46 protein-coding genes, 2 tRNA genes and 1 CRISPR repeat array (1 of these 49 running past the window's edge) are annotated in these 57,671 nt (G+C 38.9%); of the genes, 7 read left to right on the top strand and 41 right to left on the bottom strand.

Annotation, left to right across the window (positions count from 1 at the left end):
• The 17 genes from HMPREF1040_RS03895 to secA all read right to left on the bottom strand — a co-directional run.
• Positions 1-575: the 5' portion of a S1 RNA-binding domain-containing protein gene (locus HMPREF1040_RS03895; protein WP_007392612.1), read on the bottom strand. Its footprint begins 292 nt before the window's first position; the window shows 575 of its 867 coding nt (coding positions 1-575); the start codon lies at positions 573-575; its stop codon lies off the left edge, out of view.
• Between the two features lies 1 nt (position 576).
• Positions 577-954: a ribosome silencing factor gene (rsfS, locus tag HMPREF1040_RS03890; protein ID WP_007392576.1), complete on the bottom strand. Its 378-nt coding sequence runs from the start codon at positions 952-954 to the stop codon at positions 577-579.
• Positions 955-980: 26 nt separating this feature from the next.
• Entirely contained in the window at positions 981-2,000 is a 1,020-nt protein-coding gene (locus HMPREF1040_RS03885) for an LCP family protein (RefSeq protein WP_007392579.1), read from the bottom strand.
• Positions 1,987-2,589 carry a bis(5'-nucleosyl)-tetraphosphatase (symmetrical) YqeK gene (gene yqeK / locus HMPREF1040_RS03880; RefSeq protein WP_007392587.1) on the bottom strand — a complete coding sequence of 201 codons (603 nt, stop codon included), beginning with the start codon at positions 2,587-2,589 and terminating at the stop codon, positions 1,987-1,989. The genes HMPREF1040_RS03885 and yqeK overlap by 14 nt, the downstream gene beginning before the upstream one ends.
• On the bottom strand, positions 2,589-3,200 hold the full coding sequence (gene nadD, locus HMPREF1040_RS03875) for a nicotinate-nucleotide adenylyltransferase (protein ID WP_007392590.1): 612 nt from the start codon (positions 3,198-3,200) through the stop codon (positions 2,589-2,591). Before nadD ends, yqeK begins: the two co-directional genes overlap by 1 nt.
• A 147-nt stretch (positions 3,201-3,347) precedes the next feature.
• Entirely contained in the window at positions 3,348-4,592 is a 1,245-nt protein-coding gene (locus HMPREF1040_RS03870; protein WP_007392613.1) for a glutamate-5-semialdehyde dehydrogenase, read from the bottom strand.
• A 14-nt stretch (positions 4,593-4,606) separates the two neighbouring features.
• Positions 4,607-5,737 (bottom strand): glutamate 5-kinase, encoded by a 1,131-nt coding sequence (proB, locus tag HMPREF1040_RS03865; RefSeq protein ID WP_007392589.1) that lies wholly within the window; start codon positions 5,735-5,737, stop codon positions 4,607-4,609.
• 15 nt (positions 5,738-5,752) lie between these two features.
• On the bottom strand, positions 5,753-6,043 hold the full coding sequence (locus HMPREF1040_RS03860; RefSeq protein WP_007392610.1) for a YhbY family RNA-binding protein: 291 nt from the start codon (positions 6,041-6,043) through the stop codon (positions 5,753-5,755).
• Between the two features lie 12 nt (positions 6,044-6,055).
• On the bottom strand, positions 6,056-7,330 hold the full coding sequence (obgE, locus tag HMPREF1040_RS03855) for a GTPase ObgE (RefSeq protein WP_007392603.1): 1,275 nt from the start codon (positions 7,328-7,330) through the stop codon (positions 6,056-6,058).
• Between the two features lie 142 nt (positions 7,331-7,472).
• Positions 7,473-8,705 carry a S41 family peptidase gene (locus HMPREF1040_RS03850; RefSeq protein WP_007392609.1) on the bottom strand — a complete coding sequence of 411 codons (1,233 nt, stop codon included), beginning with the start codon at positions 8,703-8,705 and terminating at the stop codon, positions 7,473-7,475.
• A 13-nt stretch (positions 8,706-8,718) separates the two neighbouring features.
• Positions 8,719-9,957, bottom strand: a complete 1,239-nt coding sequence (locus HMPREF1040_RS03845; protein WP_007392607.1) for a murein hydrolase activator EnvC — start codon at positions 9,955-9,957, stop codon at positions 8,719-8,721.
• A gap of 3 nt (positions 9,958-9,960) precedes the next feature.
• Positions 9,961-10,839, bottom strand: coding sequence for a permease-like cell division protein FtsX (ftsX, locus tag HMPREF1040_RS03840; RefSeq protein ID WP_007392597.1), 879 nt, complete (start codon positions 10,837-10,839; stop codon positions 9,961-9,963).
• Positions 10,829-11,515 (bottom strand): cell division ATP-binding protein FtsE, encoded by a 687-nt coding sequence (gene ftsE / locus HMPREF1040_RS03835; protein ID WP_007392598.1) that lies wholly within the window; start codon positions 11,513-11,515, stop codon positions 10,829-10,831. The genes ftsX and ftsE overlap by 11 nt, the downstream gene beginning before the upstream one ends.
• 20 nt (positions 11,516-11,535) lie before the next feature.
• Complete coding sequence (gene csaB / locus HMPREF1040_RS03830; protein WP_255261330.1) at positions 11,536-12,675, bottom strand: polysaccharide pyruvyl transferase CsaB; 1,140 nt, start codon at positions 12,673-12,675, stop codon at positions 11,536-11,538.
• Entirely contained in the window at positions 12,662-14,713 is a 2,052-nt protein-coding gene (locus HMPREF1040_RS03825) for a DUF5693 family protein (protein WP_007392611.1), read from the bottom strand. Before HMPREF1040_RS03825 ends, csaB begins: the two co-directional genes overlap by 14 nt.
• Positions 14,714-14,785: 72 nt before the next feature.
• Positions 14,786-15,923, bottom strand: a protein-coding gene (gene prfB, locus HMPREF1040_RS03820; RefSeq protein WP_353848116.1) for a peptide chain release factor 2 whose coding sequence is annotated in 2 segments (ribosomal slippage) — positions 14,786-15,850 and positions 15,852-15,923 — 1,137 coding nt in all. Because the reading frame shifts where the segments join, the coding sequence is not laid out codon by codon here.
• Between the two features lie 94 nt (positions 15,924-16,017).
• Complete coding sequence (gene secA / locus HMPREF1040_RS03815; protein ID WP_007392591.1) at positions 16,018-18,468, bottom strand: preprotein translocase subunit SecA; 2,451 nt, start codon at positions 18,466-18,468, stop codon at positions 16,018-16,020.
• 178 nt (positions 18,469-18,646) lie between these two features.
• On the opposite strand from secA, the gene HMPREF1040_RS03810 reads away from it, so the two are divergent.
• Positions 18,647-20,194, top strand: a complete 1,548-nt coding sequence (locus HMPREF1040_RS03810) for a DEAD/DEAH box helicase (protein ID WP_007392599.1) — start codon at positions 18,647-18,649, stop codon at positions 20,192-20,194.
• Positions 20,195-20,281: 87 nt separating this feature from the next.
• Here the strand turns inward: HMPREF1040_RS03810 and HMPREF1040_RS03805 are convergent, their stop codons facing one another.
• The 13 genes from HMPREF1040_RS03805 to HMPREF1040_RS03745 all read right to left on the bottom strand — a co-directional run bounded on the left by HMPREF1040_RS03805 (position 20,282) and on the right by HMPREF1040_RS03745 (position 36,156).
• Complete coding sequence (locus HMPREF1040_RS03805) at positions 20,282-21,238, bottom strand: lactate dehydrogenase (RefSeq protein WP_007392596.1); 957 nt, start codon at positions 21,236-21,238, stop codon at positions 20,282-20,284.
• A 127-nt stretch (positions 21,239-21,365) separates the two neighbouring features.
• Positions 21,366-22,802 carry an Rne/Rng family ribonuclease gene (locus HMPREF1040_RS03800; RefSeq protein WP_007392614.1) on the bottom strand — a complete coding sequence of 479 codons (1,437 nt, stop codon included), beginning with the start codon at positions 22,800-22,802 and terminating at the stop codon, positions 21,366-21,368.
• A 41-nt stretch (positions 22,803-22,843) separates the two neighbouring features.
• On the bottom strand, positions 22,844-23,950 hold the full coding sequence (rodA, locus tag HMPREF1040_RS03795; RefSeq protein ID WP_007392606.1) for a rod shape-determining protein RodA: 1,107 nt from the start codon (positions 23,948-23,950) through the stop codon (positions 22,844-22,846).
• Positions 23,951-23,959: 9 nt separating this feature from the next.
• Positions 23,960-24,847 carry an AAA family ATPase gene (locus HMPREF1040_RS03790; protein ID WP_007392586.1) on the bottom strand — a complete coding sequence of 296 codons (888 nt, stop codon included), beginning with the start codon at positions 24,845-24,847 and terminating at the stop codon, positions 23,960-23,962.
• A 31-nt stretch (positions 24,848-24,878) separates the two neighbouring features.
• Positions 24,879-26,696, bottom strand: a complete 1,818-nt coding sequence (gene mrdA, locus HMPREF1040_RS03785; RefSeq protein ID WP_007392619.1) for a penicillin-binding protein 2 — start codon at positions 26,694-26,696, stop codon at positions 24,879-24,881.
• Positions 26,697-26,715: 19 nt separating this feature from the next.
• A complete protein-coding gene (gene mreD, locus HMPREF1040_RS03780) occupies positions 26,716-27,225 on the bottom strand; it encodes a rod shape-determining protein MreD (RefSeq protein WP_007392593.1) in 510 nt (169 codons plus the stop codon).
• Positions 27,222-28,142 carry a rod shape-determining protein MreC gene (gene mreC, locus HMPREF1040_RS03775; RefSeq protein ID WP_007392616.1) on the bottom strand — a complete coding sequence of 307 codons (921 nt, stop codon included), beginning with the start codon at positions 28,140-28,142 and terminating at the stop codon, positions 27,222-27,224. Before mreC ends, mreD begins: the two co-directional genes overlap by 4 nt.
• 2 nt (positions 28,143-28,144) lie before the next feature.
• Entirely contained in the window at positions 28,145-29,182 is a 1,038-nt protein-coding gene (locus HMPREF1040_RS03770) for a rod shape-determining protein (protein ID WP_007392578.1), read from the bottom strand.
• A 165-nt stretch (positions 29,183-29,347) separates the two neighbouring features.
• On the bottom strand, positions 29,348-30,736 hold the full coding sequence (locus HMPREF1040_RS03765; protein WP_007392602.1) for an amino acid permease: 1,389 nt from the start codon (positions 30,734-30,736) through the stop codon (positions 29,348-29,350).
• A 73-nt stretch (positions 30,737-30,809) separates the two neighbouring features.
• Positions 30,810-32,132 (bottom strand): branched-chain amino acid transport system II carrier protein, encoded by a 1,323-nt coding sequence (brnQ, locus tag HMPREF1040_RS03760; protein WP_007392577.1) that lies wholly within the window; start codon positions 32,130-32,132, stop codon positions 30,810-30,812.
• 187 nt (positions 32,133-32,319) lie between these two features.
• A complete protein-coding gene (locus HMPREF1040_RS03755; protein WP_007392583.1) occupies positions 32,320-33,399 on the bottom strand; it encodes a histidinol-phosphate transaminase in 1,080 nt (359 codons plus the stop codon).
• Between the two features lie 290 nt (positions 33,400-33,689).
• On the bottom strand, positions 33,690-34,628 hold the full coding sequence (gene cbiB, locus HMPREF1040_RS03750; protein WP_007392585.1) for an adenosylcobinamide-phosphate synthase CbiB: 939 nt from the start codon (positions 34,626-34,628) through the stop codon (positions 33,690-33,692).
• A gap of 1 nt (position 34,629) precedes the next feature.
• On the bottom strand, positions 34,630-36,156 hold the full coding sequence (locus tag HMPREF1040_RS03745) for a cobyric acid synthase (protein ID WP_007392594.1): 1,527 nt from the start codon (positions 36,154-36,156) through the stop codon (positions 34,630-34,632).
• A 349-nt stretch (positions 36,157-36,505) separates the two neighbouring features.
• Between HMPREF1040_RS03745 and HMPREF1040_RS03740 the strand changes: the two genes are divergently transcribed.
• The 3 genes from HMPREF1040_RS03740 to HMPREF1040_RS03730 all read left to right on the top strand — a co-directional run bounded on the left by HMPREF1040_RS03740 (position 36,506) and on the right by HMPREF1040_RS03730 (position 39,822).
• Positions 36,506-38,506, top strand: a complete 2,001-nt coding sequence (locus HMPREF1040_RS03740) for a TonB-dependent siderophore receptor (RefSeq protein ID WP_007392595.1) — start codon at positions 36,506-36,508, stop codon at positions 38,504-38,506.
• Positions 38,507-38,762: 256 nt separating this feature from the next.
• Positions 38,763-39,419: a hemolysin III family protein gene (locus tag HMPREF1040_RS03735; protein ID WP_007392592.1), complete on the top strand. Its 657-nt coding sequence runs from the start codon at positions 38,763-38,765 to the stop codon at positions 39,417-39,419.
• 139 nt (positions 39,420-39,558) lie between these two features.
• Positions 39,559-39,822 (top strand): hypothetical protein, encoded by a 264-nt coding sequence (locus tag HMPREF1040_RS03730; protein ID WP_007392620.1) that lies wholly within the window; start codon positions 39,559-39,561, stop codon positions 39,820-39,822.
• Positions 39,823-39,858: 36 nt separating this feature from the next.
• Here the strand turns inward: HMPREF1040_RS03730 and HMPREF1040_RS03725 are convergent, their stop codons facing one another.
• The 4 genes from HMPREF1040_RS03725 to HMPREF1040_RS03710 all read right to left on the bottom strand — a co-directional run bounded on the left by HMPREF1040_RS03725 (position 39,859) and on the right by HMPREF1040_RS03710 (position 46,609).
• On the bottom strand, positions 39,859-41,421 hold the full coding sequence (locus HMPREF1040_RS03725) for a WG repeat-containing protein (RefSeq protein WP_007392600.1): 1,563 nt from the start codon (positions 41,419-41,421) through the stop codon (positions 39,859-39,861).
• Between the two features lie 150 nt (positions 41,422-41,571).
• On the bottom strand, positions 41,572-42,372 hold the full coding sequence (locus tag HMPREF1040_RS03720) for an energy transducer TonB (RefSeq protein ID WP_007392601.1): 801 nt from the start codon (positions 42,370-42,372) through the stop codon (positions 41,572-41,574).
• Positions 42,362-44,479, bottom strand: a complete 2,118-nt coding sequence (locus HMPREF1040_RS03715) for a TonB-dependent receptor (RefSeq protein WP_007392580.1) — start codon at positions 44,477-44,479, stop codon at positions 42,362-42,364. The genes HMPREF1040_RS03720 and HMPREF1040_RS03715 overlap by 11 nt, the downstream gene beginning before the upstream one ends.
• Positions 44,480-44,494: 15 nt before the next feature.
• Complete coding sequence (locus HMPREF1040_RS03710; RefSeq protein WP_007392584.1) at positions 44,495-46,609, bottom strand: TonB-dependent receptor; 2,115 nt, start codon at positions 46,607-46,609, stop codon at positions 44,495-44,497.
• A 219-nt stretch (positions 46,610-46,828) separates the two neighbouring features.
• Here HMPREF1040_RS03710 and HMPREF1040_RS03705 point away from each other — a divergent pair, with 219 nt between their 5' ends.
• From HMPREF1040_RS03705 to dprA, 3 genes are read left to right on the top strand one after another with little or no spacing between them, the layout of a single operon-like run.
• Complete coding sequence (locus HMPREF1040_RS03705) at positions 46,829-47,197, top strand: YraN family protein (protein WP_007392582.1); 369 nt, start codon at positions 46,829-46,831, stop codon at positions 47,195-47,197.
• 12 nt (positions 47,198-47,209) lie between these two features.
• Positions 47,210-48,727 (top strand): YifB family Mg chelatase-like AAA ATPase, encoded by a 1,518-nt coding sequence (locus HMPREF1040_RS03700; protein WP_007392605.1) that lies wholly within the window; start codon positions 47,210-47,212, stop codon positions 48,725-48,727.
• Between the two features lie 11 nt (positions 48,728-48,738).
• Complete coding sequence (gene dprA / locus HMPREF1040_RS03695) at positions 48,739-49,839, top strand: DNA-processing protein DprA (RefSeq protein WP_007392575.1); 1,101 nt, start codon at positions 48,739-48,741, stop codon at positions 49,837-49,839.
• A 598-nt stretch (positions 49,840-50,437) separates the two neighbouring features.
• Here the strand turns inward: dprA and HMPREF1040_RS08115 are convergent.
• From HMPREF1040_RS08115 to HMPREF1040_RS03665, 7 genes are all read right to left on the bottom strand, one after another.
• Complete coding sequence (locus HMPREF1040_RS08115) at positions 50,438-50,581, bottom strand: hypothetical protein (RefSeq protein ID WP_176604707.1); 144 nt, start codon at positions 50,579-50,581, stop codon at positions 50,438-50,440.
• A 3-nt stretch (positions 50,582-50,584) separates the two neighbouring features.
• Positions 50,585-50,950: a CRISPR direct-repeat array (repeat unit 36 nt; unit sequence GTTTTAGACATTTATAGAATTACATTACTCTCAAAC).
• A 72-nt stretch (positions 50,951-51,022) separates the two neighbouring features.
• A complete protein-coding gene (gene csn2, locus HMPREF1040_RS03690) occupies positions 51,023-51,697 on the bottom strand; it encodes a type II-A CRISPR-associated protein Csn2 (protein WP_007392615.1) in 675 nt (224 codons plus the stop codon).
• On the bottom strand, positions 51,694-52,014 hold the full coding sequence (gene cas2, locus HMPREF1040_RS03685; RefSeq protein WP_007392621.1) for a CRISPR-associated endonuclease Cas2: 321 nt from the start codon (positions 52,012-52,014) through the stop codon (positions 51,694-51,696). The genes csn2 and cas2 overlap by 4 nt, the downstream gene beginning before the upstream one ends.
• Positions 52,004-52,879, bottom strand: coding sequence for a type II CRISPR-associated endonuclease Cas1 (cas1, locus tag HMPREF1040_RS03680; protein ID WP_007392608.1), 876 nt, complete (start codon positions 52,877-52,879; stop codon positions 52,004-52,006). The genes cas2 and cas1 overlap by 11 nt, the downstream gene beginning before the upstream one ends.
• 12 nt (positions 52,880-52,891) lie before the next feature.
• A complete protein-coding gene (gene cas9 / locus HMPREF1040_RS03675; RefSeq protein WP_007392581.1) occupies positions 52,892-56,950 on the bottom strand; it encodes a type II CRISPR RNA-guided endonuclease Cas9 in 4,059 nt (1,352 codons plus the stop codon).
• A 525-nt stretch (positions 56,951-57,475) separates the two neighbouring features.
• A tRNA-Arg gene (locus HMPREF1040_RS03670) sits at positions 57,476-57,552 on the bottom strand.
• 36 nt (positions 57,553-57,588) lie between these two features.
• Positions 57,589-57,664: transfer RNA gene (locus tag HMPREF1040_RS03665), tRNA-Trp, on the bottom strand.
• Between the last annotated feature and the right edge of the window lie 7 nt (positions 57,665-57,671).

Here is a 57,671-nt window from a genome sequence, read left to right as displayed (position 1 = left end):
ATCAAAATAGGCCCCGAAAATTCACTACGATGTAAGAACGCAATCCATCTTTCACGCGTCATGATATATGCACCTTGATCGGTCATATTATATACAGCGCCTTCTACCCAATTGCCAATAACCGCTTCTGTTGCCGGTTTAGAAGCTCTGCGCATCTCATCTTCGACTTCCATCGAAACAGCTAATCTACCTGATTTATCTTCATATAATTTGACCCAAATATACTCGCCTTCTTTCGGGCGCCCTTTCATTTCGGCAAAAGGCATAAAAATTCCCCGTTCCGTTCCGACTTCTACAAAAGCACCAAAACGGGTCGTATTAATGACTGGTGCATATCCAATCTGCCCAACCTTGATTTTAGGTAAATGCATACTCGCCGTCAATCTGCCTAACGGATCATGATACAAAAAAACATCGATCATATCACCTACCGCTAAAGGCCTAGTTTGTTGATTTTTGTGAAGTAAAATATCATCGTTTGTATTACCTGTACCGCCATCTAAAAACACGCCTACATCGCTTTCACGTAAGACTTTTAATGTTGCCAAACTATTTTCTTGCCATATTGCTGCCATCTTATTCACCCTCAAACGAAATCCGTTGTGCGTCACTCCAAAGTGATTCTAAATCATAATACGTTCGTTGTGCTTCCACAAAAATATGAATAATTACTTCTCCCGCATCTAATAAAATCCAATCACCCTGCCGGTAACCTTCCGTATGGGCAATGGTATAGCCTTGTGTTTTTAGTCTTTCTTCAATTTCATCTGCAACACTACGTGCCATCCGCTCATTTCGTACGGTACATAAAACAAAATAATCAGCTAATAAAGACGTGCCTTCCATATTTAATATCGTCACGTCCCACGCTTTTTTATCAACTGCCGCTTGAGCAGCTAATTCATAACTGGTAAGTTCTACCTTTTCCTTAGTTTCTTTCTTTATAATCGGCATATTCTTCTCCTTTAAGATATGATACATCAATTTTTTTTCGTTTCACTAGACGGATCATTTTTCTGCTCTGTTTTCTTATCACTTGCTGACGCTGGAGCAATCGCATGATTCGTTGTTCCTATTAATTTTTGTACTTCCACTGGATCAAACACCCAATATGATCGATTCGATGCGTCCAAAGCATTTCCCATTTCGCCCGGTAAGATGTAAAAATTTATTTTATTTACGGGCATATCGGCAAAACTATAGGCAAGATGAGCGATATCTTTCGTTTTAATATTTGATTGCACATAATGCCAAAAACGATACATAAATACCATATTCGTAATTCCCCAATGCTGTTGACGATTATGATATAACTGCTTTACGAACCGTTCTTGCCGCAATGTTCTTGCCAATTCCCCCTCATCATTAATATATCGCACATAGCCAAGGGCATTTTCACCATTAAGCCTTTGATACCCCTGATAAATATTAAATTCTGTTTTTCCCTTACGGTCACCATGATACATGCCGCGTTCTACGTACATCCGTAAGCCCCCATTCATATCCATAAGCTTGAAAAAGGCATCGGGCGTACAAATCGCATAAAACGGAACTGGAATATGAAAAATATCCTCAACAACTGCTTTTAATAAAGATATCCCCCCCTGTGAATATATATCACGTAAATATTCACTCTTTTTTTCTTGTCTACTTTCTACTTTCGTATTATCAGGAAGCATAATAAAATCAAGTTGTTGTTTTTCTTCATTCACCGCAGCGACTGCGATAAAATTCGTTTGTTTCGGTTGTTCTTTATCTACCCCTACAATCAATACATAAAGTGGCACATCTGGACTGATTTGAGAAAATGCTTTCGTACTGTTAGCCCCTCGTTCATTCGTAGAAAAGGCTGAAAATGACGCCCCCAAACGAATGATAATTATCCCTAAGATCACCAGCAAGATAACCACTCCTAGAGCTATTCTTTTCCATAAACGTCGCCGCTGGCCAATAACTCGTGGATGAACAGAACGCCGTCTTTTTTTTCTATCTCGTTTCATATCCTTTTCCTTCTTTATTCTTCATAATCATAGCCAATAAAGCATTACGATTGACAATGGTACCCACATAAATAGGTTGCTTTTCTTCCAATAAATGATATAACGTTGAATCATAACCGGCCAATACCGCCCTATCTAAATCTTGTTTAGCTAAGGCTCGTAATGTTTCTACACCTGGAAAGGTTCTATGTACTTCAATATAATCTGCCAAAAACACAATTTTTTCAAGCGTATTCATCACGGGAGCTCCCGTGGTATGGTGTGCCAAGGATGCTAACAATGTAGCATCGGTTACACCAAATAGCTCTCGTGCCATAGTAACCGCCGCATAGCCATGCAACAAATTGCCATTAACCATAATTTCTGTATCTAACGTGTCGCCAAAGGATCGTTGTGCCAAGGATTGCATTTGCTCTAAGGGAAGCTGTTTTGCCACATCATGCAATAGGCCTGCAATTTCCGCTTGTTCCGGATCTCCACCATACTGTATAGCTAATTGCTTTGCCGCCGCGGCAACACCAACCACATGCTGATAACGTGCTGTTGTCAAGTGCGTCTTTACGTAGTGTAAAATTTGTTCTTTTTGCATTATCCTCTCCATTTATATACCCCATTTACTTCTATATACTCTTGTACAACCGTTGGTAAAAAATAGCGAACTGATTTTCCCTCGGAAAGCCTATTACGTATATCCGTTGACGATATCTCCATAGCAGGTACAGGAAGTTTGATGATTTTCTTACTACGTGTTCCAAAATAGGTTGCGACCTGATCTATGTTTTCGGTGCCATCTGGTCGTACGGCACCTACCACATAACACGCATCTAATATCGCTTCTGGTTCTTTCCAATAAATCAAATCGTGAATCGTATCCGTACCAGAAATAAAATAGATTGTTACCCCTTTTCCCCAGTGTGTAGCAAAATGCGTAATCGTATTAATCGTATATGAAATACTAGCTTGCTGTATTTCCCAATCGCTGACCTTAAAATAAGGATTATCGGCAGTTGCTAATTGCGTCATTTCAAGACGTTGTAAAGGCGTTGCTCCCTGCACTTCCTTTTGGGGTGTCTGATAAGAGGGAACAAAATAAATTTTCTCTAATCCCAACGCCTGTCTTGCTTCTTCAGCGATCATTAAATGCCCCATATGAATTGGATTAAAGGACCCTCCCATAATCCCTATTTTTACCTTATTCATAATACCAATAAATGCCTCCCCAACAGATACACATGGTCACTATATATAATATGAATAATAGGCCATAATATTTCCACTCATATTGAGTCTTTGGTGCCATCATGTACTGCCGTAGCGTACGATAATAACCTTTTACCCATCGTCTCATTACCGAATTTGTCCTTGTCCTTGAATTTGATATTTGTAAGACACAAGAGCGGTTAATCCCATAGGACCACGCACATGCAATTTCTGCGTGCTAATGCCAATTTCTGCACCAAAACCAAATTCAAATCCATCGGTAAAACGAGTAGACGCATTGACATATACGGCTGCTGAATCAACATCTGCTAAAAACATAGCTGCACGTTCCTTATCTTCCGTAACAATTGCTTCCGAATGATGTGTACTATATTGACGGATATGTGCTAAAGCCGCTTCTAAAGATGGCACCGCCTTAATAGATAAAATTAACGCATTATATTCTGTTTGCCAATCTTCTTCTGTTGCCGCCTTTTCAATTCCCAATGCCTGTATTTGTGCATCTCCTCGTAATTCCACGTGCTGTTGTACCATCCGTGGCTTTAATTTTTCTAAAAAAGGTGCTAATACAGCTTCATGTACCAACAATGTTTCCATTGCATTACATGTAGAAGGACGTGAAACCTTAGCATTTTCGACAATATTTACAGCCATATCCAAATCGGCATATTTATCTACATACACATGGCATACGCCACTCCCTGTTTCAATACAAGGAACCGTTGCTGTATTCACAACCATTTGAATTAAACCAGCACCACCGCGTGGAATAGCTAAATCAATATAAGGACGCAATGTCAACAATTCTTTTACTAACGCCCTATCTGTATTTTCAATTAATTCTACCGCCGCCGTAGGTAACCCCGCCTTTTGTAATGCCTCTTGAATAACCTGTACTAACACGACATTAGAATGAATAGCCTCGCTTCCACCACGTAATACACAAGCATTTCCAGATTTTAAACAAAGAACAGCCGCATCTACCGTAACATTAGGGCGTGATTCAAAAATAATAGCAATAACCCCCAACGGTACGGTAATTTTTCTAATCAACAACCCATTGGGACGCCGTTGTTCCGAAAGAATATGACCAACCGGATCTTCTAAGGACGCAACTTGACGTACCCCTTCGGCCATACTCAACACCCGTTCTTTCGTAAGTGTTAACCGATCAATCATTGCTGGGCTCATGCCACGTTGACGAGCCCTATCAATATCTTTCTTATTTTCTACTAAAATACGTTCATACGATACTTCTAATGCGTGAGCAATCGTTTCTAAGGCCTTATTCTTAACATCCGTAGAAACGTTCGCTAATTTCCGTGCCGCTATACGTGCCTCTTTTGCTTTGATAACTACTTCTGATGACATATACTTCCTCCATCTTATTGCATAATCACTAAATTATCTCTATGTACTACTTCTTCATAAACACCTTCATGCCCTAATATATGAGATATATCTTCACTCTTATACCCTTTAATCGCTTGTATATCACTGGCATTATAATGAACAATCCCCTTCGCAATAACCAGTCCATCATACATAATAGATACAATATCACCTGCTTCAAAGGTACCTTTTACTTCCATAATTCCCACCGCTAACAAACTCGATCCATGCTGAATAATAGCATTTTTACAGCCTTCATCAACGATAATCGTTCCCCGCGATTTGCCTGATGATAAGAGCCATCTTTTTTTGGTATGCAACGACGTTTCTTTTCCGGGAAACCATGTTCCCACTTCCTCGCCAACACAAATACGTCGCAATACATCCTCTTCGCTTCCTGAAGCAATAACCATATCAATATGAGCCGCTGTAACCAGAGCCGCCGCTTGAATTTTAGTAAACATGCCGCCCGTACCTCGTGCCGTACCAGCTCCACCCGCTATATCATAGCAATGCCGATCAATCGTTTCCACCACCGATATAAGCCTTGCATCATCATGTTCTTGCGGATTTTTGGTGTATAAACCATCCACGTCAGAAAGTAAAATCAATAAATCCGCATCAATAATAGTACTTACCATAGCCGATAAAGAATCATTATCACCAATTTTAAATTCATCAATAGCAACAACATCATTTTCATTGATAATCGGAATAATTCCCATATCTAGCATGGTCAGCAACGTATTCCGAGAATTAATAAACTTACTCCGATCATGGGCATCCATGCGTGTTAATAAAACTTGCCCCACCGTTTGTCCATATTCACGGAATATTTTTTCATATGTATGCATTAAAACCCCCTGCCCTACGGCTGCTACCGCCTGTTTTTCACGAATAGACTGAGGTTTATGAGTTAGTCCTAACGGTCCCATACCCGCACTTACGGCTCCAGAAGAAACTAAAATCATTTCCTTACCTTGATTGGATAAATTAGCTATATCTCGTGCCAATCTATCAATACGATGATAATTCAATTTTCCCGTAGCATATGTTAAAGTGCTAGAACCAACTTTGACGACAATTCGCTTTTTAGCTACTAAAGCTTGTCGTTGTTCTGACATACTATCACGACCTTATTATAGGATATCTTCAAAATGAGATTTTTCCTTTTTCTTTTTAAATAAAATACCATAACGACCAATTACTTGAATCACTTCCGCCCCTAACATATCCGCTAAGGCTTCTATCGTTTCTTTTGTATCTAATACTGCATTAGGCAATACATGCACTTTAATCAATTCCCTTGCTTGTAAGGCCTCCCGCGTACTATCAATCAAGGTATCACTCATGCCTTCTTTACCAATTTGGACAACTGCCGACAGCTGTACTCCCAATGCTTTTAATTTCTGTTTTATTTTCCCCTTCACCCAATCATCTCCTTATGCGTGATATTCAAATTCCATTTCATAAATTCTAACAGTATTCCCATCGCAAATACCTTTTTCTTGTAATAATTTATCAAGTTCCATATAGCGCCAAATACGCTGAAACCGCCGTACCGACTGGTCATCATCAAAATTCGTCATCGCTACGAGATTTTCAATACGAGATCCCGTAATAACAAAAGCACCATCACTAGCACGGGTGATAACAAAATCTTTCGTATCCTTTGCTCTATATATGACTTCTTCCTCTTTCTCTTCTGCTTCTGCCTGATAAGCTTCTACTTCTGTCCATACGCGTTCGAGCAACACATCTAAGCCTTCACCCGTAACCGCACAAATAGGATATACTTCATTTCCCCTTTCTCCCATGTAGGCTTCTAACCGTGTCAATGCTTCTCGATTGTCCCCTAATAGATCTACTTTATTTGCCACAATAATCTGTTTTTTATGTGCTAATTTTTCACTATATTTTACCAATTCTTCGTTTATTTTTTCATAATCTTCAATCGGGTCCCGACCTTCCATGCCCGATACATCTAGCACGTGTAATAAGATTTTTGTACGTTCAATATGACGTAAAAAAGTATGTCCCAAACCAACGCCTTCACTAGCACCTTCAATTAATCCCGGAATATCCGCCATTACTAAGGTCCGGTGATCGTTTAAATCAACTACCCCTAAAATAGGATGTAATGTCGTAAAATGATATGCTGCAACTTCAGGCTGTGCCGCTGAAACCTTACATAAAATGCTTGATTTTCCCACACTAGGATAACCTAGCAACCCTACATCGGCAAGTAATTTTAATTCCATTTGTAACCATAATTCTTCACCCGGTTCACCTTTTTCAGCAAACGTTGGCGTCCGGTTTGCACTCGTACGAAAATGCCAATTTCCCCGACCTCCGCGACCGCCTTTAGCAACTACGACACGTTGCCCATCAACACGCAAATCAGCTAGCAAATCGCCATTACTTTCTTCCTTTACAATCGTTCCGACTGGTACGGGAATGATAAGTGGCATAGCATCTCGTCCGTATTTATTGCTGGACAATCCACGCCCACCCGGTTTCGCTTTAAATAAACGTCGATACCGAAAATCTAACAACGTATTTATATTTCTATCAGCAACAAGTATCACATCGCCCCCTTGACCACCATCGCCGCCATTAGGACCTCCCTTGGGTACAAACTTCTCATGACGAAAACTACTCATGCCATCTCCGCCTTTACCCGATTGAACAAAAATTCTAGCTTTATCTATAAACATATAACACCTCTTATGCAAAATATAAACGTATCTACATAGAAAAAAGACACAGCATCCATATACTATGTCTCCTGTCTATCTGTCCTACTATATAATTATTTTTTATTGTAAAGCAAAATAGCAGACCTGTAAAGTATTATTTCTATTCTTCTACGGGAATAGTGTAAGCATCGGGTAACACCGCTTTTTGGGCTTTTCCTGAAAGCAACCGATACGCAGCTTGAAGTGGTAAATCCTGTCGCCATAAAGGATCTTCCTGTACTACCACATCAGGCGTAATACCTTGTAAATGAATTTCTCGACCTTTATTCGTTTTATACCGAGCAATCGTTAATTTAATTACCCCTTTATCTGCTAAGGGATACACCGTTTGAACAGAACCCTTACCAAAAGAAGGTGTTCCAACCACTTTACCTAAATGTAAATCTTGAATATCACCAGCAACAATCTCAGAGGCACTAGCAGAAGATTTATTCATTAATACGGCCATAGGAATAAGATCTTTCGTTCCGGCAGCCCGAAAAGTTTGTTCTTTACCGTTCGCTAACGAAAAGGATAAAATCGTACTATTTTTCGGCACGAAATTAGAAGAAACAGCTACAGCCTCTTGAATTAACCCTCCTGGATTATTCCGTAAATCTAAAATTAACATTTTCATGCCTTGCTTACGCAATGTTCGATAGACTTGCGTAAACTCTTTTCCCGAATCTTCCCCAAAAGCAAATATTCGAATATACCCAACATTAGAGCCCGCAATAAGCGTTCCCTTCACCTGCTTAATTTGTAAAGCTTGTCGCGTGAGCGATACCTCCTTTTTCTGTCCTTGACGCAATATGGTTAACCGCACGGGAGTTCCAGGCAAGCCACGTATCGCTTCAGATATTTTTTCTATGGTCCAATCCGTTGTCGCTTGTTTATTAATCGCAATTATTTCATCACCCCGCTGCAAACCTGCCTGTTTTGCTGGCGAAGGTGTCACGGTATCCACTAAGTAAGTAACTTGAACCCTCCCATTAGCCCCTTCTCCTAACAAAACACCGATACCACCATAAGATGCAGATAATTGTTTCTTAAATGCATCAAATTCGCGTGCAGAAAAATAACGTGAATAAGGATCGCCCGTAGATTGTACAATACCCCGCAACGTATTCTCTAAGACAACGGGACCATCAACGTTGCCAGCAAATTGTTGCCGTACCAATAGAACCGTTTTATATACCAAAAACATCCCCGGTGCACTACCAAATAACCAATAAGACAACATTAATGTACCGCCAACAAAACCGACAATAGCAACCAAAATTCCCCCGAGAAACAATTTTAATTGTCGTTGATATTGTTTGATAATTCGTATCATATTTTTATGTTGTTTCACTCCTATATACGTACTATAAATAACCTAAAGGATTAACAGGTGCACCATTCTTACGTACTTCAAAATGCACATGCGGTCCCGTAACATTACCGGTCGCACCAGATGTCGCAATAACTTGCCCCTTGCCTACGGCCTGTCCTACTCGGACACGAACTAAACTATTATGAGCATAGAGCGTAGAAATACCACCACCATGATCGATAATAACAGCATATCCATACCCACTGATCCAACCAGCTGAAACGACTACTCCTGAATCAGCGGCATGAACAGGTGTCCCTGTTCCTACACCAATATCAATACCACTATGGAAAATTTTTCGTCCAAAAATAGGATGTACGCGATACCCAAACGGAGATGTAACCGGACCAGATACAGGCCATCCTAAGCGGCCCGTACTAATGGGTGGTGCCGCTGGCACAAAAATACTTTTTCCCCCTTTTTTGATCGCATGTCCCCCTCGTTTTGCGGCTTCTTCGGCCATCCGCTTACGTGCCGCAGCAACAGCTGCTTCAGCAGCTCTATCGGCCGCACGCTTACGCAACATCGCCCCAATTTGTGCCGATGATGCTTCCAATTCCTGATAAGCCTTATCAGCTACCGCTTTATCATGCTGTGCCTGATACAAAACAGCTTGCAGCTCTTTCTTGTGCTGACTAATTTCTTCTCTTTTTTTCACTGCCGCTGCTTTTAACCGCAATTCTTCCGTTCGTTGTCCTTCCAACTGTGCTTTCATTTGCTGTATCGCATCCCGCTGTGTCCGAATAGATGAAATTAACTCCATATCTGCACTAATAATCCGCCGTAATAACTCAACGCGATTAGCAAAATCATTAAAATCTTTTGCCCCTAATACTACATCAAGATAATTCAACTGCCCATGCATGTAAATTTGACGAATCCGCCGCTGAAAGACCACTTGCCGAGCATCTAATTTGCCTTGCTCCTGTATTAATTGAGTCTGTAATACACTAATTTTTTGTTCTGTCACAGCCAACTTCGCCGTAATATTTTTTTCATCATTTTCAGCTGCTGCCAATTGATCTTGTATTGTTTTTATTTTTTCAAATACATTGCCAATCACCTTTTGCGCTTGTTGACTCTTTTGTGCCTGAATTTGCATTTGTTGCTTTACGGAAGACATTTTTTGATGCAGATCTTCATCTATGGCAAACGAATGCAAGGAAGGACTTAACAACGCTATCGTAACAGCTATAACTATGTATTTTTTCTGTGCATTCCCTTTACTCATACCTTACACCTTCATATATCGTTTCAACGAAATAGTACTACCAATAGCACCAATAAACATACTAAGAACCAACAATCCGCCCCCAATATAATACATGAATGGATTCATGCTAACCAAAGGCAAAAAGGCTAAAGAACGCTGAATTTCAGACGTCACAAATCGATAAAATTGAAATAAAGCAACATCGGCAATCACGCCACCAATCAGGCCAAGTAATAAGCCTTCTAATAGAAAAGGCCAACGAATAAACCAGTTTGTAGCACCTACATATTTCATAATACCAATTTCTTTGCGACGAGCAAAAACAGTCAGACGTATCGTATTAGAAATAATAAACAATGTTGCTACTGTTAATATAATGATAATTGCAATTCCACCCCATCGGATCACTTTGGTAATATTCAACAATTGTTCAATAACATCTTGACCATAATGCGAACTTTCTACTTCGGGATAGGTCGCCACCAAAGCGGCTGTTTTTTTCACGGCTTCAGCATTAGTAAACGTAATTTCATAAGATGTTGGCAATGGATTCTTACCTTCAAGTGCTTCTAAAATCCCCGGTTGATCCTTCATTCGTTCTTTTAGCTCAACCATAGCTTGATCTTTATTCGTAAATTTCAATTCACGAATATCCGGTAATGATTTTAATCGCTTACCTACGCCCATAACTTGCTCCGTTGTCAACCCTTCCTTAAGATAAACGCTAATTTGCACTTGATTTTCTAAATGTCCAGCAAAATTATCTAAATTGCTCACTAAGATCACAAATAATCCCAAAATAAAAAAGGATAAGGCCACTGTAATAATAGATGCAATCGACATAAAACTATTTCGATAAAAAGAGGTGATTGCCTCAGACATAAAATATCTAATCTTCATTACTATATCCCCCTCGTAATTCATCGCGAATAACATTGCCATCGACAATTTCTACTACACGTTTATTTAATAGATCAACCATTTGTTGATCATGTGTAACCATCAATACAGTTGTACCCATATGATTAATTCGTTTAAAAATATCCATGATATCTTTTGAGGTATCCGGATCAAGATTTCCTGTCGGTTCATCCGCAATCAATAGCAACGGTCTATTAACAATAGCCCGAGCAATAGCCACTCGTTGTTGTTCCCCACCACTTAAATTTTGGGGCAATACATCCGCCTTGCCAAGCAAACCGACTAAATCAAGGACCGTCCGTACCCGTTCTTTAATAGTACGCCGCGAAGCACCAATTACTTCCATTGCGAATGCTACATTTTCTTCGACAGTCTTATTGGGCAATAATCGGAAATCTTGAAAGACAATCCCCATTTTCCGACGTAAATAAGGTACCTTCTTTTTATGCAACTTCTGCACCTCGATACCATCGACAGATACACTACCTTGAGTTGGGATTTCCTCATGCGACAGTAATTTAATCAACGTTGATTTTCCTGCACCACTAGCGCCTACGACAAACACAAACTCGCCTTTGCCAATATGTAACGACACATGACTTAGTGCAACCGATCCATTATCATATATTTTTGATACATCTTTAAAATCAATCATATATACCTCTCTTTATTATACTACAAAAATCGTTTTATCTGCTGCCACGGTGTACGTAATCTTCCCTTACCCCATAACACGTAAGCCACTAAATATAGATTGCGAAAAGACTGTCGCCGAAGATGAACCACCTGTTTTTCCACATGCGGCAACAGCATCTTTTGTTGTAGACGCTGCTGAACCTGTGTGATGATCACCTGGTGCGATACATCTTCTACCGTACCACAAACGGTCTCACCAATCGAATGTATAAAACCGTCTATTTTAGGGTCATAAGAAATAGCTACCACCGGTATTTTCATTAATGTGGCAAAAATCAAAGCGTGTAGCCGATTAGCAATGACGACATCCATACATGCCATCAGTGAAATAAATTCTTCTGTTGCATACGAAGCGTCTAAAACATAAGCTTCCGTTTGCATCTCTTTTACAATATCATAGGCAATAGGTACGTCCGTAGGATATTGCATGGGAATAAAAATAATTTCTACCCCCTCTTCACGTTGTAACCTATCCGCGGCTTTCGCTATTTCTTTTTTATATACCTCAACTTCTTTCCACTCTCGTAAGGCAATACCAACTCGTCGTTTTCCGCTGATACAGCCAGCTGCTTGAAGTACACCTTCACCAAAAGAAGTGTTCCCTGGAGAAATAGATAAAACCGCATCAGCCGTCACATGAATGGGTGGCTTATCCACGCCCATCTGTAATAAATCCACCTTCGATTGCCTATCACGTACGCCAATAGCTGCCACCTGTCGCAAAACAAACCGCATAACGTATCTAGCCATTCGTCGCCGCACTGGGCCAATTCCTTGTGCATACAGGACAACCGGCTTTCTTAGCAGTCGTGCAAAGAGTATAATACCCAGATAATAATATATACTACGTGCACTGGTTACGTCTTGTAATAGACTACCTCCACCGCTAAGAAGCAAATCACTTTGTCGTAACACTTGAAAAATTTTCCAAAATTGCGTACGTCCTATTGCTCGTACATCATGTTGCTTTGTAGTCCTCGCTGGATTTCCTGTAAGGACGGTAATATTCATATCTCCTTCTAATTGTCGCAACGATTCAATAATCGCCGTCAACATTGCCTCATCACCAGCATTAGCAAACCCATAGTATCCAGAAATAACAATATTATGTCCCATCATCCACCCGCTTTCCTATCCATATTTTTCCCTGATGTAGCAAGGCAAGCACAATTACTACTGCTACACCTATAAAAACACCCACAAACCAGCCGTCAACACCTCGCAAGAGAGACATTAAAAAGGGCGTGCGTATATGAGCAAACGTTTCTACCATGGATCCTAAGCCGATAGTTGCACCAACTACCATAAAGAATTGAAATAACGATGGCCATTGCCGATATATAGCAGTTACCATAAGGAAAAATGCTGGATAGCCAATAAGGAATTCTTTTTCTCGTGGTCGTGCATACATGACGCTTTCCAAAAATCTTCGCATGGCTACTTCAAATCCAGGAACAGGCACACCTGCCGTATGCCCGCTGCGTCCTAAGAAAATATATGCACCAATAACAAGTACGCCAATAATACCTAACGTTTGCATACGAATAGGTACATTTAATACATATTGGCATAATTTTTTCGTTTCTTGCCATGTCGATAACCGATATCCATGCAAAGGAAATACCCGTAAATATCCCCAAATAACCAGTAATAATGGCAATATAAAAGTTACTTTTACACCACGATAAAAATCAAATTCCATAAAGAAACGAATATTACCTAACATACCAGCAATATAAATTCCACCTACTAAGGAAAATAAAACTGCCACCGTCAAAGAAATAATTCCAATACAAATAATTTTTTTATATGTATGTACTTCCTGACAACTGTATTGTTTTAACTGTTTTACCACTAATAATATCGCAATAACAGGAGCAGAAACGGCACAAACCAAGGCAAGCAATTGTAAAAACCATGCACCATGAACAGCCAAACTTCCTGCCACGCCAATTGCGGCCGCCAACGGTAATAAACGACGATTTACCCGTTCGCTCAATGGCAATAATAGATTCAGCAGCCATAAAAATCCACTGCATGCCCCCAATGCGGCAATTGCCAATAATAATCGCGTTGGATAATACGCAGGCATAACCGATGCCCGACCTAAGTGATACCCCCGTTGTTGTAATTTTTTTGATACATTGCTTATATAAGACAAATTCGTTTCTGTGAGATTCTGTCCTTGCAAGGGCTTTTTATATAAGGGATATAAATTAAACCGCACATTTCGTTCTAAGTCACTAATGTAATAACGCATAGTAGCTTCACCAGGTGCAATTTTTTCCAGTTCTTCTTTCGACATAGCATAGGCACGTACCGTTCTATGATCTAATAAGGCAGCTAATTCATACATACCAGCTTGTGGATCGTATTGTAATTGTCCCGTCGCTTCAATCATATAAAAAGGGCACGTACGTTGTTTCATTTGTTGTGCCGTATACGCTAATAAAGGTCTCATTTTATTTACGTCATGATGATAACCTAACACATCCTTGCCTACAAACATCATACCAGACACATGCTGCATCTTATCCATGCGGGCAAAGAAGTGTTGTACCTCCGCGGATGTAGGTTCGCCATAATTAGTTGGCCGTAATACCGCAAAAAATCCATGAGCTGCCACGTAGTTCACATCGGCACTTAAAATCCCCAAATTGACCTCACCAATTTCAGGCATAATGCCACGAATACCCGCAATACGATATTCACCATTACTTAAATTGGCCACGTTTCTCGGATGTAGTCGTATACCCAAATCAGATACTACTTCATCAAAATAAAGATCTTTTTCTGCTTTTGGCTTACCAATTACATAATAATCATACGAATAATCTTGAATATGGAGTTGTGGATAATATAACCGGGCCATGAGGTTAGTTATTATCGAAATATCACCACGTTGAGCCAGTTTATTCAACGTTGTATCATACATGGTAAAACTCGTAATACCAGCTTCCCGCACCATCTTGAACATAGTTTCATTATCATATCCATCACTACGTGCCATACGCACGACCGCATCATAATCTAATGCTTGTTCAATTGTTTTACTGCGTTCCTCGATATGATACCGCTGTACACACAGGATAAGACTGCACAATAAACCTAGCAACACCGCAAAAATCATTACTTTTTTACTAATATTCTTCTCCATTGTCTAGACCCACCTATTTATGTTTCATCCTACTAGTTCTTCACTGTATGAACTAATCATCCTTTCCTCATCTTACGCGAGAGGCTGAGCTATCTTCTTATTTTTTTCTTGTTGTAAATATCCTTCAATAAACATGTCCAAGTCACCATCCATTACGGCTTGAACATTACCTGTTTCAACATTCGTCCGATGATCCTTCACCAAATTATATGGATGAAATACATAAGAACGAATCTGACTTCCCCATTCAATGGCTTGATGGACGCCCCCAATTTCCGCTTTTAGCTGTGCTTGTTTTTCTTGTTCTAATTCAAACAACTTGGCCCGTAAATACTTCAAACACATCTCTTTATTCTGTAATTGTGACCGTTCATTCTGACATTGAACTACGATACCCGTTGGTATATGGGTCATCCGCACAGCCGAACTTGTTTTATTGACATGCTGTCCCCCTGCACCAGATGCTCGAAAATAATCGACACGCACATCATCCATGTTAATTTGAATATCTACATCCTCCGGCAATTCCGGCATTACATCGACGGCTGTAAAGGACGTGTGCCTTCTTGCGGCCGCATCAAATGGTGAAATACGAACCAGCCGATGCACCCCTTTTTCAGACTTCAAATAACCATAAGCTAAATCGCCTACCACACCAAAAGTAGCACTCTTAACACCAGCTTCATCCCCTGGCTGTAAATCCATTAGCACCAAAGTATATCCACTACGTTCAGCCCAACGAGTATACATACGAATAAGCATTTGTGCCCAATCTTGTGCTTCCGTACCACCTGCACCAGCATGAAATGTAATGATCGCATTGCAATGATCATATTCTCCTGATAAAAGCAAACGAATTTCTTGTTTCTCTACTTCTTCTAATAACTGTTTATATTGTGTTTCCAATTCGTTTAAAAGGGATATTTCCCCTTCTTCAATCGCTAAACTAACATAATCATATAATTCTTCTGCTCGCCGTATCAACGAATAATGTGCTTCAACGGCTTCTTTTAAAGCGGTTGCTTCTTGTGAAATGTTTCTCGCCCGCTCTGGATCATTCCAAAAATCAGGATCACTCATTCGGATATCCAAATCCATTATTTTTTCCTCTTTTTGAGGTAAGTTAAAGTGAATCCCCGATTTCTTGTATTCTTTGTTTTAAGTCTTCTATCGGCTTTCGCAATTCTTCTAATAACACAAGTATCACCATCTTTCTACTATAACCAAACTTGATATCATCTGTATATAAAATGAGATTAGGCATAGCTAATCTCATTTTATATTTCTAGCATATTTCCATACTACTAGGATGGAGTTTGTTCGCTTTTATCACCTAAAGAATCCATTTCTTCATGTACTTCATGAGATCCTTGCAAATGATCTTCCACTTCTGGTACTGGTACACTATACGTAATTTGAATATGATATAAGAATGTAACCACTGTACGTTTAATCGAATCTATCATTTCTTCAAACATCTCATAGGCTTCAAATTTATATTCAACAATAGGATTTTTTTGTCCATAGGCACGTAAATTTATTCCTTCTTTAAGGGCATCCATCGCATCCAAATGATCCATCCACTTACTATCTACCACACGCAGCATGATTGCCTTCTCTAATTGTCGCATCGTATCACTACCAATTTCTTCTTCGCGGGCATCATATAAGCGAACTGCTACATCTTTTAGTTTTTCTTGCACTTCTACTCGACTTAAATTTTCTAAATTTTCTACGGTCAATGCACCTTTTGGTACAAAGTATTGTTCCATCTGTGCTACTAATCCTGCAAAATCCCATTCTTCAGGATATAACTTTTCATCGGCATATTTATCTAAACCAGCAGCAATGATATCATCAACCATGGATAAAATAATATCACGCAACGACGAAGCAATAAGCACTTGTTTCCGTTGACCATACAAGACTTCCCGTTGTTGATTCATTACGTCATCATACTCTAAAACATACTTACGAATTTCAAAATTATGATTTTCTACTTTCTTTTGTGCTTTTTCAATAGACTTCGTAATCATGGAATGCGTAATCGGCTCATCTTCATCCATCCCTAAGCGATCCATAAATTTAGCAATATTATCAGAGCCAAAAATACGCATCAAATCATCTTCTAATGAGAGATAGAAACGCGTTGTACCAGGATCGCCTTGACGACCGGCACGACCACGCAATTGATTATCAATACGACGACTTTCATGGCGTTCTGTACCAATAATCATGAGACCACCTAATTCAGCAACCCCTTCACCCAACTTGATATCCGTACCACGACCAGCCATATTTGTAGCAATCGTAACCATATTACGTTGCCCCGCATTTTTAATAATTTCGGCTTCCATTTCATGATATTTCGCATTTAAGACATTATGTGCTATATTTTCTTTACTCAATAATTGACTGACAATTTCCGATTGACTAATCGATGTCGTTCCTACTAAAATCGGTTGTCCTGTCTTATGCCGTTCGATTACATCGCGAACAACTGCACGATATTTAGCATTTTTCGTTTTATAAATAACATCCGGTTCATCTTTACGAATAGCGGGTTTATTGGTAGGAATAACAAATACATCTAATTTATAAATTTTATTAAATTCATCTTCTTCTGTTTTAGCTGTACCGGTCATCCCACTAAGCTTATCATACATACGGAAATAATTTTGGAATGTAATAGTAGCCAAGGTTTTACTTTCACCCTGTACCTGTACGTTTTCCTTGGCTTCAATAGATTGATGCAACCCATCACTAAAACGCCGACCAAACATTAACCGCCCCGTAAATTCATCAACAATAACGATTTCGCCATCTTTGACAACATAATCTTTATCACGATGCATCATAAAACGAGCACGCAATGCTTGAATGACCAAATGGTTGAGATCTAAATGTTCACGATCAAACATATTTTTAATGCCCAACATTTTTTCAACTTTTGCCACACCACTTTCTGTAGGTGCAATGGTTTTTTGTTTTTCATCCATCGTATAATCGTCTTTTTCTAAACGACCAACAATCGCGGCTAAAGTAGAATATAATTCCGTTGATTTTTCACCCGGACCTGAAATGATTAACGGTGTCCTTGCTTCATCAATGAGAATACTATCCACTTCATCGACAATACAATAATGTAACGGACGCTGTACCATTTGTTCTTGACTAACAACCATATTATCACGCAAATAATCAAAACCAAATTCATTATTTGTACCATACGTAATATCCGAATTATATGCCCGTCGACGTTGTTCATATGATAAATCATGGACGATAAGCCCTACGGATAAGCCCAGAAAGCGATAAATTTGCCCCATTTCTTCACTATCACGTGTCGCTAAATAATCATTAACAGTAACAACGTGAACACCTTTTCCCGTCAAGGCGTTTAAATATACTGGTAAAGTTGCTACTAATGTTTTCCCTTCACCTGTACGCATTTCAGCAATATCTCCACGATGAAGTACAATACCACCTAATAATTGCACATCAAAATGACGCATTCCCAATACGCGACGCGAAGCTTCTCGCACGACAGCAAATGCTTCTGGCAATAAATCATCCAACCTTTCTCCTGCTTGTAAACGTTCTTTAAATTCCGCTGTTTTTGCTTGTAATGAAGCATCACTCAAGGTAGACATCGTTGCTTCAAGTTCATTTATATGGTGAACGATTGGCCACATTTTTTTTAATTCACGTTCTGTATTATTACCGAGCAATCGCTGTACTAATTTATTAATCACTTAAACGAGACCTCCAATTGAAAATTTCTCTCTACACTTATGTCAATTATACATTTTATCAAACTCGCCGTAAAAAGACAAGTATCACCACCTGTAGAGAGAGCAATCCTTGTCTTTCTCTCTATCTTTTTTAAAACCGAGATGATATAATAATTGAGTTATGTAAAAGGAGGTCTCTATGTTAGAGAAATTTCAAAATTTGAATATTAGCACTACTATTTTGCAAGCGTTAAATACGATGGGATTTGAAGAACCCACCCCCATCCAAGCAGAAGCTATTCCCGTCGCTCTGCAAGGTCAAGATATGATTGGTCAAGCACAGACCGGAACAGGAAAAACCGCTGCTTTCGGGATTCCCGTATTAGAAAAAATATTAGCATCATCTAAAACAAGTAACGTACAAACAATTGTGTTATCACCTACTCGTGAACTGGCAATGCAAGTTGCCGAAGAATTAAACCATTTAGCACAATATACATCAATTCAAGCCTTGCCTATTTATGGCGGACAAGATATGGAACGACAATTACGCAGACTGCGTAAACATCCACAAATCATTGTAGCTACACCAGGTCGATTGATTGATCATATGAAACGAGGAACGATTCACTTAGATGAAATTTCTACGATCGTGTTAGATGAAGCCGATGAAATGCTAGACATGGGTTTTATTGATGATATTCATACTATCATGAGTGCCACTCCCGAAACTCGGCAGACCTTGTTATTTTCAGCAACGATGCCCGCACCTATTCAAAAATTAGCGCAAACCTTTTTAAAAGATCCCCAAATCATCCGTATGAAAGCAAAAGAAGTAACGATGGATTTAATAGAACAATCGTATATCGAAACACCAGATAGACAAAAATTCGATGTCCTTTGTCGCTTATTAGATTTACAAGAACCTGATTTAGCTATCATCTTTGTTCGCACGAAACGTCGTGTTGATGAGTTATCCGAAGCCCTAAAAAAAAGAGGCTATTCATCCGAAGGAATTCATGGCGATTTAACACAAGCCAAACGGGATAGTGTGATCCGTCAGTTTAGAGAAAAGACGATTGATATTCTCGTTGCTACCGATGTTGCCGCCCGTGGCTTAGATATTAGCGGCGTTACGCATGTATTTAATTATGATTTACCCCAAGATCCAGAAAGCTATGTACATCGTGTTGGCCGTACGGGACGTGCCGGCAAAACCGGTGAAGCAACTACCTTTGTCATTCCCCGTGAACTAGAACATTTGCGTGCCATTGAACGCCTAATCAAGCGTCACATTGTTCGTCACCAAGCACCCACCCTGGCAGAAGCTTTAGAAGGTGCACAACAAACCGCCATTCGAAATTTAATTGCTACGGTCGAAGAGCAATCCGCTTCAGCTTATCGTGCCAATGCAGAAGAATTGCTTAGCCATTATGATTCGGTTGCTTTGCTTTCAGCGGCTATTAAGCAATTAACCAAAGAACCCGATTTAACTCCTGTAAAAATTACAGAAGAAGCCCCATTGCGGATACGCCGTGCTAAACGCCCAACAACTAAATCCCGACGGCGCCCACCCCGTACAAATGGGGATAAACATAACGAAAAACGTGAGAGCACACCAAAAAATCAGAAAAAACGTCATTTTTCTCCCCGCGGGCACAACAACGAAACCCCAGCCCCACGCGCCAAGAAAAAAGTAGGAAAAACACCAAATCGTTCTGTCTTCAAACCATATTTTAAAGATTAATAACTATTTAATTATAATCTGTCTATACACAAGCAACAAAAAAGGGAGTCCCCATCATCGGACTCCTTTTTTATATGTTCTCTATATTTATTTTAATACATCTTTGCCTTTTTGAATATTTACCCGAATAACATCACAACAACGAGTAAATTCAGTCATTTCTTCCTTCGTCAGCGGATATTCTATAACACTTTCTACTCCCTTTGCCCCTACCACAGCAGGTACACCACAATAAATATCCTTTTGTCCATATTCACCATTTAAAGGAGCGGATACGGGAATGATTCGTTTTTCATCGTGCAAAATCGTACGCACCAACGTAGCACCAGCAGATGCAATACCATATTCCGTACAATGTTTACCATTAAACGTCGTCCATCCGCCCATAATCGCCTTTTCTTGAATTTCTTTTTGATTAAAGTTAATACCCGTATCTTTGGCAAAATCAACAAACGATTTCCCGTAAAAATAAACACAAGACCAAGGAACAAACTGTGCATTCCCATGTTCGCCTAACATAAACGCCGTAAAACTACGTGCATCCAGACCAGTATAATCTGAAATAGCATGAATCAACCGTGATGAATCAAGTAACGTTCCCGTTCCTACAACGCGATTACGAGGTAACCCACTTTTCTCAGCAATCAAATTCGTGATCACATCACAAGGATTGGTAATATTTACAAAAATCCCTTGAAAGCCGGCTGCCATAATTTTTGGCACAAAATCAGATACTTGTTTAACACTATTCACTAATTCCAAATCACGCGTATTACCATTCACTAATATAGAAATATCTCCACTGGCATTCACTATGACATCGCAGTCTTTTAACCCTGCATAATCCGTTCCTATATACCGTACATGATTAGGCATATAGGATACAGCATCGTTTAAATCTTGAACTTCACTAACTACTTTTTGTTCCTTACAGTCACACAACCGTACTTCATCAGCAATGCCCATCATTCCTAAATTAAATGCCACATGTGCACCTACGTGACCTACACCAACAACCCCAACGATTCTTCTTTTTATCTCCATTATTATAACCTCCTCACGTACAACTTCTGCATTATCATTATAATGCGAAAAGTTTATAACACTGTATCATATTTGCCTGGATTTGTAAACACACTTTTACTGATCATTTTCTATAAAACGATAACTATTATTTACTATATGCGAGAATAGAAAAGACTTCACGATTAGCATGCGTCGAAACTTCAAAATATAATGTTCGTGCTAACTCTTTTTCTAATGCTTCCTTACGTTTCGTTTCTTGTAATATTTCAATTACACTTTCATGTGCAACCACTAGTACATCTTGACTCAATTTCTGTTGTTTTAGTAAATGTCGTAATTTCCTAATAATTTGCAAGGCCACCGACTCAGCAGAATATAAATATCCCGTACCACCACAAATAGGACATGCTGAAAATTGCACTTGATGTAACCCTTGACGTGATTTTTTACGCGTAATTTCCACTAAATTCAACGCTGTCATACCCATGATACGTGTTTTATTCGTATCGGAAGCCGTTTCCTTTACGAGCAACTCCAATATTTCTTCCCGATGCTCTGCACGTACCATATCAATAAAATCGACAAGAATAATCCCGCCAATATCTCGTAACCGCAATTGACGTGCTATCTCTTTTGCTGCTTCTTTGTTTACATGAAAAATCGTATCTTGTAACGTACCATTACCAGTATATTTACTGCTATTGACATCAATGACGGTTAACGCCTCAGTATGATCAAAAATCAAATTTCCTCCTGAGGGGAGTAATATCTGTCGTGACAATAAATGTTTTACTTCTTCTTCTACACCATAAGCATCGAAAATTGGCTTTTCTCCTTGATAAAGCCGTACCTTATGTCTCTTATCAGGTGCTATAAGAACCTGTTTGATACGCTCATAGCTCTCTTTTTGATCAACGACAATCTCTGCTACCTCATCAGAGTCATGATCACGAATCATCCGCATCACTAAATCAGTTTCACGATACAAGAGCTTATTTTTTTTTGTCAATTTATATCTACGACAAATGCTATCCCACGTATGCAATAAATATACAATATCCGCTTCAAGCACTTCCGCTGATACACCATTAGCAACTGTGCGAACAATCATGCCTAGCGATGCTGGTTTAACTCGATTGACAATCTCACGCAACCGATTTCGTTCTTCTTCATCTCTAATTTTTTTAGATACACCCACATATTGTACCGTTGGCATCAATACAGAATAGCGACCAGCCAAGCTAACGTTCGCCGTAACTTTCGCACCCTTTGTACCTTGTTCTTCTTTAATAACTTGCACTAGCACTGATTGACCCACAGATAATTTTGTTTGCTGTATTTCCTCTTTTGTAGCAGCACGGGGAAAAAAATCCCCCATATAAATGAAGGCATTCTTTTTTCGACCAATATTCACAAAAGCAGCTTGCAAAGCAGGTAAAATATTTTGGATCGTACCTCTATAAATATGATTGACAATACGACTCTCATCATCTCGTTCTACTGCATAATCCCGTAAACGCCCCTCTTCCAAAATGGCTAACCGCGTTTCTTCTGGCATGATATTGGCCACTATCGTTTTCATTACTTTTCCTCCACTCATCCGGGGTTTTCTTTCTACTATTACTACAAATTAAAAATCATCTTTTGTTGTCTAAAATGAATACTCAATAAAATACCTAAGGCCAACATATTAGTAGTTAATGAACTTACGCCATAACTCATAAATGGTAAAGGAATTCCTGTTACAGGCATAATACCGCAAGTCATGCCCACATTAACCAATACTTGAAAGACCCACATAGAAATAATTCCCGTTGCCACAAGCATACCAAACGGTTCTTTACATTCTTTGGCAATGAGCAACCCTCTATATACGAGCATAAAATATAACAATAAGACAATAAAACAACCAATGAAACCTAACTCTTCACCGATAACGGAAAAAATAAAATCCGTATGATTTTCTGGCAAAAAATTTAATTGGCTTTGCGTTCCTTGAAACAACCCTTTACCAAAAAACATACCCGAACCAATAGCTATCTTTGATTGAATAATATGATATCCTGCACCAAAGGGATCCGCATTGGGATCTAAAAAAACAGCAATACGAGACTTTTGGTAATCTTTCAAAAAATGCCACCCTACAGGAGCTAAAACCACTCCTAACAGAGCAATTTTACCTAATAAACGTAGCCTAATTTGTGCCATGAAAAGCATACCCAACGTAATACCGATAAAAACAAGACTCGTTCCTAAATCAGGTTGCTTGAGGACTAATAAAAAAGGAACCCCGACAAATACAGCGATAGGTAGTATCTGACGAACTGTATTTAATTGCTGCACACGTTCCGACAGCATACTCGCTGTACATACGATCATGATAAGTTTAGAAAACTCCGATGGCTGCAACGTAATAGGTCCTAATTGAATCCACCGTTGTGCACCTAAAGCAGATTTTCCTAAAAAAAGCACTGCCCCTAACATAAGTAAATTAAGGATATATAATGGTTTTATCCATCGTTTCAAAGCAGTATAATCATATCTGCAACCAAACAAAATAATAAAAAGATTAATTAAAAAGGCTACAGCCTGTTTGATAAAAAAATCAAAATAAGCCATCCCTTTATTAATATGTGTTGCACTGCCAATAGTGCATAGACCAACGCAAGTAATCCCCAGGCAAATGAGCAACAATACGCGATCTATATTTTTCCATTTATGATTAATCATACCCTACTCCTATCGTCGATATCGTCGCCATCCTTGAGATTGCATACGTCGTCTAGTAATAGATGAATGAAAATCAGCATACCTAGGCGATTTTCGTGCCACTGGCGACACACTACTATATGCTTCTTGTCCCAACGCAGTTTCATCATCCGTAACTAGCCATTCTCGTATTTCTTCCTCGGCGATATCTTTTCCTTCTGCAATAAAACGCACCGTCTGTTGCAAGGCCCGCCCAAATGCACTATCAAGCAATATGTCTATGCTACCTTCATATAACGCTTTTTCCACAACCTTATCATGAGGGAGAATCCCTGCCAATGATTCCACTTGTAACGAATCTAATGCATCAGAAACAGAAAGCGTATAACCGGAAATTCGAGAAAAATTATTTAAAATCACGCTATAATTAAATTTTTTATGTTTTCTACAATACTGTGTTACCCGTGCCACATCACGTAAAGATGTCCACGTAGGTGCTACGATAAAAAAGATCTGATCCGCAATAGCCGTAGCTTCCCGGTATGCATATCCCCGTCCTGGCGGACTATCAATCAACACATAATCATATTTTTTCGATAGCTTATCTACCCAAAATTGAAAAGTCGCTGCATCTATTTTTTCCCATGTATGTTTTTGACTGGCCGCTAAAAAGTCTAATCCAGGTTCAATAGAAATGATCGCATCTTTCACCCGACAACGCTGTTTTAAAATATCGCCTAAATCATAAAACACTTCATCTTGCACACCAAACATTAAATCAAGATTGCGCAATCCCATATCCGCATCTACCGCAAGTACTTGTTTGCCCTTCTTGCAAAGAGCCAAGGATAAAGCTGCCGTCAAAGCTGTTTTTCCTACCCCACCCTTCCCCGAGGCCAGGGCTATAATCATAGCCATATGCTTTCCTCCTATACTATTCAATATATTCTTACATATGCGTATCTTGTTTATCTGGTGCATAAGCACCTACATGAAAATAAGCTTCTAACATTGATTTGACAATTGGTCCAGACGATGAAGAACCATATCCGCCTTGTTCTGTTAAAACGGCGATAACAATACGAGGATGATCATACGGGGCATACGCTACAAACCACCCATGATCACGACCACTATAATTTTCAGCCGTTCCTGTCTTACCTGCAACCGGGATGGGGAAATTAGCAAATAAATATCCGGCCGTACCATTTTCTTCTGCCACATTCCGCATACCTTCACGAATCAAATCAAGGGTTGATTTAGAAATGGACAAAGAGCCAATCTGTTCTGGTGCAAATATTTTATAAGGCGTACCATCCAAATTATCAATCCGGCTCACCAAAAATGGACGATACCGAATCCCCCCATTAGCCACTTCGCTAACGAGCATAGCCGCTTGTAACGGTGTAACTAATTGAAATCCTTGTCCAATTGCTGAATTAAAGGTATCTCCTAAATACCAGCCTTGCTTAAATACCTTTTTCTTGTATTCTGCACTGGCTACTACCCCTTTTGATTCGCCATATAAAGCAATGCCCGTTTTTTCACCTAAGCCAAACATTCGTGCATACTCAGATAATTTATCAATACCTACACGACGTCCCATTTCATAAAAATAAACATTATCGGATTTTGCTAAGGCCGTTTTAAAATTAATCCAGCCCAACGCTTCACCACCAGCATTCCGTTTATCGATAAGCCAATGTCGCCCACTATCAAAAATCATTTCGCCAGATGTAACTTTTTTTAACTCTAAAGCAGCAGCACCTGTAACTAATTTAAACGTTGATCCAGGTGGATACTGCCCCGTAATAACCCGATTTTCCATAGGATGATTAGGATTCGTATTAATTTGTTTCCATTCAGCTGCAGTTATACCACGAGTAAACCAATTCGGATTATAGGAAGGACGACTAGCCATAGCTAAGATAGCTCCCGTATTCGGATCCATAGCGACCACGGCAATACCATTAACACCAATACCATTAGCTAATTGTGCATCCATTGCTCGTTCTGCCGCTTGCTGCAAATATAAGTCTAATGTCAAATGCATATTCCGTCCTGCCATAGGATTCTTTCGTTCCATTTCCTTTACAGGCCGTCCCGTTGCATCTACTTCCACTTGCCGCGCACCATCTTTACCTCGTAAAATATCATCATAATACGCTTCTAATCCAGCCCGTCCAATTTGCGTAACCGTCGTAATCCCATCTTGCCCTTCAAGGCGTTTCATATCATTTTCGTCAATTTGCCCCACATACCCTAAAACCTGTGCCGCCATTTCATTATATGGATAATAACGTATCGGCTGCACATCAACAGATATCCCCGGCAAATCATTACGCCGTTCTTCAACACGCGTCACCACATCTTGTGTTAAATCAGTTGCTAATACGGTCGGTAAATAGGTACTAGCTTTTTTCTTAAATTTTACCCGTAACGTCTCTTCAGGTATGTCTAATAATTGAGCTAATTGTTGTATTTCCGTTTCTGATATCCGCTGTTCCGTAGGTACATACGTAACCATAAATCCTGGTCGTGAAGCGACTAATATTTGTCCATTCCGATCATACATCACACCACGCATTGCAGCCAACGGAATCGCCCGTAATCGATTTCCCTCTGCTAACGAATGATAGTACGAACCCGCAATCAATTGCAAATATATTAAACGAACCAACAATACCACAAATACCGCTATATATATCCAATATAAATAACGAAAGCGGCCATTATCTCGCTTTTTTTTCATTAATGCTTGGAGCATTCCATTCTTCCTCCATGTATCAGTGGTACAAAGAACGATACGGGTACATCACTTCTGTATCCCTTAACGTCCCTATAACATATGCGACAGGAACCACAAAAATACCGCTATAAATTAACATGGGAACACTAAATTCCCAAACATAAACCAGAATATTCACATATTGCCCTGCCAATATTAATACGACACTATTCAATAACAAACTTAATTCCGTCGCACCTAAAGCAATTAACCATGTAATAAGTCCATATTTTTCATCCAATGATTTGCCCAAATAACCACATATCCAAGCAATAATGACATAGACGACAATATGAATACCAAAAAAATTACTAATTACAACATCATGGATAAATCCACCTAAAAGAGCCGTAAGTACCCCAGCCCGTTTCCCATATTGCAACGCCATCGTAAGTACGGCCAAAAAGATAATATTAGGCTGTGTTACACCATTGCAAAACAAAGGAATGAAGACACTTTGTAGCAAGAAAAAAAGCAAAGCTACACCTATGGTTCTTTTTATTTTCATAAGGCCGCTGCCCCCTTCACCCCTTCTACCTTATCACGTTGTGTCTGTGGCACTAATTTCGGTTCCACCTGAGGCACTTCGGTAGAGATCTCCATCGTTGCTTGCACAATAACAAACACTTCTTCCAAACGTGAAAAATCCACAGCGGGACGTATAACGGCATACTTCACAAAATCAGAATCACGTTGATGAATAGAAACAATCGTACCAATGGGAATCCCCTTAGGATAAATAGAACTAAAGCCAGAGGTAACCAAGGTATCTCCGACTAAAATATCTGCATCTTTAGCAATATTCACAAATTGTGGTTCCGTTGGTATGTTTCCATTACCACGAACAACCGACGAAACACGAGATTCAGCACGTTGTACAATCGCCCCAATACTCGTACGCGGATCCGTTAATAATTGAACACGCGAAGAATCACGATACACATCAACTACAACGCCTACAATTCCCTTAGGTGTGACAACCGGCATATTCTTGGTTATGCCATGCCGACTTCCCACGTTAATCATCATCGTATTACTCCATGTACCATAATCCCGTGAAATAACTGCAGCTGCCACTAATTGATATGATGGATGAGAATCGCGAAAATCAAGCAACTCTTTTAATCGTTTATTTTCCGCTACAACTTCATCGTAATGAATACTCTTTTTTTGCAATGTCGCATTTTGAGATTCCAGTGCTTCCCATTCAATGCGATTTTTCAAACTAATTTGAACAATATGCGTGACCGAAGAAATCGCTGCTACCATCCGACTGCTTACGGACTCTATCGGTGTCGCTATCAGTTGAAATGGACGTGTAATAAAAGGCAATGATTCCCTCGTTCTCCACGCCCATCCCATAACTACCATCACTATAAACATAATACAAATTACAATAATACTACGTTTACCGAACACAAACACTGTTACAATCTCCTTTTATAAACACATGATGTATCTTCAATACATGCACTAACATATTCTCGTTCTTGCCACGCAATACCAATTCCTCGAATGACCGCCAATTCTGGTTCATCGACAACCCTAACAGGCAGGCCTAATAATTGAGCAAAAAAAGTATCCACCCCAACTAAATTAGCACCACCACCAGTTAACGCAATCCCATTTACCATAATATCAGCAATCAACTCAGGTGGTATTTCTTGTAATACTTGCCGCACTAAAGTTGCAATTTTTTGTAAAGGCCGACCGATAACAGGATACAATTCAGATGTCGTAATGGATAACTTACTCTGACGCCCACTATCTAACTTCCGGCCGACAAATTCAAAGGATTTATTTTCAATCGGTAATACGGCAGTACCACAATATTTTTTGATTGCTTCAATTGTCTGCTCATCCACACCTATATCATAACGAGAACGCAAATATTCACGAATTACTTGATTATAAACTAAACTTCCTTGATGTATTGATGTAGAAAAGACAATTCCTCCAAAAGCAATCAATGCCACATTCGTTGTGCCTCCGCCCATATCAATAACCATAGTACTGCTTTCTGTACTTACTTGCGACACACTTAATGCAGCGGCTACTCCCGTATCAATCAAAAGTGCTTCTTTCGCCCCCACTTGATACAAGGCTTCCATTACTGCTCTTTTTTCCACGTTTGACGCACCTGCCGAAATGCCTACCATAATCCGTAATTGTTGCACACTGCGCACACATTTATTCAATAAATACCCCAGCATATCACAAGTTACTTGATAATCTGAAATAGTCCCATTATCTAAAGGGTACTGTATTTTTGCCGTACCTTCAGTTTTTGCTAATAACCGTTCGGCCGCATTACCCACAGCAATTTGAATGGGTATGCCTTCACGAATAACTACAATAGATGGTTCCGACCATACTACCCCACGACTTTCTACCCAGACATTCGTTGTACATGTTCCCAAGTCAATCCCTATATTTTTCGTTAGAGGTGAAAAAAAAACAGCCATAAAAATCCCCCCACTTATCTATCCTAATGTTTTTATATTGTAGCATAATTACTATGAATTTTAAAGTATAAACCCCGTTTCCCTTCTGCCGCAAAGCGACAAAAAACACGGCTTATATATCTATATAAGCCGTGTTAAATACATATCTAACCAATTATAAATAAATTATTGTTCTTCTTTTCTCAACTCACTATGACGATATCCATATAACCCATATACGACAAAACCAATTAGCGTCCATACGCAAAATAATATCATCGTACAACTAGATAATTGTGAAAAAATGAAACCACAAAAAATAAATCCCAATGGAGCAATCACCTTCACAGCAGGGCAACGGAATCCACGTGGTTTATCGGGATACCGTTTACGCAAAATCAAAATTCCTACGCACGCACATAAAAAGGCAAAGATCGTACCGGCACTACATACTTCTGCCACTATATGAATGGGCGTAAAGCCCGTAATGATAGCGACAACTCCCCCAACGAGTAATTGAATGATATAAGGCGAACGAAATCGTGGATGTACCTTGTATAATCGCATTGGAATAAGCCCATCCCGACTCATCGCATACAACGCACGGCTCTGGGCAAAAAGCATGCCTAAAATAACCGTTGACAAACCGCATATAGCTCCCGTGCCCACAATAGCAGAACCAAAACGTAATCCTATATATTCTAAGACAAAAGAAGCGGGTGCAGCCGTATCTAATTGTGGATAAGGTACAACACCAGTCATCACTGCACATACGGCAATATACAATATAGTACATAAAAGCAATGCCGAAAGAATTCCTATAGGCATATCGCGTTTAGGATTTTTAGCCTCTTCTGCCGTTGTTGCCAATGCATCTACACCCAAGTAAGCAAAAAACAATACAGCCGTCCCTGCCACAACTCCTTTTACACCAAAAGGTAAAAACGGTTTCCAATGCAAAGGATTAATATGAGGTGCTGCCAAAAAGAGGAAAAGAAAAATAGTCCCTAATTTGATAAATACCAATAAGCGATTAATTTTGGCACTCGCCTGCACTCCAAATATAAGCAATGCCGTAGATACGACTACAATAAGCACAGCGGGTAAATTAACCCATCCGCCTTCCGCTGGCACCATAATTAATTGTCTGGGTAAATCTAATCCAGCTGCATGTAAAATACCAGAAAAATAAGCAGACCAGCCTCCAGCTACCGCACTAGCACCAACAGAATATTCTAAGATCAGGCTCCAGCCAACCCACCAGCCAAACAGCTCACCTAAAGAAGAATAAGCATAGGTATACGTACTCCCTGCAGCTGGTAAAAATGAAGCCAACTCTGCATAAGCCAAACAAATAAAGGCACACGTAACAGCCGCAAGTACGAACGACAACATCAACCCCGGCCCCGCATATTCAGCTGCACCGATACCAGTCAAAACAAAAATACCCGTACCAATAATAATGCCTAACCCTAACAACGTAATATCAAGTGCCCCTAAGGCTTTCAATAAATGTTGATTGTCTTTTGCCTCTTCCATCAATCGCTCATATGATTTGCATCGAAATATATGCATATAACCACCTCCATAAAAATAAAAAAGAACTCTCAAAAGATGAGAGTTCTTTAACCTTACTATTATCTACTAACTAAGCTGACTTTTTCGCCACTTTCCATAGCAATCCTATAATGAAACCAATAGCAGCAAAGCATACCCAACTCATGCCAAGTGCATGAAATGGTACTACCGAATTAAAGAAAGAGTCAACAGGTCCTAAGGAAATATGAGCAGTCTGTGTGCCATTAATCAATGCTGTTATCAGCGTTAATCCAATAGTCCAAGCATACACACATTGCCGTCCATCAAATAAGTTATGTAAGAAAGTTAAAAGAATCAGAACTACTACGATCGGGTAAATAAACATCAATACGGGAATAGCTGCTACAATAATCGTTTTTAAACCAAACAAAGCAACTAAAAATGATACAACCGAGAACAATGTAACCCATTTGCGATAGCTAATTCCAGAAAACAAACCGTGGAAATAAGCAGCACATGAAGTAATCAAGCCAATACTAGTGGATAAACAAGCTAATAATACGATAATCGCTAATAAAATCGCTCCTACATTACCAAACAAATGCATTGCGCTCAACGATAATACTGGTGCTCCTGTACTTTGGATACCAAACACGGTAACACTATCTGCACCGATCTTAGCTACAAAAATATATACTACAGCTAAGAAAAATACTGCAACAAAACCAGATTTAAACACTTCTTTTGTAATTTGCCTAGACTCGGTAACGCCATCTTCCATCAAAAATTCAATAACCAAAATAGCGAATACTAACGATGCAATAGCATCCATTGTATTATATCCATCTAAAAAGCCTTGTAACGTGGCAATAGAGGGAGTTGCAAATTCTGCCGTTGGCATTACGGGTACACCCAATGGTGTAATAAACGATTTAATAATTAAAATAACAATGGCAATTAATAAACTCGGTGTTAATATTTTTCCAATACGATCAACCAGTTTTTGAGGCGATGCAGATAACCAAAAAGAAATAACAAAAAAAAGTACTAAAAAGCCAATCATCGACAAGTCACTACCACCATTTGCCAAAAACGGCCGAACAGCAATTTCATAAGATACGCTGCCCGTTCGAGGTGTTGCAAAAGCTGGTCCAATAGTAATAAAAGATAATACCGTGAAAAACAGACCAAACTTAGGATGTACACGACTCGCTAATTCTTGTAAATTCTTACAGCCCGAATACCCCATAGCTAATACACCTAATAAAGGTAAACCTACACCAGTAAATACAAAACCTAACACAGCCCACCAGACGTTAGTCCCTGCATGTTGCCCCATTGACGCTGGAAAAATCAAATTTCCTGCCCCAAAAAACAGTGCAAACAACATCAATCCAATTGCTACAGTTCTACTTCTTTTCTTCTCACCCATACTCTCATCCTCCTAACAGCATTTTTGCATTAAAAATGCATTTCTTAAACGTAGAATTGTTTATAAGTATTATACCACATTAATTTAAAAAGAAAAGGTTTTTATGAAATTTATATCAAAATTTTATGAAACTTCGTTTAATTTATTTTCTTTTATCAATCAAGTACAATGCTGTTAGGCGTTTTCTCTATATTCTATTATCTATAATATCTTTTAGTTTCTTCACCAATCTTTCGTTCTGACTACGTAATTTAACGGCAATACGACTATAATATCGATCTAATCCTTCATAGGCTTCACAATTACGAATTAAAATACCTTGCTCACGCAACGCTACCCTTAATGCTTCGGCCGTTATTCCTTGCTTACGCGTATTAAATAATAAAAAATTAACCGAGGGAAAAACTACATCAAACCCTAATTCATCCGTTAATTGATGAAATAGCCATTGCTTTTCACTGGATATAATTCGCCGCGATTCCTCTCGATACACCGTTTCTTGCAATGCCGCCACACCTGCATACTGAGCTAATATATTCACATGCCAAGCATCCGTATGTGCTGCCATTTCCTTACTTCGTTGTGGTGATACTATGGCAAAACCTAAACGCAAGCCCGGTAACGCATATAACTTGGTCAATGACTGAATGACAATCAAGTTATCATAACATGATACCAAATCACGCACCGTATAAGCGTCTGCTTCGGTCATAAATTCCAAAAACGATTCATCTATCATGATATCAGTTTGGTATTCATGAGCGTAACAAATTAACTGAGTCAATCGTTCTTTATCTAACAAAGTCCCCGTCGGATTATTAGGATTTCCAATAATCACACAATCCGCATAGGGACATGCGGTCATAACTTCCTCAAAAGGAAACGCAAAGTCTTCCTGAGGCTTGCTATATATATACGTAACCTGACTTGACACAGAATAAGCCGCTCTTTCATATTCTGAAAAAGAAGGGACTGGTAACACGACTCGTTTTGGTCGATATACATGAAAATATAAATAAAAAAGTTCAGCTGCTCCATTTCCAGGAAATATCTGTTCTTCCGGAATGCGGTACTGCTCGGCTATACTTGAAATCAAGGCACGCATATGCGGATCAGGATACACCACCACCTTTTCTATATGTTCATGTAAACTTTTCTGTACTGCCGGCGATAAACCTAATGGATTAATATTAGCACTAAAATCTAACCATGCCCCCAACGCTGACGGAGAGTAAATATTGCCACCATGTTCAAATCGTTCCATCATCTCACCTCCAATCCAACCTACTAATACTAATCATGATATCCTTATCTTCATTACACCCACTATAAAGCACATATTGTTCCTTTGGGTGCAACAAAAGTTCCTTAAATAAGTTAAAATTTTATGCGTGTTCTTTCCGACACGCATAAAATCACCGTTCACCTATATAAGGTGCATATCATGTTTATTATAATACCACTATTTACAAATAATGCAATACTTTCCATAAAATTTTTATTTATATTATATATATCACAATAAATCTATATTTTTTACAAATTCCGTTTTCTTACTTAAAAAATACGAAATAAGGCTACGGCAGCAATCATAATCCCTGTACTTCCATACATTAATTGTATCGCTTTTGTAATATGTTTTGGTGCTAGCATTTCTGAAGCATCGCCCATATACGCACGAAATGATACCTTACCAAAATACGAATTATAGCCACCTAATTGCACATGCAAAGCACCAGCTACGGTTGCTTCAGCCCATCCACCATTAGGACTAGGGTGTTTGTTAGCGTCACGCCAGCCTATACACCATGCTCCTTTGCTATCCAAATGGACAACCCATGAAACTACCACTAAAAGCAAAAAAGTCAGTCTAGCAGGAATATAATTACCTATATCATCAAGTCGTGCTGCAACTCGCCCAAAATATAAAAATCGTTCATTTTTATATCCCCACATAGAATCCAACGTATTAACGGTCCTATACAACACTGCTCCAGGAATCCCAAATAACAAATAAAAAAAGAGCGGTGATATAATGCCATCTATCGTATTCTCTGCTACCGTTTCCACCGTAGCACGTACGATTTCACACGCTGTGAGCTGTTTAGTATCTCGTCCAACAATATGACTGACATAATATCTTGCCCGTTGAAGATGGTTATACTGTAACGCCATTTGCACATCCCGAGCCGCCTTTGCTAAACTCCGCGGACAAATCGTAAACGATAAAATAAACGCCTCTACAAGATAGCGAACATACAGCGGTAACCAGTGGTATAAAAGCACTTCTCCCCACATAATAATATTTCCTATAATCAACAATACCAAGGCCGTACCGATCCCGCCTAACACTATCTGTTCTTTGGGTGACCGCTGCAAAGGATAGACATATTTTTCAACTTTTGCAATGATATACCCAATGCATGCTACTGGATGAAACGGCGATTGCGGATCTCCTACCAACCAATCGATTATTCCAGCTACTATAACAACCATTCTACATGCCTCCAGCCATAATGCGATAGATCTTATCCATCTGAAGATACGTTCTAACATGCATAGCCAATCTATCATATGCTCTTTCTTTTTCTACGCGATATGATCGAGTTAAAGGCAGCCGCATAAATCCCTTTCGCTGCCTAAGTTCATTCAATAAATTACGTCGAAAACCATCTTCATCAAAAATTCCATGCAAATACGTCCCCCACACCATTCCATCAGCTCGTGCCATACCTACGATATAGGGCTTCTGTGTTTGCTGTAGATCAAGCGTAATCAACGTTGCATCAAATTTATCCGTATATGATTGCCCATGATGAATTTCATATCCCTGTACGCATTGCTGCGGCAACGCTTTTTCAAGAAATGGAAAGGATCTACAAATTCCTCTTACTTGTGCCATCTTTTTTTGTGTACAAAACGTCGTAGTAATTGGTAAAATTCCTAATCCATCAATACACCCTACCTCTGATTCAGTTCTTTTAGGATCAACAATCTTCTCACCCAACATTTGATATCCTCCGCAAATACCGATAATCGGGATTTGCTTCGCCAATGCCTGTTGTAAAGCTATGTCCAGCCGATGCCGGTGAAGCCACTGTAGATCTTCTGCCGTATTCTTGCTTCCTGGAATAATAATCAAATCAGCTTGGAATAAATGCGCTGCCTCTTGTGTATAAAACACTTGCACATCTGGCTCAATTGAAAAAGCAGAAAAATCTGTGAAATTGGATATTTTAGGAAGCCTTATCACCGCTATATGAATATGCTTATCCGCTTTAGGGCAAAGAGATACATCTTCTAAACTCACCGAATCTTCTTCCTCTATGCCGAGATTTTCTAAAAAAGGAATTACCCCTAATACGGGTTTATTCGTTTTCTGCTCTAAAAAGTCTATCGCCGGTGTAAATAATGATACATCTCCACGAAATTTATTGATAATCAACCCCTGTATTAATGCCCGCTCATCTGGTTCTAATAACTCCAATGTCCCTACAATACTCGCCAAAGCTCCGCCACGATCAATATCTGCAATCAACAACACAGGAGCCTGTAAATATTTAGCCACACGCATATTGACAATATCTTGATCTTTTAAATTAACTTCTGCTGGACTACCAGCACCTTCGATGACAATCGTATCAAACGCAGCTTGTAGCCGCAGTAACGAATCTTGCACTGCTGAAAAAGCATGTAATGCATACTTTTTGTGATAATCACGGGCCGACATAATTCCCCTTGCCAGACCATGGATAATCACTTGTGAAGTAGCATTTCCCGTAGGTTTAAGTAACACTGGATTCATATCTACGTCGGGTAACAAACCCGCCGCTTCTGCTTGTGCTACTTGTGCCCGTCCCATTTCTTTTCCATCTATTGTAACATATGAATTTAAAGACATATTTTGTGCTTTAAATGGTACAACATGCCTTCCCTTTTGCAAAAAAATACGGCATAATGCCGTTGTAAGAATGCTTTTTCCTACATGCGAAGCTGTTCCTTGGAGCATAATACACGATGCCATATATGCCGCCTCCTACATCTTTTTCTGTGGTATAGTATAACACATGAAATTGGAAATGATAAGAACTCATCTTACTCCAGACAATTTTTTATAGTATTATTTTTCCCTTACACCTCTTACTCATATGATTTTATTTTCACATGAGCATTTATGCATATGTATGCTTATTCATATGTAATATTATTCATATATTTATTTTCTTTTTTCAACAAATAATCAGCTTTAAACGGCATGTATTATCATTTTTTCATTATACAAGAAAAACTATTTTCTATTTTTATATTGCATTTATATTCATATTTTGATATTATGATAACGATAATTAATATCTTATGAAAGAGGGAAAAACATGTTACAACAAAAAAGAATTATCGCACGTCTTGCCATATTAAGTACCTTAAGTGTACTCGCCACCTCAACATTTACTACATCAGTCCAAGCAAGTATGCCCCATCCTCCTTCTGGTGCATTAACAAAAGATATCGTCATCACAGCTACCAAAACAAAAGAAAATATACGACTCGTATCACAATCTGTCGAAGTTATTACTGCTAAAGACATAGAAAAACTAGGTGCGACAAATGTTACAGATATCTTTGCCTATACGTTCGGTGTAGATACCTCCCGTTCTAATCATGGTACAGCCCTACAAATCCGAGGACTATCCTCCTCCCATACCCTATTTCTCATTGATGGTGAACGTATTTCCGGGGAAGATACACCACAACTAGCAAATACAAAAGTACTACAACGAATCAATATATCTGAAATTGACCGCATTGAAATCGTACGCGGTACAGGCAGTTCATTATACGGATCCGATGCTATTGGTGGTATTATTAATATTATTACCAAGCAATCAAACCAAAAATCTAAAACTATCCTATCATATGGAGCTGGAACCAAACGGACCATGAGCTCCCTTCATACTAACTTTGGTACTACAGGAACCTTCTTATGCACGCTTGATTGGCATGTCGAAAATCAATTAAAAGCCAATAATCCTGCTGAAGCAAGTGGCATCAGACGTAACTACTGCCTAAAGGGAAGTTATCATTTGCCCCATCATAAAAACCAACAATTCGATCTTTCCTTATGGCGAATGGAGAGTGCTCTTACCTTAAATAGTCGCACGTTCAAAGACATTCGCTATCCCCATAAAGGATTTATAAATACCAAGCAATTATTTGATAACTCCCAAAACAGTCTATCTATCCGCTTTTCTGGAAAAACAAATAATAATGAATACGTATTACGTGCCTATACGAATACCTTACATAAACATCAACGTGACTTCGCCGCTTCACCGCAAGCCCCTAATAATTTTAAAGTATTACAAGACACGGACACATCAACTTATACAACATCTGTTTTAGAAGGGAAAAACACAACCTTTATCGGCGATAACCATAATCTTACTATCGGATTTGAAGTCAAAAAACAATTCCAAAAAAGCACACGCATTGGTAATCCACAAACCGTTTCGTCAGTAGGCATGCCAACCGCTGCTCTAAAAAAAGCGGAAAATGAATTCACCAATTTTTCCCATGCCTTATATGTCGAAGACATATACAAAATAAGTGATCAGTTATGGTTATTCCCTTCTTTGCGTTATGAACATAACCATAATTTTGGCAATGTAATAATTCCTAAATTAGGATTAACTTATAATGTTACTCCTATGTGGAAAATAAAAGCAAATGTTGGCAAAGGATTCAAAGCACCGACGGTAAGCGAATTACATATGAACTTTTTCCATCACGGATTTTATTTATTAGGAAATCCTGATTTAAAACCCGAATATTCCATTAGCTATGACATTAGTTTAGAAGGACAAAATGGTACTTCTTTTATTAAAATGACATATTTTAATAATCATATCTCAAATCTCATTGATTTTGATTTTTCTCATCCTATAAAAAATGCCTACAAATATCAAAATATAAATGCTGCCCAAATCAATGGTATCGAAATAGAAATAGGCACCAAAATTTCCGAACACTGGACAGGAAAATTGCAATATAACTGGAATGATGCCATTGACGCCAAAAGCAAACACCGCTTACATAATCGAGCTGAAGAAGTTGCTTCTATCCTCATTCAATATCATGATCATCACAAAAATCCCTTCCACATTACGCTAATGGGTCGATATACCAAAAATTATTTATACGCTATCCATCAAAATAACAAACTCTATTCCTATCCTCAATTCAATATAGGAATGCATAAAACATGGAATAATCGTTTCTCCCTGTATGCCGGGATTGACAACCTCTTCCAAACTAAACTTACTGACTTATCCATCTTGGGGCGAGAATATCGTGTTAATGCGACATGGAAATTATAAACTAACCAGACAACCATATATTTTTTTAATTCAACACCTTATGTTACATACATCTTACTAAAAACGTCATCTTATTCATAATATCTTACCAAAAGACAAGACAGAAAACGACGTAACCATCCGTCACTTTCTGTCTTTTCTACATTACTAACTTCCCCTACATTCGCTCTATATGTATTCCCTTGCTTAATTATATGCACTATAATAGAATCTACACAATGAAATGAATATCATCTGTATCAAAGGAGATTTATATATGAAAACACGCGATATCATAGAAGAAATTTTCAATGCCATTACCCATGGTCTCGGCATTATATTGTCTATAATCGGTCTGGTCCTCATGCTACATCAAGTAATAACGCATAGTAAAGATAGCTTATATATCCTATCTGCTATCATCTATGGTCTTTCATTAATATTTATGTATAGTATGAGTACATTTTATCATTCTTTTTTTTGCTTACCCACCGTATCACGAATATTTAAAATATTAGATCACGCTGCTATATATATATTAATTGCCGGAACCGATACACCCGTATTACTGACGGTATTGCGACATTATCATGGGCTCGCCATCGCGATTATTATCTGGATAGTCGCACTCATCGGTGTATTATGGCAATGTTTCAATGTACACAAATTCAAAAAACTCGCCACCCTTTGCTATGTTCTTATGGGATGGTTATTAGTAGGTACCTTACCTATTTTATGGATCCATCTATCTCCACAAGCCGTTATATGGCTACTCGTAGGAGGGCTTTGGTATACCTTAGGTGCTATCTTTTATCTTTGGAAAAAGCTTCCTTTCCAACATCTTATCTGGCATTTTTTTGTACTCGGTGGAAGCATTTGCCATTTTTACGCAATGTATCATTATGTTTTACTTGCATCGCCAATTCTCCCATAGTCATAATAGCTAGGCATGATTATAGCACTATCAATTTCAATCTCATTTTTAATCTCATTTAGTATTGACATTTTGATAATATAGGGTATACTAAAGGTGTAATCAATATTTTCACGTTATCTACTAGGAGGTGTAGATTATGAAAAAATTATATCATGTTATGCCCTACATATTGATTTCAGGCTGTGCAATGTGTATCTTTTTTATTGCCTTATTTGTCTGTTGTGTTTCCTTGGAAGCCGCGTTTCCTACATTGCTTAGTTATATAAGCCTGTTTTCCTCCTATGCAATAGAGGCTCAGCGAACCATAATAGTTACGTTATCCATAGTCATCGCACTATACGTATCCGGCTCATTTATGAATCGTGCATTATATAAATTTGGCACCCTTTGGGGAAAATAAAAAAAATCCTAACAGAATAAATCTGTTAGGATTTTTTTATACCAACTTAACCGTCTCATAAGGCATATTATCAAGTACAATATTCCCTTGTGCATCAAGGATAGCCCATTTTGTTTTATAACGAACTGCCGTATGACCATGCTTAAACGCCATAACACCACGAATACTCCCCTTCGGTGCCGTATAAACAATACGACCACTCTGATGTAGTATAGAATACGTATGGTCCTTACTAAATACCCATGTATATTCTTCATTTCCAAACGGAAGAATACGAATCATATTAGGTAAAACAAACAATTCATTACCGGTATCTGCCGCGACAATAACAAGGGTATTATTAATCCGCCCTGCCCAAAACTGTTTATGTAAAAATACAACATCATCATAAGTCTTACCGGATATGTTCTTACCTGTATCTAATGACCAAACTGAAAATTTTCCTGTCTGTTCATCTTGCAATGCCGCTCGCCCAGAAACAAAGTCGATATATTTTCCTTGAATACGATAATTACCTGCAGCAATAACTGTTTTTCCCTTCGTATTTACAAATTGCAATCTTCCTTTATCCCCTACAAACGTTCCCCACTTTGTCAATGGATAAACCACATCATACTTAGCATCAATAATGATGTTTCCTGCATGATCAATATACCCCCGCTTACAAACTGTCGTTGATACATCATTTTGCTCCGTAAAAACAACGCCTTGATCCGTCATATAATGTTGTGCGATCATCCCCGCTACCATTCCCACACGAAAAGAGTGTGCAGGATATCGATATTCTGCTAACCCATGTGCATAAGCTTTCATCAGCCTAGAAGGTGCTTGAAATAAAACTTGCCCTTCTTCATTGATAGCTACAACTTTTTTGTGTTTTATTTCTACAAACGCAATTTGTTCCTGAAAAGGTGTAACAACACGTCTATATATAGGTGATGTCACACGTTCTCCCATAGCACTAACGATACCATAACGACCATTTTCACGATAAAAATGTGTTTTTCCTTCAAAAGCAGGATTGGCTACTTTTTTTCCCGTACTATCAATATACTCAACATGGCCTTTTCCCGTACCACGAAATACGCCATCTCCAATATATGTTAATTCCTTATAAGTAAGCGGAACAATCATCTCTCCCGCTTTATCGACAAATCCCCACTTGCCTTTTTGATAAACGAGACCTAAAACCCCCTGATTATACGCCATGTCATCACCAGTTTCTCGCAATCCTCCTTGCCATGCATCAAGAAAAACCTGACGTTTATGAGCCTCATAATTCTCCCCCACAACAATAGCAAGTGCTTGATCTGTACCCTTATGAACCATATGTTTTTTCGTAATGGTTGTATGTTCTTCTTTTGTAAAAGCTTCTTTACTCACATGTGTTTCATGTTTTTCACGATGACGATGAGTGCCCTCCATATACACTCGCCTTGAATGCTCATCCTGAATATGTGACGCCCATCCTTTTGCTTGTTCGTGTTGAATAGTTATATCCTGCTCAACCGTATCCAACGCCATGACATTGCCTACCGTTGAACACACCATAAAACCAATAAGCATAACCATTTTATATGCTGATATGCGGTATTTCATCTGTGTTATATCCCCCTTTAATAATATGCTATTTTAATGCATATGTAGTATATCATAGAATATATGCAAATGCGATTATATCATATATTCTATATTCGCAATACATATGCAAATATAGAATAAAAAAAGCGGTATGTAAAAAACATACCGCTATGGTTGAAAATATATCGTCTTTTGAAAATACATTTTAATCTTATACCCTTTATATGTGATAGGGGCAAACTTCATATTCCACAATGCACTTTCAGCAGCTTCTTTAAAGCCTAAATTAGGCGTTCTAGAAACAATCTGCACCACTTCAACCTTCCCATTAACGCCCACTAAAATACGTGCATGAACAACAACCGTTTTCGCATAGCCAATCGACCTGGCTTCTTCTGGATAAACAACTTTAGCATCACGTATAATACGATAAGAAAGCATTGCATTGGCATTCGCCGTATAAGTACCATCTCCATTATCAACAAAGCCTGCACCAAGACCGTGCGAATTGCCTTTTCCTGCCATCCCTGTGCCAGATGAGCCATTGTTTCCTGCCGTTCCCGCTGTACCGCCCTCGTGTTGGTCTGCACCGCTCCAAGATGATCCCCCAGAAACCGGTACAGACGATACAGATCGTGGAACGGCTAAAGCCGAATCGGCAGATACCGCAGTTTGTGTACGTACCACCTTCTTTACCTCCGGTACTTTTTCCTGTGACAATGTCGCCGCCGGTGTAAAGACATCCTTAACCTTCGCTGCCATAACCGCTTTTGACAAAGGTGTCGGAAACGTACCATTTCCCCGCTCCCCTTGCATGCCACCACCAACAATTTCTACCACTGTTAAGGAAGAAGGATGCCATGTTTGAGCTACAAACAACATCCCTATCCCAAACACACCCAAATGCAGTAATACGGAAAGACAATATGCACATGTCCAATTAATTCCTAAGGATGATTTAAAATTCATAACTCATCCCACCATAATAGGCTCTTTCATTTCCCGGCATAATCGTAGAAGCAGGACCTTGTCCTGCTTTATAAGCATAATATTTCATATTACCTACATTCGTGATGCCGCCATAAAAAATCGCCCCCGTGCTACTCTTATAGCGAAAACGCACATCAAAAACGCCATGCGATGTAACTATGCCACCATCATTCGTATTCTTATCGGCCTCAGCAAAAAAATTATTATATGACCCTACATACGTATACGTAACCCCTAGAGAAAGTTTTGGATTTACACGATATTCTCCATTCAATACGACTTTATGACGAGGTACTTTCACCAAACCACTTCGCGTATAGTCGATTTTTTTATGGGGATTTGCTTTAGTCCACACCTCTCCATCTGCATTATACGTGGTATAACCATGTAAATATGCATAAGCCTCAGAAAAAATCCATTTTCCCACACGCTGAGTAAGACTCAGTTCAACTCCCTTCCGGCGCGTCGCTAAATTATTCATCGTCATCATTTGTAACCCATTTTTATCTATCAAATAAAATCTATTCATCTGATTCGGCGTATACGCATAAAATACAGTCATATTAACCGCAGATACACCTATTTTATCTCGCCAACCTAATTCATATAAATCAAATTGTTCATCTTTAGCAGTCGTAGGAACATATTTTTTCTGCTTCTGTTTATCCTTGATCTGATCAGTAATTTGCAATCCATCCGGCACCGTATAACTACGTTCATAACGAACAAACACTCGTCCCGTTGGGGTATATTGATAGGCCGCAGATAACTCTGCTGACGTATTATAACGCCGTGATACATCGTTTCCCTTTATGTTATTTGCCCCATTTTTATCAAATCCCCAATTAGTCAGTTCTCGACGTATACCTTGCGTATAAGTCCACTTATTTCTATTCATGACATTTAATACATACACCCCTCTTATCTGCTTATCATAAATAAAATGGAGCGGCACACGTTTATATAATTTCTTTTTAAAGGACACTAATTTAAAATCATCATATGCTAACGAACCATGTTGCGTATATCCATCAAATCCAATCAATACATTATTCATACCGTAAGTATAGTCTAATTTTACTTTTATCCCCTTCGTAGTATAATGCAATTTTTCTTGATTCGGACCACTATAATAACCTTTATTATAAAATAAATCTGTCGTCATACTTGCTGTTTTTCCTACTTGCTCTTGATACGTAATAACATAGGTATTCGCTTGCCGATTACCATCCAAATAAGGCCGGCGTTTTTCCTTTTTCACATGTCCTTGTTCATCTATATCGGTAATGACCTCTAAAAAATTAGGTACATAATGTTTGTCATATTTCAATAAATTTTCAACAGATACATTACCTACCATTTTTCCTTCATCTTGTAAATGAGACATTCTAAAAGTAACTTTTTTATTATTATCTTGATACGCAATTCCCGCATATGCATATTTGCTATTATGATAAGTATCCTTAAAATATAACCGCTTTTGTTGTCTTGTACCGCCGACAGCAAAATAAATTTTTTCGTTAATACTCGATTTAAATTGAAACGCTAAACGATTTCCAGCCGTATTTTTCTCTATCTTCAGCGTATTCGGCGATTGCCGTATGTTACGCAAATTAGTCGTAATATTAATCACGCCACCTGAAGTACCTGAACCATATAAAACTGAACCACCGCCAGGAATAATTTCTATTTTTTCAATGTTTTCAATCGGCACTATATTATAATCCGTCTTAATAGGATGATTAACTAATGTCGTAATAGGTGCACCATCTACCATAATCTGCACATTTCGTGTTGCTTGATCCGCACCTTGTCCACGAATATCAATATCACCGTTACCCGTTAAATTAACATTTATTATAGGTACACTTGCTAATACTTCACTTAACGAACTATAACCACGCTGTTTTATCTGTTCTTTCGTAATCACGACAATATCTTTCGTATGACGAATTCTTTCAATTTCTACATACTCCGGACGTACATACGCATCCGCTAAGATCGCTGTTGGCACCTCTTGAGCTGACACTTGTATCGCTCCCATTAAGGATAACAAAATAAGCCCGGCTACATAATTTTTTCTCATTCCATGGTCTCCTTTTTATAGCGTATAATTTACCCCTATATAATACGTACGATTAGCCCCATGCGTAATCGTACTATAAGGCCCCTCACCTTCTTTAAATTCATAATATTCTTTATTAAATACATTCGTAATACCACCATAAATCGCCCATGTTGGTTGTACTTGATACGACATAGATACATCCAATACCCCATATGAATGAACGAGATCACCTTCACGAGCATCTCCTTTTTTGCTTTCATTCAAATAATTTTTATACGCACCAACATAACGATACATAGCATTAATTTTCATTCGCCGATTCGGCATATAGGTTGAGCGAAGCACCACTTTATGAGCAGGCACTTTTTTTAATCCACTCTTAGCATAGTCTATTTTACTATCTGATTCCGCTTGCAAAAACTCTCGTCCAGCCTCATTATAATTAGTTGAACCATTAACGTAAGTATACCCTTCAAAAAACTTCCACTTTCCCATCTGTTGTTGCAACGACAATTCAATTCCCCGTCGTCTCGTTTGTAATAAATTCTTCGTTTCTGTTTGCATGCCAAAAAGTGTATCCACCCGACATAATTGATTATCCGTTTTATTATAAAAAATACTTGCTTTCATTGTAGATGCACCAAGTTTTGCTCGCCAACCTAATTCATACGAATCATATATTTCATCTTGTGCTGATGACGTTACATATAAAGGTTCATATGTATTCTGATCTAATACCTTATCGGAAATTTGAATCCCATTAGGAACAGTATACGCCCGTTCATAACGTGCAAATACACTACCTGTATCTGTATATTGATATGCTAATGATAATTCGGCTGCTGTATTATATCGTTTTGATGAATCTTTACCTGCCAGCCCTTTGGCACCCTTTTTATCATAATCCCAATGCAAAACTTCTCGGCGAATTCCTTGCGTAAGTATCCACTTATGATGTTGTAATGTATGCATTAAAAATACCGAACGAAGTCGCTTCTTATAAAAAAACGACAACGGTTCAACCAAATATTTCCCCGGACGCTTACTATCTTCCGGATAATCATTATATTCCAACTTAGCTTGTTGCGTCGTACCTTCCATGCCGAATAACCACTTATGATTTCCTGCATTTCGGCTCAATCTTAGCATGCCCCCCTGCGTCTGATGTTCCATTTTTTTTAATTCAAAATTAGCATAATTTCCGTTCTGAGTAAAACCCTCTATTTCCATATTCCAAAACTTTCCCAATGGTGCCATATACGTCATATGATACGTATTCAACACTCGATCTTTTATACTATAATCTCGTATTTTACGCACAATCTTATTACCATCTTTATCAACACCTACAGTCAAATCTCTATATCCAGGTTTATAATCCTTACCAAATTGCTGTATCTTACGAGTTTGTAATAATTGAATATATTGGCCTTGATTATCTAAATGACTCGCCCGAAATGTAAGCGCTGTACCACTACGTGGTTCATAACGAACAGCAGTAAAATAATAATTTCCACCTTGCCACGTATCCTGAAAATATAAATTTTCTCTATACTTCGTATATCCTCCAGTAATGCGAATACGTGCATTGGGCCGGGTCGCGATACTTCCTGTCATCCTATATCCTCCCGGCTGATACCGCATCCCAATTGTCGTTTGATCACGCTGGACGGAACGTAAATTAGTCGTAATATTAATCACACCCCCAACCGTTCCCGATCCATATAATACCGAACCACCACCAGGAATAATTTCTATTTTTTCAATATTTTCAATAGGAACAACATCATAATTCGTGTGAATTGGATGATTAACTAATGTCGTAATAGGAACACCATCAACTAACACTTGAATATTAGAATCTGCATACTGATCACCTTGTCCACGAATATCAATACTCCCCTCTCCCGTAAGACCTACGTTAATTCCGGTCTGTCGTGTTAAGGCTTCAGATATACTCGTATATCCATTTTCTTGAATATCTTTTTTAGTAATCACGATGATATCTTTTGTCGGTCGCAATTGTTCCATCGTAATATAATCAGGATGCACGTAAGACGGTGCCAATATTCCTGTCGGTACAGCCGCTTCACTACTGACGGTGCTAGAAAAAAGTGCAACTAACGTAAGTGCTATATATTTATTCATAATACCTCCTATTAATGACATTAATGAAATTGGTTATCAAAATAATGGTAACATAAATCATATATAAACTCAACATAATCATAAAATCCTCACAATGCATTAACGAATACGCCGCATGTATTATACGTATGCACTAGAATGTTATATTTCATCTATTTTTCATCAACAATTTAAATCATTTTCATCTTATATTGATATAATAAATAAAAAAGGAGAATTATGAATACCAAACTATTAGGTGCCTATGGAGAGGAAATTGCAACAACCTATCTCCAACAGAAAAAAAAATATCATATTCTATGCCGTAATTATCAAACCCGAACTGGAGAAATTGATATTATCGCCCAAGATAAAGATATACTTGTCTTTATTGAAGTAAAAACTCGACGTTCTTGTACATGTGGTCTGCCAATGGAAGCCGTTTCACTACAAAAACAACGTCAAATTACAAAAACTGCCATTTGTTACTTACAAGCGCATGAACAATGGGAAATGTCTTGTCGATTCGACGTAATAGAAATCTTTCCTTTATTACCACTAAATCAACAAATTCATCACATTCAACATGCTTTTATTCCCTGCTTTTAGGAGGTTTCACTCATGTTTGCCCGCACATTTAGTGCCTCTGTACTCGGTTTACAAGGACACATTATTTCTGTCGAAATTGATATTGCCAATGGTCTCCCCGCTTTTGAATTAGTTGGTCTAGCCACAACAGCTGTAAAAGAATCAAAGGATAGAGTTCGTGCAGCTATTAAAAATAGTGGTTATGAATTTCCCATGCGACGCATCACCGTAAACCTTGCCCCAGCTGACCTAAAAAAAGATAGTGCTGGCCTAGATATGGCGATTGCCGTTGGAATTCTCGTATCAAGCGGACAATTAGATGAACAGGTTTGTGAGCATGCATTATTTATCGGTGAACTAGCCTTAGACGGAAAAACTAGACCCGTAACCGGTATACTTCCCATGCTCCTAGAAGGCCGAGCCCAAAAATTTACAAATGTTTTCGTCCATCCCGAAAATCAAGCGGAAGCAACACTTTGTCCCAATATAAACATTTATGCCGTAGATACCTTGCAAACCCTATATAACCATCTATCCCAAACCAAACCACAACAGCCTATCCATTTTGATGTACCCATCCATCCCCCTTTATCCTACGATATAGATTTTTCCGAAGTGCAAGGTCAATATATAGCCAAACGAGCCTTGGAAATTGCAGCTGCAGGCGGACACAATGTCCTCATGATCGGCTCACCGGGATCAGGTAAAACCATGCTTGCCAAACGTATTCCTACTATTTTACCTCCCATGACATTACAAGAATCTATGGAAGTCACCAAAATTTACAGTGTATCTGGCCTCTTTCATGAGGTTCAATTACGTACACAACGGCCTTTTCGCAGTCCCCATCATACCATTTCTATGGGGGGACTAATTGGCGGAGGCTCTATTCCTAAGCCTGGCGAAGTCACGCTTAGTCATAATGGGGTTCTCTTCTTAGATGAATTTCCTGAATTTCCTCGAACCGTACTGGAAGTACTCCGACAACCACTAGAAGATGGTATCGTTCATATTTCCCGTATTCAAGCTACCTTATCCTACCCCGCACGCTTTATCTTAATTGCTGCCATGAATCCTTGCCCTTGTGGCTATCTTTGTGATAAAGAACGTCCCTGCACTTGTACCCCACGCGAAATTCGACGCTATATTCAAAAAATTTCAGGCCCGCTCTTAGACCGTATCGATCTTCACGTTTCTGTAGAACGCCCCAAATATGAAGAATTAACCTCTCATATACAACAAGAAACCTCACAAACTATTCGCCAACGTGTATGTATTGCCCGTGAACGTCAAGTTACCCGTTTAGCACCTTATCACTTATATTGTAACGCTCACATGGGTCATCGTGCCGTAAAAGAAACCTGTCACCTCACGCCAGACGGGCAAAAATTATTGCAACATGTATTCGATTCATTAAAATTGAGTGCACGCAGCTTTGATCGAGTTATTAAAGTTTCCCGAACTATCGCCGATCTAGATGCGTCTGAATATATTACAGATAGTCACATAGCTGAAGCAATTAGTTATCGTAACACCTTACCTCAACCGTAATAGGAGATACTATGATGGTACCTGAAGATAGACTCTATCTAGCCGCACTCCAAATGATTCGTGGAATCGGCTATAAACGCTTAACTTACCTATTGACTAAAATTCCTGATGTAAAAAAAATTTGGCAATCTACGGCTGTAGAATTAAAAAAATATGATATTCATGAAAGTTGTATTTCTATATTACAAAAAGGAAAAAACCCAGAATTTTTATCTCGCTTGCCCGCCTTATTAGAAAAATTCAATACCACCTTAATTACAATATACGATGAAACTTATCCTCCTTTATTAAAAGAAACAGCAACACCCCCATATATTCTCTATTGTCAAGGTAAACTACCACCAGCTCACCATCTTTTCATCTCTATTGTCGGCTCACGAAAATCATCCCCCTATGGCAATAGAGTTGCCCATCAATTAGGAAAAGAATTAGCTCAACAAGATGTAATTATTGTCAGTGGCGGAGCTCGTGGCATTGATACCAAAGCACACCAAGGAGCCTTGCAAGGCAATGGTAAAACCATTGTAGTCATTGCCTCTGGTATAGATATTACCTATCCTCCAGAAAATACCACCTTATTTGCAAATATAATTAAAAATGACGGCTGTATCCTTAGTGAATACCCCTTCGGTACGCCTCCCTCGGCGACTAATTTTCCTGCTCGAAATCGCATTATAGCTGGACTATCCTCTGGAGTTATCATTGTCGAAGCTGCCGCTAAGAGCGGTGCCCTCATTACCACAGATTTCGCCCTAGAAGAAGGTCGTGATATCTTTGTCGTCCCCGGCAGCATTTATTCTCTTACCTGCCAGGGAAGCAATGCCCTCTTGCGGAATGGTGCCATTGCCCTCACGAAAACAGAAGACGTTATCATTGAATATAAAAAAATAATCACACCTACTATACCTAATTCACAACCAGTTGCTACCACTACGCTCACACCTGAAGAAACACAAATTTTAGCAATACTATCCTATGAAGTGCCATTGTCATATGAAGATATTCTTCTAAAGAGTGGGCTCTCGCTAACAAAATTACCCCAAATCTTACTACAATTGCAATTAAAACAATGTATAAAAATCTGGAATGGCTCCCAATATATTCGGATCTAATAGTACATTGTGCACTTTCTTTACGTAACCTCAACAACTGCTGAATATCCATACTATACGCTAATAAAAATTAAGTGTACCATTTTTTCTATATACAAATTTTTTTATCTCATTTTAGTTATTAACTCGCCTTTATTTTAGTAAATAATATATGTCTAAGAATATTATGCAAAATTTCATTCCACCTAGGTACAAGATTACTGATTATAAAAAAGATCTTCCTAAGGATACAAAAAAGAAGTGTTACCATAGGTAACACTTCTTTTTTGTATCCTATCTTTCATAGCAACAACCTTACCCGATGTCACCGTTACACCTTCTTAATTGGTCTTCGTTAATTTAAATACAAATCCATATTTTATATATCCTGCTCTCATCCATCGTCCGCAGTATAATCGTGAATAAAGACTATATTGAAATCCAATACAACTACAAAAACGAACTCTCTATTCTTACAGAATCCTGTAAGAATAGAGAGTTCGTATCTCAATCAAATGGCGAACCTTGCCATTATCATTTCGCTTTAGTTCGGCATGTTTTTGCCAGTCGAGAGGCGCTTCGGCCTTCAATTCGATAGCCCCGTCAGCACGGGGCGTACCTACCATTTCAAATACATCGCATCCGCCTGTCCCGCATGAGCTTCCACCCACGATGCCAGCGCCTCCGCATTCCCCGTAAACGAGGCTCCCGAAAGAATGTTTCCATCCGTTCCGACACAGCAACCGATACGTCGCTTTCCCATTGCATTTTAGACACTTATAGAATTACATTACTCTCAAACGCGTCATCCACCGCCTTTTTAAATTCTTCAGTTTTAGACACTTATAGAATTACATTACTCTCAAACGACGTATCCGCCGCATACGTGGGACTATACGTTTTAGACATTTATAGAATTACATTACTCTCAAACACCCGCACGCGACCGGATGAGATTTGCGATGTTTTAGACATTTATAGAATTACATTACTCTCAAACAATTGCGTCGCCGTATTGGCTGTTACAACAGTTTTAGACATTTATAGAATTACATTACTCTCAAACAAATGCCATGGTAACGAATGCTACATTTTTGTTTTAGACATTTATAGAATTACATTACTCTCAAACCCCAATAACGTTGACGCCAAAAGTATTTTTTCACCATTACACGCGATGTAATTCTACTCATGCCACAATACCTTAATAAATAAAACATAAATCCTTATCTATAGTATAAACTTTTTCTAACAACTCATCAACACTATGACAGGTATATCCCGATTCAATACAAAAAATGGGTATCTTTTTACGTATACAATGTTCATATACTAATTTTAATTCCTCTTCCGTCATATATTTTCGGACATTAACCAACACAATCAGCTTACTCTTTAACAAATCACAAATAATATCCAAATACGTCACGAGCCTTTCTAACAGTTCCATCTCTCCCCATTCAAATTTAAAATCTCCCGCCTTTATCAAATCTTGTGCAGAAAGGGCCGCTTTATACCCGACCTCAACCGGTGCCTGCAAGGTAATCTCAGTATATAAGCTGCGAAGTTTATCATTAATTTCATACAGCAGCTCCGATTCCTCTTCGGCAATACTCGTCAAATAGGCATGTAACTTAGAGAGAACGGATTTCTGATTGCCATCTATATGAAAGAGATCCGTTACAAGAATAACATCTTTTTTACAATCCAATTGTTGTTGTGCCTGCGTAAACACCCAATGCCCCTCGGCTCCCGCGATTTGAGCCGCTAACTCCTGCAAAATATGTCGAAAATACAGCATGTTTTCTATATATAACGTGGCAACATAATTCTCCGACAATTCAATTTCCATATCCGATAAAGCATATAACACCTTCATAATATAATCATCCGTTCTGTCGTATCTACTACCTCGGATGTCACGCTGCCTACTAACAGCTCCATCCGTGAAAATTGTTTTTCCGTAATCGTCAACACTTGCACTATTCCTGTATTCGGTTTATGTTTTTCCAATCCTTTCATTGCCGCTGCTGCATTCGTCTGATTGAGTACTAATTTTATATAAATAGAACGTTGCATCATAAGGTACCCGTGAGATATTAAGTATTTTCTAAACAATCGATACTCTTTTTTATCTTGTAACGTAAAGGTCGGCATATCAAACATAACTAAAATTCTCATAAATCTATAGCTCATATTCTATAAACCTGACTAATGACAGATCGGATGCAGTAAGTGCATCCGCAACGCTTTTACAATAGATGCGAAGGGCCCCGGACAGTACATAGCATTGCTTGTTAATAGTAACCTCTTCGGAAAGCAAATACACCAATTGATGCTTTTCTTCTTTCGTAAAATGAGTTAAATCCATGTCCACAACCGTACGATCTACCAAACTGCGTAGCGGTTCAATGAGGTCACAACTAAAATTAAACGAATTAAATTGATTAGCATGACGCAGTCCGAACTGCGTTAAGTAGCCCAGGGCCGCAACTTCTCGATTAATCGCCGACAGCAAAATGGCATACCCATAATTTAAGGCTGCATTAATATTATTTTCTTCGTCCCGCGTAAAGGATTTTCCAAACAGTGCATGAAAATATACTTTCGCCGCATGCCCTTCGCGCTGTGTTGCATCGCCCAATCGGATATCCCCGCTGTATGATTCCAGCACTTGATAGGCCGCTAAGCCTTTTCGTGCCAACAACCTCGCCTGATTCCGGATTTTAGTGCGCACAATATCCGTCCACAACCGTACTTTATCCCTTTCGGACCAATTCAGTTGTTCCCGACAACGACCGCTCGTATTATGAGCGCCATAGTACCCTACCAATTCGGCTTCCGGATTTCTTGCGGGATCACAAAAAATAATTTTTACTTTTTCTTTAATCAGCGCATGCAGCAACGCAGCCGTCATACTCACGGCGGTGGATTCAATGAGCAGAATATAGATTTCACGAATATATATTTTATGCACCTCTCCCTCTTGCCGAACAAGCATATAATTCATTTTTACGTCCAATTTAGCACACCGACTAATCACTACCGTACGCCAACTCATAGTATCCCCTTTCTATAGTAAGGAAACGGCCTTTTCATACAATCCTGTAATGGAAGTTTCATACACAATACACTCTTCCAGCTTCGTCAAATCCATTGGTTGTTTTCGTCTCGACATAGTAACTCCCATCTTATCCTTAAAAAATGTAAAGGTGGTCTTATTGTTAGCCAAGAGATTTAATATTTCCAACAAACAACTACATTGAGCACCTATCGACAATTCCCGGAATCGCTCGCGAGCAGTCTCACTTGCCAATTTCTCAACTATAGTTTGATAAGCTTTGGCAAATATTTTCGCTTCCATTTTCTTCAGCAATACGTCATAAAAAGCCTCATTGGCCTCTGCTGTAATAAGGTCGATGGCTTGCGCCGTATTTTCAACATCGTCCGCACGACCGACTTTAGATATAGCTTTTAAATAGGCCGCCGCTTGTTCATCCAACACGACCGGAATCGCCGGATCTAACCACATATAATCCCCTGTTTTACCGCCCAAAAAGTATTTAAAACCATCGATTTTCACAACCGTATTAATACACAACTTTTTATAAATCGGCGTAATCGCACTATAAATATCCTTAATCGGCTTCGTTTTCTGCTTCGTTTGCCAAGCATAAGCCGTAAGGTCCGCTTCGGTTTGTAACAGACCGGCTTTATATACCGGTATAGGAATAATCAGGGTATGAATCGTATTCGACGCTTTTTCACGACAAGAAAATACACTATAATAAGCAATTTTTATCTTTTCATAGCCTCCATATCTATGTACATCCCGCAATCGTGCATCGGCCCCTTTTAAGGGGAAATACGTTCCTTCTTTCGCCTTATGTGCTTTAGTAATCGTGGCGTCATATAATTCCCCCTTTTGCACTAATAATTTTTTAGTAATTCGTACATCATTACTCTTCATCATAGCTTGTACCGTTTCTAAACTCTTAGGAACCTGCCAAATGACCCGACCTTGTTTAAGGAGATCGAAATCATACATACGATTTAAGTTATACGGTCTTCGCTCTGTTGAGCGGGCAATAAATTCCCACGGATTTTTCGTGAATTTTTCATGGTACACATTCCCTACCACAATATTTAAATACGCATCTTTCGCATGATGGTAATTATTTAATTCCCGTATTTTTATAAAATTATGTTGGTGTCTAAATTGCGATACCGTTTCCGCTTTTACAAAACAAATTTCCGTATTCGTATATATGCGTTCCAATAAACCGGTAACCGCTTTCGTAGCTTGCGAGGTCTCTACCAACTGCCGCGCAATAAAGCCGGACAATTCCTCCGCCGTTAATTCGGTAGTACGCATAAGTCGTTCATATTTTTTCTCGCTAATAAACCCTGCCCGGCATAAATATTGCCAGTGTGCTTTATTTTTCTCACGTATTGCGGGACGTAACGGGTACTGATCGCTCTTTTCTTTATTAAGCTGCGATTTTACTAATACTAAATTATCCCAACTGCCATCTTTAGTTAAACTCTGCGGATAAATATGGTCAATATCATATGCCGAGGTAAACAACGCATCCATAGCAATCGGTTCATTAGAATACATACAACGCCCCATTTGCGTATAATAGAGGTATAATTTTTTCCGTCTGAAATCCCCTGCTTGATGCGCTTCAATTTCTTTTTTCCATGCAGCACCTTCTTTACCGATAGCTGTATATAATTCTACTAATCGTTTTTTTCGTGAATCTTTTTTTGTTTTTTCCGCCTGCTTCGTTCTGGTCACTTCAACGAAAATTTTCTTCGGTGCCTGCCCCATAATCTTGACCAGTTCCTCTACAATACATAGACTTTGCCAAATAGATCGTTTAACCGATGGTGCCACATATAAATCATCCACTAGTTGATAATCAAGCGTATCCATCATATTCGTCGTATGCTGATGATTCCACGCTTTAATCTGTTTTATATATGTTCCCTGATCGCTCAAAATTTCCATTAAATTTTGACTTGATGCACGCAAACAAGTGATAATATTCCGCTCTACTCCACTTTTATCGCAGCCCTTAACGGCAATCAAGAAGGCCTGTGATAATCTTCCCCAATCAGCATATTTTAATTTTTTGATAGCCCGCATCTGACTATCACTAATGCTATTACCATAAACTTCACGTATTTTATTTTCTAAAATATCTTTTGCTTCCCCAAACAGAGTAACCCAACGAATAATCCGTTCCGCCATACTATGATCGAATCCCGCGCCGAAAATCCGTACCATATCGCGATAGGATTGTAAATCTCCCTTAATGGCATCATCCATGCCGGTAATGACGGCCGTAGCACTACCGGTAATCAAACCGTTTCTTTTCAAAAAGTCCAGCACCCGGCCTTTGGTTTGTTTTTTATGTTCCTGTTTAAATACTTGCTCAATGTATAACTGCTTGATCGCCACGGGCAATTCGTGTCCGTCATACTTAATCATATTCAACTCATTTAATAACATAAATTCACTATATAATAAGGAGCGTTTCGGCAGGACATCTTCTCCGATAAGATACGTACATTTATTTGTCAGATTCGTAATAAATGCCTCTGCCGATGCTTTGACATCCACCATATCCGCAAAATTCCAAGGGTATACTTTCCCCCTTTGTTTGCGCACTACCCAACCGGTACCCTGTTTCCGGTCCGCAACCGTTTCGCCGCTATGCGGATTAAGAGGCCCCACATAATAAGGGATTCTAAACGTAAACAATTGAATAATTTTATCTTTTACAGATACTCCGTCACTGACATCATTTAAAAAGTTATATTTTTTACGGGCTGTCTCTAAAATAGCTTCCAACTCGGCTTGATGAATTTGATGCGGAATCACTGCATTATCTTTAACCCGCAACAACGGTAAAAAGGTTTCTAACCGGATCGCCTCCAAAATGGCCTGTTTCGAGTCCGAATCGTCTACTTGCTTTAAGACGGCTTGCACATATTTATAAAATCCTTCCCGATTAACGCGTTTTCCCTCACTATAAGACGATATATAGGCAACATAATTCGATAAGTCTTTTTTATTATTTTCTCTAAACATTTCATTATATAAACGCTTGTGCGGTTTTAATATCGCTTTTAATGCCCGTAACTGTTCTTTATGTGTATTATAATCTTCTACCTTTGCTGCCGAAATACTACGTTTTCCTTGCAAAATCTGTGAAAGAATTAACGTATCATACAGTGCTTTCATCGTATCCAGCAAGACAATGTCATCGCCTATACTATTCGCATAGTCGTCTCTTTTTTCCTCATAATCGCCGGAAGAAAAATTTATGTTTTTAATACTGCTATCCAAGTCTTTATAGTCACTATTGGCAAATAATTTGGAAATATCCGATTTAAGACCTAAAACCAACCCCGCCATTTCCGCCGCCTGTGCTTTTTTTACCTTATCCTTAAGCGGATTCCATAACTCTTGAACGTCTTTTTTTCGGTCACTTTTCGTTTCACCGGTATTTTTAAGTATATTTACCATTTCATTGCTATCAATCGTATCATCTAAAATAGCCAGTCCCTGTTTACCCAATAGGGTGCGTACTAATTCTTCTATAGAAGCCCCGTTCTGTTCTAAAGAACCAGCAAATAAAAAATGGCCTCTATACTTCAAGATATGATGTACTGCTAAAAATAATTCTCGAATATCCTGCGGTTCCTCTTCCATTAATCGTTTTCTTACATGGTAAATCGTAGGATTGTCTTTATAAAATCGGTCCGCATCAAATTTATCGGTACTGAATAAGATATGTTTTTCTTTAACCGTCTTGTCTTCCAAGAAAAATTTACTTTCTTTTAATCGCATAAAAAAAGTATTATCCACTTTTGCCATTTCCTCAGCAAATAATTCCTCTAATATCTGTAACCGATCCCTTCTCCGTGCCAACCGCCGTCTATTCGTTCTAAATTGGCGACGTTCCGCCGCTCGCTTACCTTCTGCAAACAAGCGGCTGCCCCACATCTTATGCCCTCTGAATTTAGGGATGCGATAATCCGGCGTTGCCACTGCCCATCCTACAGAACTAGTACCAATATCCAAGCCCACATAATACTCTTCTCGGTTACGCTTTTTCATAGTAATATTCTCCTCTATACAGTATTGACAAATCCATGTATTAATTCTATACTAACAATAGAATTACATTACGAGTTCAAATAAAAATTAATTCAAAGTGCCTTCGGGCTGCTCGATGTGGAGCTTTTAATTTTTCTCGATTCCTTGGAATCGAGTTTTTTTTTTGCCCTTTTAGGAGGCACACGCACCGCTTACCGACAACGTACTTCCCTATATTATATTCTACACCTATAGGGAACATTCCTGCAGCAGCACCGATATTACCGATCGAGAAAATAAAAAAACAGCCCGACGACCGTTCGGACTGTTCAACATGTTTTTATTTTCACGCCTCATATAAAAAAACGACTCCGTCATGTACCGAAGCACCTCTCCCCCTGCAACACGTACCGGAACCCCGGCTCTACAACCTCGTCTGCAACGTAATCGGGAATGCCCCCGCCTCGAAATCAAGTATACCGAAAAAAACGAACTCTCTATTCTTACAGAATCCTATAAGAATAGAGAGTTCGTATCTCAATCAAATGGTGACCCGGTAGGGATTCGAACCCTAGACCTACTGATTCGTAGTCAGTCACTCTATCCAGCTGAGCTACCGAGTCATGCTGAGATATGATAATATATCATATCTCATATTATGGCAGGGGCAGAAGGAATCGAACCCTCAACCAACGGTTTTGGAGACCGCTACTCTACCAGTTGAGCTATACCCCTATAAAAA

Source organism: Megasphaera sp. UPII 135-E, from assembly GCF_000221545.1.
GTDB classification, from domain to species: Bacteria; Bacillota; Negativicutes; order Veillonellales; family Megasphaeraceae; genus Megasphaera; species Megasphaera hutchinsoni.
This window is presented reverse-complemented; position numbering and strand designations above follow the sequence as displayed.

Excerpts from the sequence above, each read along its gene's own strand:
- rsfS (WP_007392576.1), bottom strand. The coding sequence starts at position 954 with ATGCCGATTATAAAGAAAGAAACTAAGGAAAAGGTAGAACTTACCAGT.
- HMPREF1040_RS03885 (WP_007392579.1), bottom strand. The coding sequence starts at position 2,000 with ATGAAACGAGATAGAAAAAAAAGACGGCGTTCTGTTCATCCACGAGTT.
- yqeK (WP_007392587.1), bottom strand. The coding sequence starts at position 2,589 with ATGCAAAAAGAACAAATTTTACACTACGTAAAGACGCACTTGACAACA.
- nadD (WP_007392590.1), bottom strand. The coding sequence starts at position 3,200 with ATGAATAAGGTAAAAATAGGGATTATGGGAGGGTCCTTTAATCCAATT.
- HMPREF1040_RS03870 (WP_007392613.1), bottom strand. The coding sequence starts at position 4,592 with ATGTCATCAGAAGTAGTTATCAAAGCAAAAGAGGCACGTATAGCGGCA.
- proB (WP_007392589.1), bottom strand. The coding sequence starts at position 5,737 with ATGTCAGAACAACGACAAGCTTTAGTAGCTAAAAAGCGAATTGTCGTC.
- obgE (WP_007392603.1), bottom strand. The coding sequence starts at position 7,330 with ATGTTTATAGATAAAGCTAGAATTTTTGTTCAATCGGGTAAAGGCGGA.
- HMPREF1040_RS03845 (WP_007392607.1), bottom strand. The coding sequence starts at position 9,957 with ATGAGTAAAGGGAATGCACAGAAAAAATACATAGTTATAGCTGTTACG.
- ftsX (WP_007392597.1), bottom strand. The coding sequence starts at position 10,839 with ATGAAGATTAGATATTTTATGTCTGAGGCAATCACCTCTTTTTATCGA.
- ftsE (WP_007392598.1), bottom strand. The coding sequence starts at position 11,515 with ATGATTGATTTTAAAGATGTATCAAAAATATATGATAATGGATCGGTT.
- csaB (WP_255261330.1), bottom strand. The coding sequence starts at position 12,675 with ATGATGGGACATAATATTGTTATTTCTGGATACTATGGGTTTGCTAAT.
- HMPREF1040_RS03825 (WP_007392611.1), bottom strand. The coding sequence starts at position 14,713 with ATGGAGAAGAATATTAGTAAAAAAGTAATGATTTTTGCGGTGTTGCTA.
- HMPREF1040_RS03810 (WP_007392599.1), top strand. The coding sequence starts at position 18,647 with ATGTTAGAGAAATTTCAAAATTTGAATATTAGCACTACTATTTTGCAA.
- HMPREF1040_RS03805 (WP_007392596.1), bottom strand. The coding sequence starts at position 21,238 with ATGGAGATAAAAAGAAGAATCGTTGGGGTTGTTGGTGTAGGTCACGTA.
- HMPREF1040_RS03800 (WP_007392614.1), bottom strand. The coding sequence starts at position 22,802 with ATGAAAACGATAGTGGCCAATATCATGCCAGAAGAAACGCGGTTAGCC.
- rodA (WP_007392606.1), bottom strand. The coding sequence starts at position 23,950 with ATGATTAATCATAAATGGAAAAATATAGATCGCGTATTGTTGCTCATT.
- HMPREF1040_RS03790 (WP_007392586.1), bottom strand. The coding sequence starts at position 24,847 with ATGGCTATGATTATAGCCCTGGCCTCGGGGAAGGGTGGGGTAGGAAAA.
- mrdA (WP_007392619.1), bottom strand. The coding sequence starts at position 26,696 with ATGCTCCAAGCATTAATGAAAAAAAAGCGAGATAATGGCCGCTTTCGT.
- mreD (WP_007392593.1), bottom strand. The coding sequence starts at position 27,225 with ATGAAAATAAAAAGAACCATAGGTGTAGCTTTGCTTTTTTTCTTGCTA.
- HMPREF1040_RS03770 (WP_007392578.1), bottom strand. The coding sequence starts at position 29,182 with ATGGCTGTTTTTTTTTCACCTCTAACGAAAAATATAGGGATTGACTTG.
- HMPREF1040_RS03765 (WP_007392602.1), bottom strand. The coding sequence starts at position 30,736 with ATGCATATATTTCGATGCAAATCATATGAGCGATTGATGGAAGAGGCA.
- brnQ (WP_007392577.1), bottom strand. The coding sequence starts at position 32,132 with ATGGGTGAGAAGAAAAGAAGTAGAACTGTAGCAATTGGATTGATGTTG.
- HMPREF1040_RS03755 (WP_007392583.1), bottom strand. The coding sequence starts at position 33,399 with ATGATGGAACGATTTGAACATGGTGGCAATATTTACTCTCCGTCAGCG.
- cbiB (WP_007392585.1), bottom strand. The coding sequence starts at position 34,628 with ATGGTTGTTATAGTAGCTGGAATAATCGATTGGTTGGTAGGAGATCCG.
- HMPREF1040_RS03745 (WP_007392594.1), bottom strand. The coding sequence starts at position 36,156 with ATGGCATCGTGTATTATGCTCCAAGGAACAGCTTCGCATGTAGGAAAA.
- HMPREF1040_RS03740 (WP_007392595.1), top strand. The coding sequence starts at position 36,506 with ATGTTACAACAAAAAAGAATTATCGCACGTCTTGCCATATTAAGTACC.
- HMPREF1040_RS03735 (WP_007392592.1), top strand. The coding sequence starts at position 38,763 with ATGAAAACACGCGATATCATAGAAGAAATTTTCAATGCCATTACCCAT.
- HMPREF1040_RS03730 (WP_007392620.1), top strand. The coding sequence starts at position 39,559 with ATGAAAAAATTATATCATGTTATGCCCTACATATTGATTTCAGGCTGT.
- HMPREF1040_RS03725 (WP_007392600.1), bottom strand. The coding sequence starts at position 41,421 with ATGAAATACCGCATATCAGCATATAAAATGGTTATGCTTATTGGTTTT.
- HMPREF1040_RS03720 (WP_007392601.1), bottom strand. The coding sequence starts at position 42,372 with ATGAATTTTAAATCATCCTTAGGAATTAATTGGACATGTGCATATTGT.
- HMPREF1040_RS03715 (WP_007392580.1), bottom strand. The coding sequence starts at position 44,479 with ATGAGAAAAAATTATGTAGCCGGGCTTATTTTGTTATCCTTAATGGGA.
- HMPREF1040_RS03710 (WP_007392584.1), bottom strand. The coding sequence starts at position 46,609 with ATGAATAAATATATAGCACTTACGTTAGTTGCACTTTTTTCTAGCACC.
- HMPREF1040_RS03705 (WP_007392582.1), top strand. The coding sequence starts at position 46,829 with ATGAATACCAAACTATTAGGTGCCTATGGAGAGGAAATTGCAACAACC.
- HMPREF1040_RS03700 (WP_007392605.1), top strand. The coding sequence starts at position 47,210 with ATGTTTGCCCGCACATTTAGTGCCTCTGTACTCGGTTTACAAGGACAC.
- dprA (WP_007392575.1), top strand. The coding sequence starts at position 48,739 with ATGATGGTACCTGAAGATAGACTCTATCTAGCCGCACTCCAAATGATT.
- HMPREF1040_RS08115 (WP_176604707.1), bottom strand. The coding sequence starts at position 50,581 with ATGGGAAAGCGACGTATCGGTTGCTGTGTCGGAACGGATGGAAACATT.
- csn2 (WP_007392615.1), bottom strand. The coding sequence starts at position 51,697 with ATGAAGGTGTTATATGCTTTATCGGATATGGAAATTGAATTGTCGGAG.
- cas2 (WP_007392621.1), bottom strand. The coding sequence starts at position 52,014 with ATGAGCTATAGATTTATGAGAATTTTAGTTATGTTTGATATGCCGACC.
- cas1 (WP_007392608.1), bottom strand. The coding sequence starts at position 52,879 with ATGAGTTGGCGTACGGTAGTGATTAGTCGGTGTGCTAAATTGGACGTA.
- cas9 (WP_007392581.1), bottom strand. The coding sequence starts at position 56,950 with ATGAAAAAGCGTAACCGAGAAGAGTATTATGTGGGCTTGGATATTGGT.